This is a genomic window from Amycolatopsis sp. MJM2582, assembly GCF_000754115.1.
GTDB lineage: Bacteria > Actinomycetota > Actinomycetes > Mycobacteriales > Pseudonocardiaceae > Amycolatopsis > Amycolatopsis japonica.
In genome coordinates, this window is sequence record NZ_JPLW01000012.1 from 1 (window position 1) to 57,671 (window position 57,671).

The following is a 57,671-nucleotide window of genomic DNA, read 5'->3' on the forward strand; positions in this document are numbered from 1 at the left end:
TCGCCAGCAAGCGTGCGACCTCAGCGGCGCGATCAGTGCCATCGGCGGATCCATGGTGACCGATGACCCCATCCATGGCACCAGGCACCCACCGAAGCCGATCGGACATCACCTTGGCGTCATCCGGCAACCCCACCTCTGCCGGCAGCCGCCCGGACAGATCTAGATTCCGGCGAATGTGCTCGTAGAGCGCAACCCCGGCCATCACCACCGGCAGGTCAACCGACACAGACGTCACTCCCCGCATATCCACGACAACACGCCATGGACGATACAAGTATCGAACCTTGACCTTAAACCAAATACCCCAGCCCGCAGCGTTACCGACGTCATCCTCAACTCGGCACATGCGCGCCTCGCGACAGCGCGGTCAGCGGCATGAGCGGATGTTCACGAGCGCTGGCTGTGGCACTGAACGTCCGCTCGTCGGCATGAGGGCGCACTCGGCGGGGCGCGTGTCGTACGGAAGGATGATCCAATGCTGGTTCAGGTGGAGCGGTTCTTCCGGAATCCCGGCGATGCCGTGTTGGTCACCGTGAGGACCCCGGTCGGGACCGTGGCGGCGTCTTGGGGCGGAAACCTGGAGTCCGCAGCAGGCGAGCACCACGTCGAGTGGGACCTCGACGAGGAGTTCCGGTGGAGGTTCAACTGCTCGCTGGCCACAGTCGAGGAAGCGCGCCTCTACCAGGACGAACGCGAAGTCTTCTGCCGAGGACGGCTTGGCCTCACCGAGGTTGAGGCGGCGCCGCCGTTAGCGCACCTGGAGCTGGCCGGAGCGATAATCGACCTCGGCCATGTCGACAGCCTGCCTCAAGGGATGGCCGGCGCATGGGTCGAGATCAACCTAAGACCTGAGAAGATCAAGATCTATCCCTACGAGATATGACCTGCCAGTCGCTCATCGGCATGAGCGGACGTTGGTGGTTCCGTTGCGCGACGGCGACTAACGACGCAGCACATAGCGAACGCCCTGGGAACGGCCCAGTGGGCGCGGAAGAACTGTCATTCCTATTTTTTCGTTGCACTAGTGCCATTACGGTGCCAAGATCGTTGGGAAGCAGTCATCAATTCTGAGACCCAACAGAATCGCCTGACGAGCGTCCGCTATCGGAAGTCGCGTGATGTCCCGGCGAGGCCGAGTGGTTCGAAGTGGTCGGCCGAGAGCTTGTTGACGCCGTGGCGGGATTGGACGGCTCCATGGACCAGCAGCGCGGGTGAGCTGCGCACGATCCTGTGCTCGCGGTCCCACACCGTTGACTGGCCGAAGGACTGACACGCCGATGGATCGCCGTTCGCCCCTGGAGCTGCGTCGAGACTGCGTGCAGCCCGAGTTTGGAGGCCGCTCGGGGGCTATCGGGACAAGTGACCTCTCCGTCGCCCCGACCTGAAGGAACCCGGGCGTCAGCAAGGCGATCGAAGGATGTGTTTGGCAAGCAACTCGGTTCACCTTATCGAGCCGAGAGGTCCGGATTCTGGGTGAAGATCCCGGCAGATGGTCGTCGTCGACGCCGTCGTAACCGGGACACCGACCGGCCCGGCGAACTCGTCCTGACATGCCCCGACAGCACCGGTCAGCGCCGCGAGATCGGACTATCCCAGCCGGTCACCACGGAGATGTCCTCCGAGGCCGCAGGCAAGGTGAGACTGACCGGGGAACCGCTGCTGAAGGTGTCGTCGGACGTGTTCGGCCGCGGCCAGACACAGTTCTGGCCGGTGAAGCCGGATGCAGTGGAGGCCCGGCGCGATGCCTCCGTTGCGACGTTCGCAAGCCGCCTACGGCCGAAGGTGCGCCGGATCCGACCCGACCTCACCGTGCACGACCTGGAGATATGAGTCCGCAAATTGTGCGCGGATCTCGGCGGCCCCACCGCAGCTGTGGCCCGCGCAGGGGACGAGATACGGCCTCAGGGAACATCGATACAGCGGTTATCGGTGAGAACGCTCGTGGTCAGGGCGCGAGTGCGCCGACCCGGTTCTCGTCCTCGCGCGGGCCTTGCGCTGAGCTGGCGCTGAGGGGAAGTCCCGTCGGCGAGGACTCGCATGCACTGCGGGCCCGGCTCGACGTGTGCCAGGGGCGCCGCACAGACCATTTACGCTCCGCTAGTTGCGTAAATGACAGGAACCTGCCTACTCTGAATAACGAAACTGCAGTATCGAAATGTGGGGTGCGCCCCCTGGCCACAAGGAAGGAGCGGTCCCCGTGACCACCCCCACGCGCAGAGGTCGTCCCCGCAGCGAGGGCGCCGACGGACGGATCCTGCGGGCCGCCCATGACCTGCTGACCGAGCGGGGGTACGACAAGTTCGCCATCGACGAAGTGGCCGCCCGCGCCAGCGTGGCCAAGACGACGCTGTACCGCAGATGGCCCACCAAGGACCACCTGCTCGTCGCGCTCGTCGCCCGGATCCAGAACGAGGTGGAGGTCGCCGACACCGGCGACATCCGGAATGACCTGACCGTCTACCTCACCGAGGTAGCGACTGGCCTCGACCGGATGCGCCGCCTCGGGCGGGACGCCGCCGGGGAGGCCGACCGGTCGGCCGGAGTCGTCGCCGAACTGGTGGCGGCCGCAGCCCGGCACCCGGACGTGGGCGACGCCGTTCGCGGGATGTTCGCCCAGCGCAACGCCCTGCCGCTCCGCCTGCTCGACCACGCCCGCGAACGCGGCGCGCTGTCTCCCGGCACCTCCTCCGAAGTGGTTTTCGACCAGCTGGCCGGCGCCCTCTACTACCGGCTCCTGATCACCGGGGCGCCGATCGGCGCCGACTACGTCAAGGAACTCGTCGATCAGTTACTGAACGGGGCCACCACCACATCCGCCCCAGAGGGGACCTGACCGTGCCCGCCGGCTCTGCCGCCTCCGCCCACACACCCGCCGCGTCCGGACCGCACGCCAGGAGTGAACACATGACATCCCCGACACGCCGTTCGACTAACCGGAGTTCAGTCTCGCGCCTGGTCCGCGGGGCCTGGGCACTACTCGCCGTGTTTCTGCTGGCTTGGACCGTGCTCGAGATGGTCAACCACGGTGGCGGAACGATTCCGCTGGGCATAGTGGGCTTCATCGCTCCTGGCCTGACGCTGTTCGTCGGGGTGGCGGCGTGGCACGAAGCCGGGCAGCTCCCGCCCCTGAAGGCGGCCGCCTACAACCTCGTCCACCGGCCGATCGGCCCAGTCCTGGCACTCGTCGTCGTCCCCTTCCTGCCGGGCGACGGACCAGATGCCAACGTGGGGCTATTCACCCTCGCACTCGGCTGGCTACTGCACATCGTTTCTGGCCGAGCGCTCGGCACCAGTGCCGGTTCGCACCGGTCGCCGGAAGTCCCGGGAGGGGCCGGTGGTCGTGGACAGGTCGAGGCGTTCGAGTTTGTCCGCGACGAGGGTGACCACGCCCTCGGCAGCCTGGACCTGCCCACGGATCAGCAGCGCGGCGCTGGATCGGGCGATGACCTTGTGCCGGTCCCACACCGTTGACCGGACCGAGAACCGACACGCCACTTGGTAGAGGCTCGCTCTCGGGATCGGCACCGAGATTGCGAGCAGCCGAGCTCGGAAGGCCGCACGGCCATGGCGGTGTGGTCCGCGTCGGGAGCGCTCGGCGCGGCCGCCGGGCCGATCGTCGGTGGCTGGATCATCGAGATCTTCACCTGGCACGCGATCTTCCTGATGAACATCCCGGTCATGGTGCTCCTGCTGGTCGAGCGCTCTACGCCTGTCGGTTGCCGGGCTACCAGGTGCGCTTCAGCGACCAGAGTGGTCGATCACGTTCCCGTTCGAGCAGTTGTTGACGTGGTTTCCCACCCAGTCACCCAGGACCGGCACGACCGCGACCTCTTGCAGACATACAGCCGCGGCGGTGAAGTTCCAGTTGTTGGCAGCGTTGACTCCGCCACCGAAGACTTTGTCGACTGCGTCGAGCGTGGCATCCACAGGCCCCTCGGCCATAGCAGGTGCCGCAGCGCTCAAGGAGACTCCAAAAGTAAGGAGCAAGGGCGTGACGAACTTGGCGGTTTTACGCATGGATTCCTTCCGAAACGTGCCGACTACCCTCAAGACATCGGCGAAGCGGGCACGAAAGTGGAGCGCTCTCCGCCGCTAACGCCTGATCGTGTTATCCACGAGCCGTTCCGGCTCATCTGGGACAACGCGCCTCACGCTTGGACCAGACCGATTAGCACACGTCTGGTTCGCGAGAAGAGAGTACGGACTACGATCAGATGCAACCCGGGGTGCAGCTCACCACCACTTCGTCCACCGCGACTCGGCGGGAACCGCCTTCGCCTCAACCTGGTGCGTGCACGGATGCGGGCTCGCCGGGCCGACCGCTCCGACGCGGGCCCAGAACGCGACAGTGACCGGGTCACGCCCAATGGGCAGCATCGACCACTGGAACTTGGCCCCTCGCGTCATGGCGGCGTTCACCAGCACGCGGCCCGCGCCACGACGGCGGTGCTTCTCTTCGACCTCGATATGGACGAGGATCGCGCGCCGGTCGACCGGGCACAGCGACAAGCGCACTTCGCCGAAGACGGTGTGTCCTAAGCGAAGTTGGATGGCGCCGATCCCGGCGGTAACCGGCGGTGGCAGGACAACCAGGCGCAGGCCGTACTCGTCCACGCCGGTTTCCATGACCTGCCGCTCGACGGCGGTGTCAATCATGGCCCAGACTCCGCCGACACCGGTCAGTGCATGGCATCGGTTTCGAGAACCCGGCGCAACGGCTCGCCGAGACGATAGGTGAACTTCAACTCGCGCGGTCCGTAGGGCTCCAGGATCTCCCTGCCGCAACCAGCACAGGCCACCGGCGGCGGTATGGCGATCATCGGCAGCCAAGCCGGGCCCCGCACGCATGGCAGCGAACGTCAGCACCTCGTACAAGCAGCCGCCGCCTCTCTGCCCACGACAACCAGTGCCGGGCAGCTGGTTCAGTGCCCAGCACCGCACGAAACCTGTCGAACGCGTACGCCCGCCCTTCTCCTGGTGATGCGACGCCTGGATCGTCGCGGCCGAGGAGAGTTGCCGCGTTCTCCCGCGTGCCAGGATCGGAGCCAGCCTCGCGGAGTTGCTGGAGGGTGTCAGTCCAGCGTTTCTTCCACCAGGCCATCCCGCTCCGCTCCGCCAACTCGTAGATAAGAGCGATCAGCCCATGGTGGGAAAGCCACCAGATGTGGTTCGTGTCGCCGAGCGCCCGGATCAAGGTCGCGGTGGCAAGACCAGGTTGCGATTGCCCGGACATCAAGCCCTCGCGTCTGCGCAACGGCTGCGAGACACGCCCATGACGACGGCCAAACCACTTCCACGGTCTCCCGCCGGTTCAGCTGCGACGGTGAAACCTGGGCAACACCCGCCTGGGAACGCCCCCAGAGATCGGTTCCGCGCATGGTCGCGTCGGCGGGAAACCGGCTGTTGACAACCATCACGTCGAGCACGAGAAGAACCGGCCGCAAGCTGTCGGCAGTGTGGCGGAGAACCTCGCGATCGGAGTCGGAAAACGGCACCAGGCGAGTGCGGCCCTCCTGCCAAGTGCCGAGATGACTGCGCGGACGCCCCGGCGCAGGGCCGCGAGTCAAGATGTCTTCATAGGCAACCGTGCGAGCGCGCGCTGAGAGAGCCACCAGTTCGCGCAGACGGCTGACGCGCGGAGTAGCTGACGAGATGGATTCGTCCGCCTCCCAACCCGAACATCGTCGCTTGGCCCGGCGCATGGAGAAACTGGAGGGCTTCTCTCGTGACTTCTTCGACGGGCAGCCCAATCGGCAACACCCGGCGATCGCCATGCGCCGCACGCAAGTTCCATAACAACGCCATGTCTTCGACCGAGTCCTTTGAGACCACGACGACGAGATTCGGTCCCGCCGAGCGCTTCGTGAGCCCTTCTGGCCTTCTCCGAGGAACGAAGCATCCGGATTCAGTCCGGAGCTCAAGAACATATTGGCCAGCTGTCGCGGAGTGATCGCCTCACGATTTTTCGCTCGAGCAGCAAGATCGTCCAGTGAACTTGTGACCTGGACTCGCCGCACGGGAACCACGTCGTCGAACTGCAGATCTTCTCGAAGATTCGCAGCTTCGCCCAGCTCCCGACCAGGAACCTCGGGCAACGTCCCGAAGACCACCGCGTAGATCGGTGCCCAGGGATCGGCACAGTCGAGATCGCAGATCTCAATCGGCCGCCACTGATCCCGCGGCTCGTTCGCTGCGACCATCAGGACGGGATAGTCCCCAAGATGCCTGGCCTCGACTCGAAAAGGCAGTTCCACAGCCGCGTCCTGCAAACCGCCAACGCCGTCGATCTGCTCGACTTCAAGCATCCGCTGGTAGGGCGACGGCATCTTCCCGTCGTACACCGGAAGCAGAGGCTGCCCGGCACCACCCCAGGTTTGACACAACCGGGTGATCTCCGTCAGGAGAGCCTCAGAGTCACCGACGTCCACAGGACGCGCCAATCGCTCCGGCCGCAGCACGGTCGTCATCTCGTGCTGGCCTTCAAGCAGATCATCGCTCAGCATCCCCGATATCGCACCCGAACCACCCGTCGATGACTCACTCATGCAGATCACAATAGGTCTGCGGTCGACGGCGAACCAGGTCCAACGCATTCGCACGCAGACCGGTGATAACCGCCGCCGAGCTCAGGATCGCCGATCCTGATGCCTTCCCGGTGGAAGCCGCCACCGTTCGGGCAACCACCGCCGGAGCCGAACCGGCACCACTTCCTCTCTGACTACCCGCGTCAAAATTCGGGAGCGTTTTGGCTTGAGCCCCAATGCCTTCCGCATCACCTCCGCCGAGACCTGACGCTGATGCCGTGCACGATGCTCTGTGCCGATCTGTCGTGCCCGCTCAATCAGGCTGGGATCAAGTCCAGCCGTCCACTCACCAACGTCCTCCGACGAGGACCCGCAGTGGTCGGCCCACTGGCCCTCAACCGCAACACCAACACGCCTGGGACACCGTCCGCTTGCGCAACCGGCCACACAGCACCTGGCGTTCGCGATCAGACAACTCCAGCGACAACGGCTTCGGACCAGGCACCACCCCATCCTATGACCGCCCTCGAACTTAGGACTCATGCCGCTGGCGCGCGGGGGTGCCGAGGATCTTCCTGAGCGTGATGGCCACGTCGAAGTCCCGATCCCATGTGAGTGCGACGAGATCGTCGAACTCTGCCTCAGGCCGGAGCAGGTCGAGGACGTCGGCTTCGAATACTGAGCCCGGTTCTGCGAGGTCGAGTGCCTCGTCGTGGAAGCAGCGGTACATGTTGCGTGACCGGAACATGACCGAGTACCCACCGTCTACGAGCTCTCCCACGGAGACATCCCACTTCGCTTCAAGCTCCTGCAGTGTGTTGGCGATGTCGTCGGTGTTGAGCGGATCGATTAACAGATCCGCTCCTGCCTCTTCTCGGGCCGAATCCAACGGAAGCGTCTCGTCCCAGCGCACCGAGAGGTGGCGCTCGAAACCGATGTCCTCGCGAACTGTTTTGTCGAACCCCAGGTAGTCGGTGTCCAGATTCGTACGCATCCAGCGGACAATCCAGAAGATCGGGGCACTGATCAGATTCGCCCGCAACGAGAGGTTGCCTTCACCATAGACCGATTCGCGGATGCTCGTCAACAGCTCTTCGCAGTGGTAGTCCTTGCAGAATCGGAACAAGTGAGCCGACCGCCGTGGCAGACCTCCCCAGCGCGAAGACTCAGGGAGGGGGAAATCAGCCAGAATCGTCTCCAGCTCGCGTTGGAGTCCCGGCTTGGCGGCCGACAACACAAGAGCGTCGTCATTCTCGTCCCACCGCCCGGCGCTCTCATAGTTGAACTTCGCCTTGCATGAGGCATATATAACGGCTTGAGCACATGTATTGAACAGCTCCGCGCTCACCCGATATGCGACTTCGCAGTGATAGTTGAGGTTGAATCGGTCGAGCTCGCCGTCGGCGACCCGTTCGAAGACATGCTTCGCCGACAGCACGTCCTTGGTGGCACGGCCGAGGATCCGCTCGACCTCGCTGGATGAGCTTTCGGCGAACGCTTCGTCGGGGCGCAGATGATCGGAGATCTCCTCGATTGCCGAGTCGAGCCGCTCAAGGGTTACCCGAAGCATGCCGCGTACGGTGTCGATGGGGAGACGCTTCGCGTCGTCTTGGAGCAGCATATGCTCAATGATCAAGTCGAGGCCGGCCAGGAAGGGGTAGCGGTCGCGCACAAGCGCGTGCCGCCGCCCTCGGGCGTTCTGCTTCGTGAACATCTCGGTAATGACGAGCCCGAGTGCAAAGATGTCCGCCGGCTTGCCGATGCCGATAGCGTTGTTCCTCACCATCTGCTCGGGAGCGAGGTAGTTCCGGTTCGCTAAGAGGTCCCCGCGCTTCGTGAGCGAGGAGTCCTTGAAATGCGCGATTCCGAAGTCGGCCAGGACGAGACGACAAGCATCCGAGTCGACGAGGACATTCTCAGGTTTAATGTCGCGATGCACTATGCCATCGCCGTGCACGTGCGCGAGAGCATCGCAGAGCTGGCGCGCGTAGTCGAGAAGCACGTCAGCGTCGGTTTCGTCGTCGATCACGTTTCGCAGCGTCATAGGGTAGAAATCCATGATGTAGTAGAAGAAGTTCGAGTCCTCTGAGCGGGCGTGGATACTCACGACGTTCGGGTGGCTCGATGTCTGTCCATACTCGATCTCCTGCTTGAAACGCTTGTTGCGAGCGGAGTCCGCGTCGCGGTCCTTCTTAATCCGTTTGACTGCGAGCACCTGACCGTCGGGCTTGCGGCGGACCTTCCACACCACGGCTGATCCGCCCTCTCCCAGAGCTGAATCGCGCTCGTAAGTGACTCCGTCAATGATGAACGGTTCGTTCTTCGACATGAACCCACCTTACTGACCCTCAAGTCCGGCGACCTGATCCTGCTCTCTGTGAGCAGGGGCGGTCTAGCGTCCATTTCGACGGTCGTCCAAGCGGTCGGTCATAGGGCCGCGTTGGCCGCTGTCGATCCCGGCGTGCTCGACTCCGTTGTGAGTCGGGGTCCGTCAAGGCGTGGGGAGTCGACTGGGCGCCGGCATGAGGGTCAGAGGCTGAAGTCGTCCACCAGCGAGGTGACCGCCTTACGGTCCGGGCCGCGAGCACTGGCTGCCCGGAGACAGCAGGTATGCCGTCGATGTACCGAGGATCGATGCCGCGGCCGATGCATTCGGTGCGCAGGAAGTCCGTGTCGCCTTGCAGCAGCGCCAGCGGGAAGTAGTCCGGAAACACGACGACAGACCGCGACACCAGTCGACACCGCCCGAAACCCCAACCAAACGACTCTAAGCCAGCGGGTTCGGGCCGAGCGCAACTGCGCAGTCTCCACCGAGGGCCCCCTCCCCGACTCCGCGCCAGGAAGTCCTCTGTAATCGTCCAGGAACTACCAATCGGTGCCAGTATCGATACGCGTGGTCAACCGGGCAGTTGCAAGCGTGTGGCTAGTGAGCAACTCGCCCCTCGGACACCTGCATTACTCACATGCAAAGAGGTCGTCGCGGAGACATCAACTTTCGTTGCCGTACCGCAGATCAAGCCTCAGATCCCGGTAGAGCCTTGCCCACTCCTCTCCCGCCGCCAATGTCGGCAGCGCCGGGTTCCATCGATCTCTACCGCTCCATGACCTGCTTCGGACACCCGCGGCGGCGGAGTGGATGTGGTCAGGAACGTGTGGGAGTACCGACCGGGGTGATCATCACGAGCGCGACCGCCAGGACCAGGTCCGCCTTGTGCGTGATCGACACCTGAACCTCCACGACCCCCAGCGCGGCGGCGCGCGCGGCCGCCGCGTCGGTGAGCGTCACCAGGGCCGCGCCGGAATCGGCTCGTTCGACGGCGATCTGGCGCGGCGCGACGCCGTCGGCGAAACCGGTGCCGAGAGCCTTCGCGACGGCTTCCTTCGCCGCGAAGCGGCCCGCCAGGAATTCGCGGCATCGATCGGGGCCGAACCCGGCCGCGGTGGCGAGTTCGGACTCGGCGTAGACGTAGGCACGGAACCACGGCCGTGCCAGCAGCCGGTCCAGTTCGCCGACGTACAGCAGGTCGGCCCCGATCCGCATCGGGCTACCCCGCCGGGAAGGTGAAGACCGCGGCGTGACTGCGACCACTCACCGGATCGGTGTCGCAGAGCACGACCTTCCGGTACGTCTCCTGCCACGCCGGCCAGTTTCCCGCCAGGGCGAGCCACACGCTGGTGCAGTACGAGCCTGGGGCGACCCGGTGGACGTCCTCCGCTTCGACGGTTTCCGTCACCCACGGGCCGAGGACCACGAGCGTGCCGGGCTCCCGATGAGGGTCGAGCAGCTCCCCCACCGTTCCGCTGGACGACACCGACGCCAGCCGTGGTCCTGGACCGGTGCCCAGGACCAGGGCGGCACCCGAGTCGACCAGCCCGCCGTCGTCGACCAGCGGATGCGGGGTCGGGAGCGTTGTCTGCTCCAGTATCGCGACGACCGCCTCCTCGCACCGTCCCGACCGCTGATACGCCGCGACGATGCGCAGGGCCGTGAAAGGCGCGGCCAAACCCTGCTGTGCCACGGAGAACGTGGTCGCCGTGACGTCGAGCCGGTGGGCGAGATACGGTGCCACGGCGGTGAACGGCAGGACGTCGGGCAGGGCGTGGGTCACGATGATCAGCTGCGGGCGACTCGTGCGCACGCCCTCGGCTTCCAGCAACCGGTCGGTCAGCGCCTTGTGCGAGACGTGCGCGCCGCGTTGCCAGCGTTCCTCGTCCACTTTGGACCCGAACGGTTCGACGAGATCCGCGAGGAACCTCGAGACCGCCGCGTCCTCCTGGTAGCCGGGCCCGGGCGGTGAGATCACCGCGCTCGTGCCGCGCAGGGTCGGTTCACCGCTCATGACACTCCTTCCCCGATGGCCTGCCTGGATTCGACGTAGTCGGCGAACGAACGGACAGTACGAAGGCGATCGATGTCGAGATCGTCCGGATCCACCGTGATGTCGACGGCCATCTCCACCAGCATCAGCAGTTCCAGGACCTTCGACGAGTCCAGCCGCAGGTCGTCGAACAGCCGCGTGTCCTCGGTCAGCCCGGTGATCTCCCGTTCCAGGACGTCCCCGAGCGCGTCCGCGATCGCCGAGACCACTTCGTCGCGGGCCGTCACGTCCCGCTCCCCCGCGTCCGATGGGTGATCACCATGGCGCCGAACGTCGCACCGAGACCGACCGTCACGAGCACGTAGCGGGCACCGTCGACGAGCCTGCCGCTCTCCCGCAGGGTCGTGTAGTTCAGGAACACGTCCGACGAGAAGCAATGGCTGAGCTTGGGGATGTTCTCGAGGAAGAACTTCTCCGACGGCGCCTCCAGCGCCTTCACCGTCTGCCGCCAGGCGAGGGCGTTGACGTTGTGCGGGATCACCAGATCGATGTCGTCGAACCCGCATCCCGCCTCGGCCACCGCCGCCAGGATCACCTCGGCCAGCCGCGGCCCGTAGAGCTCGCCGAATTCGGTGTTCTGCTCCGGGGTCAGCGCCAGCCATTCCGCGTACTGCCCCAGAGTCTTCGTGACGAAGGAATGCACGACGTCGCCATCGCCGTCCACCGTCAGCAGGCACGCCGAGGCCGCGTCCGCCATGATCGCGGTGTTGGGGATCAGCTGCACGATCGGCGAGAACGCCCGCTCGCCGGTCACCATCAGCGCGTAACCGCCGGTCCCGCCCTCGGCCCGCAGCAGTTCGGCCGCGACGTCGATGGCACCCAGGCTGCTCACACAAGCCTGGTGGGACAACGCGAACGCCTCGACGTCCACCAGTCCCAGCCGCCGCACGAGCTCTTGGGCGATGTCGACGTCGGCCGGCGCGAGCGCCTGGGTCGTATGCGCGAACACCAGCCTGTCGATCCTCCGGCCGGCGGGCAGCGCCGCCAGCGCCCGCTTCGCGGCGGGCAACAGCAGGTCGAACAGGTCCATCCCGGGATCGAACCGGAGGGTGTCGAGGCCGTAGAACTTCCGGAACACGCCGAGTTCCGCCCGGCGCAGCCCGAGGTGCTCGCCGAGCTCCTCGATGCGGACGCTGCGCTCGGGCACGAACGATTCGACGCGTTCCAGGGTGGTCGCGCCCATCAGCCCTCCAGGTATTCGGCCTGCAACAGCCAGAGCCGGTTGGCGCCGCGGCGTTCCGGCGGCTGTACCTCGTAGGGCCAGCGGCCCTCCCCCGCGCCGGGCTGGCCGGGCTCCTTGATCTCGTCGACCTTCCAGCCGTGGGCCAGCAGGAACTCCTCGGGCTCGTCGGTGCCGAAGATCCACGGTGTCCCGTCGTCGGCCAGCCGGTCGAGGAACGGCTTCGAGAACGGGCTGCGCAGCAGGGCACGGCCGAGGATGTCCAGCGCCAGCCTGCTTCCCGGCGCCGACACCGAGCCCAGTGTCTCCAGCAGACCACCCGCCTGCTCCTCGGTCAGGAAGAAGGTCAGCGCCTCGGCCACCCACAACGTCGGGCGGGCCGGGTCGAAGCCCGCCTTCTCCAGTTCGGGCAGCCATTCACGGGTCAGGTCGGCGGGTACGACCCGGCGATCGACACGCGGCTCGGCGCCCAGTTCGGTCAGCCGCCGCTGCTTCTCCACCAGCAGCGGCTCGTGGTCGACCTCGAAGACGACGGTGTCCTCGGGCCAGTCAAGCCGGAACGCCCTGGTGTCCATCCCCGCGGCGATCAGCACGACCTGGCGGATGGAGGGATCCGACCGCAGCTCGCCGATCGCGTCGTCGAGGAACCTGGTCCGGATGCTGATGAACGGCAGCAGCCCGCCACCGGCGTAGCGTTCGATCAGCCGGAAACCGTCCGGCGCGGCGAGGGCGCTCGCCAGCGGGTCGACGTACAGCGCGTCCTCGCGTTCGGACTCGAGCGAACGAGCCGCCGCCATCCACTGCGCGGTATAGGAAACGGCGTGCATCAGCTGACTCCCGCTCCGGCGAAGAACGCCTTCTCGATGGCCGACAGGGTTTTGAAGTCCGCGATGTCGATGTTGTCGAAGTCGACCTCGACCCCGCTCGCGTCCTCGATCACGTAGACCAGCTCGACGAACGACAGCGAGTCGACCAAGCGGCTTTCGATCAGGTCCTCTTCGAACGCCAGCTCGGTGCGTTCGGGGTGCCTGCCGAGAATCCAGTCACTGACCTTTTCGATACCAGGGGCGGGCATGTCTTCTCCTTCGAGGTTGTTTCCTTCTCAGTCCGCGGCGGACACCGCGACCGCGATGGCGTACGCGTCGTCGTGGGTGATGCTGATTTCGATCTCGCCGAGCCCGGCTTCCCGGGCCAGCCGCGCGGCGCGTCCGGTGAGCCGGACCACCGGCCAGCCGCCGTCGCTCTTGAGCACTTCGGTCGAGAGCCAGGGCACGGGCTGCCCGCCGACGTGGAAGAGTTTGAACACCGCTTCCTTGGCGGCGAGGCGTCCCGCGATACCGGCCAGGTCCGGACCGTCCGGAGTGAACGAACTCAGCAGTTCGGCGGAAGAGAGCATGCGCCGCAGCGCGGGTTCCGCCTCCTGGGCGACGAGCTCGCGCACCCGGCTGAGCGGGACGACGTCGATGCCGATGCGTCTCGCGGGCATGGTCACCCGGCCCGGTCCGCCGCCGCTCGCACGGCCGCCAGCGCCGCGGGGAGATCGCCGTGATGGACCTCGGTGAGCACGGCGAGCCAGCGCTCCAGGCCGAACGCCACACAACTGGTGTAGGCGAACTCCTTGCCGTCTCCGAAGCGGATGTCGCACCGTTCGCCGAAGAAGTTCCGATGGGTGTTGACCGAGGCGATCGCGAGGGTGCCGTGCTGGAACTCGTATTTGACCGGGCTCAGCTTCTGCAGGAGGGCGCGGGCGCCGTCGTTCTGGAAGAAGGGATCGATCGCGGCCTCCTTCTCCAGGCCGAGGCCGAGTTCGCCGGAGAACGCCAGGATCCGTTCGGTGAAGCGGGAAACGACTTCCTGCGTGTGCTCGAACGAGCCGAGGGCGACGATCTCACGCATCTGGAAGCTCGCCAGCCGCCGCAACCCGCTGTAGTGGTCTTCGCTGCGGAAACAGCGGTTGACGAGCGTCACGATCTCCGTCTCGGACACCTTCGTGCCCTCGTAGAAAAGGTAAGCCCCATAACAGGTCGCGTGCGGCAGACCGTAACGGCCGTCCTGCAGGTCGCCGCCGGCGAACCGGCCGTCGACCGGCTTTCCCTCCCGGCCGGCCAGATCCAGTGGACCGGCCACGAACGCCAGATGCGGGAAGTTCGCGTAGACGTCGAACTTTTCCAGGTCGGTGACCGGGTACAGCGGCGGCGGGCTGATCTCCCGCGCCCCGGCGGTGCCGGCCCAGCCGAGGAAGGTCCGGTCGAGTTCCTGGACGAGGGCGGTCTCGTCGGGACCAAGGATCGCCAGCGCTTCGGCGCCGTCCACTCCGGTGGTTCGGGTCATCGGAGGATCCCCGTTCGCTCCAGGTACTTCAAGGTCTTGCGGAACACCTGTTGCTCGGTGGCCGGCCGGGTGGGCGCGTCGAGCAGCGCTCGCCGGAGCTCCAGCGGGTTCTCGATGCCGGCGTCGCGGTAGACCTGCGGGTTGTACAGCGACTCGAAACTGTAGGTGAGATAGCGGCGGAGATAGGCCGAAACCTCGACGAGTTCCTCTTCGGTCGCAGTCTTCTTGAGGTCGCCGTAGAGATGCTCCACCAGCTCCCGGCCGAACGCGATATGCCGTGATTCGTCCTGATGGTGGATGCGGTTGATCGCGCGGATCGTCTCGTGCAGGCGTTCGTCCCGCGCCATCAGCGAGTTGTAGTGGTCCACCAGTTCCTCGAAGATCAGGATCCTCGCGAACACCAGCAGACTCTCCACTTTGGACGAAGAGGCGGGCGGGATGGTGACGCCGGCACCCGGTGCACGGTAGATCTTCCCGCCGTAGCGCAGGCAGAATTCGGCGAAGAACCACATGTGTTCGTTCTCTTCGCCGATGAAGTGGTGGAAGAACTCCGACGGAGTCTCGAAACCCGCCGTGTGGATACGCGCGACGACCTCGATGAGCAGCTCGCGGATCCCGTGCACGTTGAGGCTGTAGAAGTTGATGCTTTCGTACCGCGACAAGGCGAAGAGCTGGTCCTCGCTCAGTGTCGTGGCGAACTCGGTGCCGTGGGTGGTGGTGAGCTCGGGGCTCATCCACCACATCCGTTCGGGCAGGCTGTCCGGCCACTCGAACATCTGATAGGGGTTGTAGTAGTCGTCGATCGACTTCGACGAGAGGCGATCGAGCAGGCCGCGAAACCGTTCGTCCGCGTCGATGATGTCGCTGATGTCACTGGCCACGAAGGTCTCCTCCGTTCTTCCGGACTCGATTCGACGCTACGGCAAGGAATCCACGCGATTCAACGTCCGCAAGCGGTCTGGCCGACACCGGCCAGCACCCTGGTTTCCCGGTGTGGTGGCGATCTAGGGTGGCCGCATGGCGAGGACGCAGGGCGTCAGGCGTGAAGGGACCGGGAACGTATGACCACGCTCGTCGGAGTGGACGCGCTGCGCGTGGCCGAACTCGATCTGCTCGCGCGGCGCGGCTGGTTCCTGAAGTTCCTGTTCTCCCCAGAGGAAATCGACGAACTCGCGACGGCGGGCAGCGTCTGCCTCGCTTGCCGGTTCGCCGCGAAGGAGGCGGTGCTGAAAATGCTCAGGACCTGCCTGTCCGGTTCCGTCCCGCCGGCCCAGATCGTGATCCGGCGGTCCGGAGCGGGCGCGACGTCGGTGGAGTTGCGCGGTGCGGCGTCCGAACGTGCTCGCACACTGGGTATCGCGCGGGTCGATGTCTCCATTTCCTGTGAGCGGGGGCTCGTGATCGCGGTCGCGCTGGGGACGGCCTGACCCTCAGGTCGCGAGCAGGTCCGCCACCCGGAATCGTTCCACCGAACCGCAGTCGGCGAGGATGTCGTGCGCCTTCCGCAGAAGTCCCTGCCCGGCACCGGGATCCCGTTTCGCGGTGACTTCGCCGAGGACGGCGAGCGCGTGCCCCTCGCCGATCCGGTTGCCGGTGCGGCGATGCAGGCTCAGCGCGCGCTCGGCGCATTCGGCCGCCTGTTTCCGGTCGCCGCGGTCGCGGCGGGTGGTGGCCAGCACCATCTGTGCCCGGGCCGCGAGGAGCAGGAAGTCCCGCCGGGTGGCCAGTTCCGCGGCCGCGTCCGCATGCGTGACGGCGTCGTCGAGCCGCCCGCCGCGACGACACACCTCGGCCAGCGCCAGCAGGCCGACGATCTCCGCTCGCGTGTAATGGATCTTGTGGGCGAGTTCGACCGCCTGTCCGGCCAAGATCTCGGGAGCCACGGGCAACTCGGTCCGGCCGGCGAGTTCGGCCAGCGCCGCGAGCGCGTTCGCCTCCGCCCGGCGATCGCCGGTTTCCCGGGCCAGTTCCAGCATCGCCTCGGCGTGCTCGGCCGCTTCGGCGAATTCCCCGGTTTCGGCGCACAAGGCCGCCAGGGAGCAGAGCGCGGTCGTCTCGCCGTAACGAGCGCCGTTCTCCCGGTGCAGGGAAACACTTTTCGACAGCGACTCGCGCGCTTCGGTCAGTCTGCCGAGGTCGAGATAGACCTCGCCGAGCGTGGTGTACACATGCGCGGCGCCGTCGCGATTGCCGGCGCGTTCGATGAGTGAAAGGGCCTGGGCCAGCCGCTGGATGGCTTCCTGTGGCTTGCCCAGCTCCCGCAGCAGTGTCCCGATGTTGTGCAGGTTGGCCGAAAGTCCCGCTTCCCAGCCCATCCGGCTGTTCAGTTCGATCGCGCGGTCGAGTTCCGCGACCGCCTCGTCGAGCGCGCCGAGCTCCCAGTGGACTCCGGCGAGATTGCCGCGCGCGGCGGCTTCCGCCTCCGGCCACCGTTCGGCGGTGGCCAGCTCCAGCGCCTTGGTGTAATGCGTGATGGCGGACGCGTAATCGCCCAGCCCGCGATACACCTGCGCGAGACTTTGCCGGGCGGCGATCCGGCCGCGCGGCTCACCGTCCACGACCGCCGCGGCGAGCCCGGCCTTCGCGACGGCGACCCAGTCCACGGAATGCCTTCTGAGCCAGAAGAAGCCGCGCAGGGCGTCCGCCAGTAACCAGACGACCCGGTGCGGGCCCTGCGCGGCGGCGTCGTGGATGATGGCCATGAGGTCGGCACGTTCCGCTTCGAGCCATTCCAATGCCTCGGTGTCGTCATCGAAGACGACGTCGGTCTCGCCGAATTCGGCTCCTTCACGAAGCCGGAGGATCTGCGGCGTGATCCGCGTGACCGCGACGGTCACCGTCGCGAGATACCAGCCGAACAGCCGGAGCCTGGCCGCGTCGCGGTCGGCCGCGTCGTCCTCGGCCCGCGCGCGTTCGGTCGCGTACAGCCGAAGGAGATCGTGGCACTGGTACCGGCCGTCGGTGCCCCGGGCGACGAGATGCGCACGCTCCAGTTCGGCGAGAGCCTGGGACACGCTCTCGGGGTCCTGCCCGGCGAGCGCGGCTATCGACCGCGCGGTGAAATCCGGCACCTGGACCACGCCGAGCAACCGGAACAAGCCCTGCGCGGCCGGGCCGAGCCGCCGGTACGAGAGCGCGAACGCGGCGCGGACCGCGGCCGACGGGTCTCCGTCGATCCCGAGCCGGTCCAGCCGGTCGGCCCGCAGCAGCCCGTCGACCACGGCACCGATCGGCCGGTCCCGGCCGATGCCGATGTCCGCGGCCGCGATCCGCAACGCGAGCGGCAGCCCGGCGCACAAGCGGACCAGTTTCGCCGCCGCCCGGCGTTCCTCCTTGACCCGCTGCGCGCCGACGAGCCTGGCGAGCAGCTTCAGCCCTTCCTCTTCGGTCAGCAGGTCGAGCCGGACGGCACCGGCGTCGTGCAGGACGACGAGTCCGGGCAGTTCCTGCCTGCCGGTCACCACGACGAGGCTGCCGGGACGACCGGGCAACAGCGGCCGCACCTGATCGGCCGTGCCGGCGTTGTCGAGCACCACGAGCATCCGTTTGCCCGCGAGCTCGGAGCGGTAGAGCGCGGCCAGTTCGTCGGGGTCCACCGGTATCCGGTCGGGCGGGACACCCAGCGAGCGCACGAGCCGGACCAGTGCTTCGGCCGCGGTCACCGTGGCCGACCGCGCGCAGCCGTGCAGATTCAGGTAGAGCTGGCCGTCGGGGAACCGGTCGAGCGCGCCGTGTGCCCATTGCAGTGCCAGCGCGGTCTTGCCCACCCCCGCGGTGCCGCTGACGACCACCACCGGTGCGCCGCCGGCGACCAGTGCGTCGATCCTGCGCAGCTGCGCGGTGCGGCCGGTGAACGTCGGCACCGCGGCGGGCAGCTGCCTCGGCCCGGCGGAAACCGGCTGTTCGGCGGCGGGCAGGTCCAGAGCCGGATCGGTGCGCAGGATGGCCTGGGCGAGGTCGGTCAGCTCCGCACCCGGTTCGAGCCCGAGCTCGCCGGTGAGCAGGGCACGTGCCCGGCGATAGACCCCGAGCGCCTCGGCTTGGCGCCCCGATCGGTAGAGCGCGAGCATGAGCTGCGCCTGGAAATGTTCCCGCAACGGATGTTCCCAGACGAGCTCGGTGAGTTCGGCGACGACGTCCGCGTGCCTGCCGAGCGCCAGATCCGCGTCGATGCGCTGCCCCAGCAGGACCAGCCGTCGTTCCTGCAGCCGGTCCGCCTCGACCTGGAGCGCGGCACTGCTGTCGGCCAGCCCGCCGAAGGGAGGACCCTGCCAGACCGCGAGTGCCTGCCGCGCCAGGCTTCCGGCGACGACCGCGTTCCGCCGCTCGTGTGCCGTACGCGCTTGGTCGGCGAGATCCTCGAACCGCCGGACGTCCAGTTCGCCGGGATTCACCACCAGCAGATAGCCGGGTCTGCGGTGCACCACGCGATCCGGGTCCATCAGCGCGCGACGGAGCTGGAGGACGTAGAGCTGGAGGTTCTTCGCCGCGGTGCGTGGCGGGCGGCCCGCCCACAGGCCCTCGACCAGCGCGCTCACCGGGACCACCTCGCCCGCGCGATGGAGCAGCAGTGCCAGCAGACGGCGGACTTTCGGTGCGCCCAGCTCGAGTTCGGTATTTCCGTCGCGGACACCGAGCGGCCCGAGAATCGTGAACTCCATATGCCCCCACTCACCTCGCCGGAATAATCGCGAAGCACTCGCGACCTTTGCGATTAGTGGTCCATACCAAATTTATACCGGCTCTCCGCATGCTTCGGAACAAGAATTCAGCTGGCGGGAAAACAAAGTGCGATCGTGTAGGACGAACACGCCTGGGGGCAAGGTCAGTGTCTGCGTCATCCGCTCCGAACCCGACCGACGGAACGAGCCTGTCGACTGTACTCGATCTGGTTTCCACCGCAAGACGGGAAGTGCTGACCACCGCGACGGGCGGTTCGCCGTGGTTCGGCGGGACCGTCACCGCGGCCGCGCGCCGCGGCGCCTTCCCGCCGCACGTCCGGGTGCGGCTGCTGTGCACGACACCGGCGGAACACGCGCGCGGCGAGATCACCGAGGCGGTGCGGCACGGGCTCCGGGTCAAGGTCACCGATCGGGCGATCGAAGAATCCCTTTTGATAGACCGCAGACTGGCGCTGGTCCCTTCGGGTGGCGACGACGCCAAAAGCTTGCTCATGGTGACCACGCCGACGTTGATCAGCGCTCTCGCCGAGGCCTTCGACCCTCGCTGGGAGGAGGCGACGCCCTGGGAGATGACGTCCGCTCGGCCGGACGAGTTCGAACAGGCGATCCTGCGCTGCCTGGTCGACGGACTGACCGATGAAGCGGTCGCGAACCGGCTGGGGGTATCCGCGAGGACCGTTCGGCGGTACGTCAACGTCCTCATGGCCCGCGTCGGCGCGAGGAGCCGGTTCGAACTCGGGTTCCGGGCGGCGGAATGCGGGTGGCTGCCCGACGGCACGGCCGACTGAAGTGCTTGTCCGGTAGCGGCCGCATTCTCCGTCCATTGTGGATTGATCATTACCCGAGTCGCCGATCGAGATCGCTTTCTCCGGTCGCCGAGTCCGGTTTCGGCCAAATTCTGGTGGCCCCCGCGGGGACCGACCTAGATTCCGTTCCGGATCGTCTCGAATTCACGTCCTGATTGGACCAGCCACGTGACCACTCCGCCCCTCTGCCACGACATAGTGCTCACCGGTGCCGTCATGACCCATCCGCGGCGGCCGGGACTCACCGGCCGCCTGCTGGCCGCCGCGCCCGCCGGGGCGCTGCGACCGGTCGCCGATCCGGAGCCCGGCGGACCGCCGACCGCCCTGCGTACCGCGATCCGGGCCTGGTCCGCGATCGCCGAAGGCGCGACCCACCACCTGGTCCTCCAGGACGACGCCGTTCCCGTCGACGGCTTCTTCGACCACGCCCGGGCGGCCGTCGCGGCCGCCCCCGATGCCGCGATCGCCTTCTACACCAACTGGAACTCCCGCAACGGCGCCGCCGTGCGGATCGCCGCGCTGGCCGGGGCGAGATGGGTCACCGCGACCCACGAGTACACCCCGACGGTCGCGCTGGCGCTGCCCGCCCGGATCGCGGCCGGTTTCGCGGATTTCGCCGAAGCGCACGGCTCGACCTGGCCCGACGACGTCGTCATGTCCCGGTACCTGCGCGCGGCCGGGGTCCCGGTGCTCCTCGTCGCGCCGAATCTCGTCGAGCACGCGGACGAACCCAGCGTCCTCCGCAACGACTCGCACGGCTCACGGCGGTCGGCGTGCTTCGCCGCCCCGCCCGGCGACGACTGGTCACTCGGCGCGGGTCCGCTCGATCCCGACGTCATCCCGTTCTTCAAACACGGGATCGCCCAGTGCGTCGTGCGTGAGGACGGAAGACGGACGACCATCGACGCCGAACGGTACTTCGGCCGGGCGGGCTGGGATTTCGACGCCTGCCAGAAGCAACGGCTCGAAGTCACCGGGTCGGTGTTCGGCGCTCTCGCCGATCTGGAACGGCATCTCGACGAAGAAGCCATCGAAGGACTCTGGACCACGGCCTACCTCCTCGGCGCCCTCGGGACCCGCGGCCGGCTCGACCGGGTCGGCTCCCTCGCGCTGGGCACGATCGGCGCGGGCGGGGTGTGCACCACCGTCGGCGCTTCCACGCTCCGGACGCTGCGGCCCGCCATGTCGGAGTTGGCCCGTCTCGGCCACGAAGCCGGTGCCCGGGCACGACTTTCGCCCGCGCCCCGGCGGGAACGCGTCCTCGTCACCACCACCCACCGCCCGCTCGGCCGGGAGATCGCACGCCATCTGGCCGATCGCGGGTACGAGGTCCTGGCCGGGAACGACGGGCCGGACGTCGACGCCGTGGTCCACGTCGCCGAACCCGGTTCCACGCTCCCGTCCGTGACGGCGCGGCACGTGGTCCAGGTCTGCCCTCCCGGCGCACCCGTCCCCGCCGCCGCGCCGGGCACCAGCGTCCTGCGGACCGGTTCGCCGTACGGGCCCGGTATCGAGGGCTATTCCGTCCTGGAGACGTTCACCCGGCAAGCCCTGCTGGCACAACCGATCCAGGCCGATGTCCCGGCACTGGCGACCCACCGGCCCGCCTACATCCGGGACATCGCGCTCGCCGTGCACCACCTCCTGCACCAGCCGGCGCCGCGGCGGACCGTCGCGACTCCGTCCCCGCTGACCAGCCGGGAACTGGCCGACGCGGTCGCCCGCACCGTCCGGCGGGTTCCGGTCAGCTGGCCGTCGTCGCCGCACGGCCCTTCCGCCCCTCGTCTCGTCGCCGACGAACCGGCGACGGAACTCGATCAAGGCATCCGCGCACTCGCCCAATGGCTCGCCTACGAAAAGGACGAAGCATGAAAGTCGATCGTCTCTCCCAGCCGGGTGACGGCCTGGTCAACGAGGATCTGGTGCTCTCAGGCCGGTATCACGCACTGGTCATCGACGGCGCGACGGCGGAACCGGGCGCGGAGACCGGCTGCGTGCACGACGTCCGCTGGCTGGTGGCGAGACTCGGCACCGCGCTGGACCGGCTCCTCGTCGAACGTCCCGCCGAGGACCTGCGTGCCGTCCTCCGCGCGGCCATCGAGTCGGTCCGCGACGCCCACTCCGGAACCTGCGATCTCGGCAATCCCTGCGGCCCGACGGCGACCGTGGCGATCCTGCGCGAACGGGACGGCTTCGCCGACTACCTGGTGCTCAGCGATTCGGCGGTGGTGCTCGAACGGCTCGACGGCACCGTCGAGGCCGTCATCGACGACCGGATCGACCGGCTGCTGCACCTGTCCTGGCAGGAGGTCCGGCCCCTGCGCAACGCGCCCGGCGGGTTCTGGGTCGCGGGCAGTGATCCGGCCGCCGCCGCCCAGGCCCGCACCGGCACCGTGGAACTCTCGCGACTGCGGCGCGCCGCGCTCCTCACCGACGGCGCGTACCGGCTCGTCGAACGGTACGGCTGGACCTGGCACCAGCTGCTCGACGTCGCCGAGCTCGACGGCCCGGCCGCCGTCGTCCACGAGACCCGCCGCGCCGAACTTCGTACCGCGCCGGGCCATTTCGCCGGGAAACACCACGACGACGCGACAGTCGCCTTCTGCCGATTCGAGACCAGCGCCGCTCCCCTGACCCGCCCGACCCATGAGGTGACGAAATGACCCGGTTCCAGGTCCGTTTCACCGGCAAGACGGCTCGCTCCGGTCCGCTGGCGTTCGGCCACGCGAACATCGTCCGCGCCATCACCCTCGACGACGATCCGACGCGGCTCAACCTCGCGATGGTGTTCGACGTGCCCGGCGCGCCGGTGGATCAGGTCGCCGCCTGGATCCGGGTGCTGCTCGAACGCCACGAGTCGCTGCGGACGACGTACTCGTTCGGCGATCGGACCCTCCAGCACGTGCTCGCGGAAGGCGAGCTGGACGTCGAGGTCGTCGAGAGCGACGGCGACGTCCTCCGGACGGCCGAGAGCACCGCGCGGGCCCTGCGATCCCGGGTCTTCGATCTGACCGCGGAGCTGCCACTGCGTCTCGCCGTGGTGACCGAGAACGCCGTCCCGCGCCGGCTCGTCTGGGTGGTGAGCCACGCCGCGATGGACGTCGCCACCTGCGAACTCCTCCTCGGCGAATGGACCGAGCTGGCCGCCGGGCACGAGCTGCCCGTGGACGACTCGCCACAGCCGCTCGACGTCGTCGAACTCGAGAAGACCCCCGCGGTGCAGCGGCTGGGACAAGCGGCGACGCGGTACTGGGAAAGCAAGCTGCGTACCGTTCCGCAGGCGATGTTCCCCGTGCCCGCCACCGGAACCGGCTTCCTCCGGCCCGGGCTGCGGGTCCGTTCACGGGCCGCGATGGGCCATATCGCGGCGATCGCCGAGCGGACCAGCGCGAGCCCCTCCGCCATCGCCCTCGCCGCGCTCAACGCGCTGATCGCGCACTGGACCGCGCAATCCTCCTGCGTGACGACGTCCTTGTCCGGCAACCGGGTGCTCAAGCAGTTGCGCCGCTTCTTCGGTTCGATGGCGCAGGACGCGCTGCTCCCGGTCACCATCCCGGAGACGTTCGACGAACTGGTCCACGCCGTCCGCGCCGCTTCCGTGCCCGCGTACCGGCACAGCTGGTTCGAAGCCGACGCCATCTGGGAGGTGATCACCCGTGTCACCCACGAACGGGGCTTCTCCTTCGCCAGGGATCTCGTGTTCAACGACATGAGCGCGCTGGGCGACGCGGCGGTCGGCGAGCCGCCTCGCGCCGCGTACGGCAGGCTGCCATCGGTGTGGTTGCCGGGCGGGCCGGACGTCGAAGACGACCCCGAAATCGGTGGCACGCTGGAACTGCTGCCGCAGGAGGACATCCCGACCCGCTTCTTCGGCTGCCTGTACCGCCTCGACACGGAACTGGATCTGACGCTGTGGGTCGACCCCGGCTGTCTCGACACCTCCGAGGTGACCGAGTTCGGCCGCGGTCTCCTGGCGTTGTTGCGTGCGGCGGCCGAGGCGGATCTTCCGGTGAAGGAACTGCATTCGCTCACCACGCTCGCCCCTATCGAACGCGGGGAGGGTTGGCATCTCTCGGACTCGTGCTGGGTCGAGCTGGACGCCGTCCGGGCACTGGTCTCCGACGTCCTAGGTGACCGGCCGCATCTGGTGACCGCGGAGCCCGACGACGTCCTGGGGCACCGGCTGGTGTGCCACCTGACCGGCCCGGCGACGCCCGCGGACCTGCACGCCCGCGTACTGGCCGCGCTGCCGGGACGGCCGACCGCGCTGGCGCCGCACCACTACGTGATCTGCGCCGAGCCACCCGCCGATCCGCTGGATCCGGTCGCCTGGACGGCCACGGCCATCGACTCCTCGAGCGGGCGGGAGCTGCCGGTATGAGTCACGACACCGAAACCCTGACCGGTGAAGGAAAACCGGCCGCCGGACGGCTCTGGTCCGGCAACTTCAAGCTCTACCTCACCGCGCGCAGCGGGTCGATGCTGGGCGACGCGATGCTGCCCGTCGCACTCTCGATCGCCGTGCTGGCGGCGGGTCACGGGATCGACGGCGTCGGCTACGCCCTCGGCGCGTGGATGGGCGCGCTCGCGTTGTTCATGCTGTTCGGCGGCGTGCTCGCGGACCGGTTCACGCCGCGCCGGATGATGATCATCGCGGACCTCGTCCGGCTGGTCGTCCAGGGCGGGATGGCGGTCGCCTTCGCCGTCGGAACGCCGTCGCTGCCGGCGATCGTCGTCCTGCAGTTCCTCAGCGGTGCCGCCACCGCGTTGTTCCAGCCCGGTGTGGCGAGCATGGTCCCGCAGGTCGCGGAGGACGTCCAGGGCGCGAACGGCATCCTGCGGATCTCCGAGGCGATCTCGGGCGTGCTCGGCCCGGCGCTCGCCGGTGTGCTGGTCGCCGTCGCCGGAGCCGGGACCGTGTTCGGGATCTATGCCGCGACGTACGGGATCAGCGCCCTCTGCCTGTTCGCCCTGCGGCTCACGCCGGTCAAGTCCACTGAGGACAGTGAACCGTCGTTCTGGCGTCAGCTGGTCGAAGGCTGGCGGGAGTTCGCCGCTCGCGGCTGGCTCTGGGGCGTGATCGCGATCCACCTGGTGTACGGCTGTTTCGTGGCGGGTGTGTCGCTGCCGGTCGGCGCGGACCTGGTCGTCTCGGACTACGGTTCGACCGCGCTGGGCATCGGGATGGCCGCCTTCGGCGCGGGCGGGGTCGCGGGCGGCGCGGTGGCCATGCGCGTCCGCCCGAGCCGTCCGCTGCTGTCCGGGGCGATCGGCTGGGCGTTGTTCGCGCTGTACCCGATCACGCCCGCGGTGGGGCTTCCGGTCGCCTTGCTCGTCGCCGGCTGGACGCTGGCCGGTTTCGGCCTCGCCTACTGGGGTGTCCTCTGGTCCACCACGGTCCAGACCCAGATCCCCGCGGAACTCCTGAACCGGGTCTACGCCTACGACGTCTCGGGATCGCTGCTCGCGTTGGTGCTGGGCAGGTCGCTCGCCGGGCCGATGGCGAGCCTTTTCGGCGCACGGCCACTGATGATCCTCGCGACCGTGCTCGGGCTCGCCTGTACCGTGCTGCTGCTCGCGGTCCGCTCGATCAGGGACCTGCGAAGTGCTCAGTGACCGCCACCGCCACTCGTACCCATTCCCACTAGGAAGGATCTTCCATGCGACCGAAGAATCTGGCGTTGCGGCTCGGGCTGTGCCTCGCCGCGGTCCTGGCACTGCTCCCCGCCTCCCCCGCTTCCGGGACACCGGACATCGAGGCCGCCCCGCCACCGGATCGGCCGATCCTGGAGGCGTTCTGGGGTGGCACACCGCCCGCCGACCAGGTCCCCTGGGAAATGCTGAACACCATCAGCTACTGGTTCGCCTCGCCGGCGGGCGGCCGGTGCAGCACCCCGGACGCCAAGCAGCGCAAGGACATCGAAAGCCTCGCGGCGGTGAAACGTGAGCACCCCGGCCTGACCGTGCTGATCATCGGCGGCTGGGCCGCGCCGGGATTCGGCGCCGGCGCCGCGACCGCCGAATCCCGGCGCGCCTTCGTGAAGTCCTGTGTGGACAAATGGCTGAGCGCGTTCCCGGCCGGGCTGGTCGACGGATTCGACGTCGACTGGGAGTTCCCGGTCTCGGGAGGGCTGCCCAGTATCGGCAACTCGCCGGCCGACCGCGCGAACTTCACCTTGCTGCTCAAGGAGTTCAGGTCCCAGTTGCAACGCTATGCCCGCGACCACGGCAGGCCTGGCCGCGCCATGAAGCTGTCCGCGGACATCCCCGCGGGCCGTGTCCAGGACGACGGCACCGGAACCGGGGGCGCGCCCTACGACGCGTCCAACAGTTTCGACCTGCGTGAAGTCGGCAGGCTCGTCGACATCTTCAACCTGATGACCTACGACTTCTGCACGGGCTACTCGAAGTTCTCCTGCTTCAACGACCCGCTGGTCAAGCGGCCCGGTGATCCGAACGACGAGTACAACAACAACGTCGGCGCGCTGAAGTACATGACCGACCACGGTGTCCCGCGCGAGAAGATCGTCCTCGGCGTTCCCTTCTACGGCCGGGCGTTCACCGTCACTTCGACCGCCAACGACGGCCTCTACCAGCCGTACACGGCCATGCAGTTCCTCGACTACAAGGTCCTCATGGGCCCGGAGTGGGCCGGTGACCCCGGATTCCGCAAGGGCTGGGACCCGATCGTGCGCTCGCCGTACCTCTGGAATCCGGAGAAGAAGATCTGGGTGAGCTACGAGAACCCACGGTCCATTCAGGACCGCTCGCTGTTCGCGAAACGCCACCGCCTGGCGGGCATGATGATGTGGGAGCTGGGCGCCGACGATCCGCAGCACAGCCTGCTCGCCGCGATGACCGGGCCCTGGCTCCGGCCCTGATGGAACGGCCGGCGGTCGCCCGACGTGGGAACCGCCGGCCTCCGCGGTCCCGGGCAAGGGGGCTCTCGCGGTACCTGTATCGCCAGGAACTCCCCGACGTCCAGCACGCCTGTCAGCCTGTTCGAGTCGGCTTCACACGACAGAACGGACGAAGACTCATGGCGGGCGACCGGTTCACCACTCACTCAGGACTTTTCGATCTGAGTGGGAAACACGCACTTGTCACTGGCGGAACCAGGGGCATCGGGATGATGATCGCGCGCGGCCTTCTGCAGGCGGGCGCCCGCGTCATCGTCAGCTCACGCAAGGCGGACGCGTGCGCGGAGGCGCAGCGTCTGCTCTCCGAATTCGGCGACGTTCGAGCGATCCCGGCCGACCTGTCCAGATACGACGAGTGCCAGCGCCTCGCTGATCTCGTCAAGGCCGACTGGGAACGTCTGGACATCCTCGTCAACAACGCCGGAGCGATGTGGCGCGAGCCGCTGGAGACGTTCCCCGCCGAGGCCTGGGACGCGGTGATCGACCTCAACCTCAAATCGCCGTTCTGGCTGGTGCAGGCGCTGCTGCCCGCGCTGCGCGCGGCGGGTACCGCCGATGATCCCGCGCGGATCATCAACATCGGCAGTATCGCCGCCATCCACGTCGCCGAGGCGCCCAACTACTCGTACGCAGGCAGCAAAGCGGCACTCCATCAGCTCACCAGGGTGCTCGCCAGGGAACTGGGCCCACAGCACGTCACGGTGAACGCGATAGCCCCAGGAGTGTTCCCGTCGCGGATGATGGCGGCCACGATCGACGCCATCGGCGACACGATCGCGGCGAAGACACCTCTGCGCCGCATCGGCCGTGACGACGACATGGCAGGCACCGCCGTGTTCCTCGCCGGCCGGGCGGGGTCCTACTTGACGGGCGCGATCGTGCCGGTCGACGGCGGCATCGCGACGACCGCGTCAGGTACTTAGGGGGTACCAGCAGTGCCTCCCTTCGCCTGTGGACACCGGCCTACAGTGAAAAGGTGGCCACGATCGACCTGCGCACCGAGATCAAGGAATTCCTGAGTTCGCGGCGCGCGCGGATCACGCCGGAGCGGGCCGGACTGTCCGCTTACGGCGGCAACCGCCGGGTCAAAGGTCTGCGTCGCGAAGAGGTAGCCCTCCTGGCCGGGGTATCGGTCGACTACTACGTGCGGATGGAGCGCGGCAGCCTCGCCGGCGCCTCCGACGGGGTGCTCGGCGCGTTGGCCTCCGCCTTGCACCTCGACGAGGCCGAGCGCGATCACCTGTTCCACCTGGCACGGCGCTCCAAGGCGCCCGCTCGCCGACGCCGGCCCGCCGTGACGGTGCGTCCCGCGCTTCAGCAGGTTCTCGACGCCATCACCGACGCGCCGGCGTGGATCTGCAACGGCCGTTATGACGTGCTGGCCATGAATCACCTTGCCCGCGCGCTGTATTCGCCCGTGCTGGCCGACCCGCGACGACCGGCGAACACCGCGCGGTTCGTGTATCTGGATCCCGAGGCGGCGAAAACGTTCTTTGTCGACTATGACCGGATCGTCCGCGACGTGGCCGCGAAGCTACGCATGGAAGCCGGCCGCGATCCGCACGACGAGGAGCTGATCGCCCTGGTCGGTGAGTTGTCGACGCGCAGTCAGCGGTTTCGGCGGCGGTGGGCGTCTCAGGACGTCCAGCTCCACCGGTCCGGACGCAAACGTCTGCACCATCCCGTGGTGGGCAGGCTCGACCTGGACGTCGAGTCGATGGAGCTGCCCGCCGAACCCGGCCTGCTCCTGACCGTCTACACCGCACCCGCCGGGACGGCGACCGCGGACGGCCTGGCCCTCTTGGCGTCGTGGGCGGCCGGCCAGGAGAACCCGGCGACCGAGATCACCGCCCGGGCTCATCGAAGGTCCGCTTGATGACCTCCAAACCGCGCGACATCGCCTCGGCCATCGGCGCGGCCAAGGCGTCGGGGAGGACGTCGCGGGCCCACACCAGCCGGCACCGCCGTTCGCCGTCGGCGAAGACCTGCATGGAGGCGTTGTCGTGGTCCGGTCGAACGGTGCCGCCGATCACCGCGTAGACGATCCGGCGCGTGTCGTGGTCGACGGTGACGCATCGCTCCCGGACCACCGTGCCGTCGGCGAAGGTGACGACCCGGCAGCCGTCCTCGATCCGGGTGTCCACCACGAACCCCGGTGCCATCCGCGAAGGACCCGTGCTGAAGTCGCCGATCACCTCCCACACCGCTTCGGCGCTGGACTCGACCATGATTTCTTTGCTGAGGGAAGCCATATCCCCAACCTGCCCCGAACCCGTCCCCCACGTCTTGAAGATCTTTGCGGAACTGTCGGACCCTCCACATAGCCTCCGTGGGTGCTTTCCTTCCTCGGGCTAGCGGCCCGCCCGGAGTTCGCCATCGCGGACGTGGACTGCCGGGACGACCATCGCGGCTGGTCGGCCGAGCGACCACGCGAGGACGTGCGGCTCGTGCTCGTGCGCCGCGGCGGGTTCCGCCGCCGGGTCCGTGGCGTCCCCGTGGACCTCGACCGCACCGTCGGCTACCTCGGAATGCCCGGTGAGGAGGAGTACTTCGCCCATCCGGCCGGCGGCGACAGGTGCACCTCGATCAGCCTGACCCCCGCGTTCTGGCGCGCGATGGCCGGCGACGCACCACGGCTGCAACGCACGTCGCTGTACGTCGACGGCCGGCTCGACCTCGCCCACCGGCGGCTCCTGGCCGCCTCCCGCGCCGCCGACACGGACTACGCGGCGACCGAAGGACTGGTCAGCCTGGTGACCGAGGCCGTCCGGCAGGTCGTGACCACGACTGTCCCGGAGAGCGATCCGGCGGGCGCCGGTGACCGGACCCTGGTAGCCCGAGCCCGAAGTCTGATCGGCGAGGGTCATCCCGCCGCGGCGGGCCTGGTCCCGCTCGCCACCCTGCTGGGTGTCTCGCCGTACCGGCTCAGCCGGGCCTTCACCCGAGAACTGGGGGTTTCCCTGACCCGCTACCGCAACCGCGTACGCGTCGCCCGAGCGCTGGACCGGCTGGAAGCGGGTGAGCCCAGCCTGGCCACCCTCGCCGCCGATCTCCGGTTCTCCGACCAGGCGCACTTGTGCCGGACCGTGCGCGAACATCTGGGGCACACCCCCACCGCGCTACGCAGGCTGCTCACCACGGTCGAACGACAGCACCGATAGGCCGTACGGATGCATCGAGCGGCAGTTTCCGCGCTTTCTGTCCCGTTGGCGAGTGAGGTCACATAGTTTGCAACCGGCGCACTTGTCCGTCCACAAGTAACCGGGGAGAGGAGCCGGCCACCCCGGCGAATCTCACCCGGCATCGCGGCCGCAAGGCTTCCCACCCCGACCGTGGGTGGCCGGGTGCGCCTCTTGACCGACATCACTCTTCTTGCCCAGTAAGGGATTCAGCATGCGCAAGTGGATGACCAGATTACTCGTGGCCGGCGTGCTCGCCACGACCGCCACGGCCACCGTCACGGCGGTCGGCACGGCAGGCGCGGCCGACGGTGTCTCGACCGCGGCCGCCGAGTCGACGTTCCCCCTAGCCGACCCGGACACCGTCCAGGCGAAGGACGGCTCGTACGTCACCTACGGCACCACGGTCGGCGCCGGTGTCGGCGAGCGGTGCGGCGTGACCGGGAAACTGTTCGTGCCGGTGCTCGTGCACGGCTCCGGCAACACCGTCGGCGTGGGCACGTGCGCGTCGGCCGACGCACTGCCCAACGGGCCGGGCAGCTGGGCGGAGGGCAACGTCTGGGCGCCCGGCGTCGTCCGCTTCGGCGACACCTACTTCATGTACTACACCGCGTCCAAGCGGGGCTCCGGCCAGAAATGCCTCGGCCGCGCCGTCTCGGGCAGTGCGCGAGGACCGTTCACCAACCCCGTCGAGTGGGCCTGCCCGGGCAACGGCCGCTGGGCCATCGACGCGAACCCGTTCGTCTCGGGCGGCTCCATGTACGTCGCCTACCGGGACGACGCGATCACCTCGTACCCGGAGACCGGTATCTCGGTCGTGCGCACCCAGTCCAACGGCATGGCGGACTGGGACACCCGCCGGGACGCGTTGAAGAGCACCGACATCGGCTGGGAGACCATCCGGATGAGCGGCGGCACGCACGTGATCGAGAACCCGTCGATGTTCAAATCCGCCGACGGCTATTGGTACCTGGCCTACTCCGGCAACAACTGGGACAGCGCACGCTACGCGACCGGCATCGCCCGGTGCGGCACCGGCCCGATCCCGTCGACGCGCTGCACACCGCGGCAGAACGGGGCCGAGCGGCCCTACTTCGGGTACACCGGCACCGGCGGCCTCAACCCCTACCGCGGCCTGCCCGGCAACCACCCCGGCCCGGGCGGGATGGACTTCTTCCAGGCGGCCAACGGCCAGTACCACGCCGTTTACCACTGGTGGAACGGCACTCGCCGGTTCCCGATCGTCGCGACGGTCCTCCGCAACGACGGCGGCTTCTACCTCAGTTAAAGGCCCGACTGTCCACAAGGGACACTCGACCGCTCCCCACGGACCACCCGGACCCCTGCCCGGCCCGGCCGACATCGGTCTTCACCACCTTTGTCGGCCGGGCCGCGGCAGTCAGGTGAAGATGACGTCCGAGCAGGAGTAGAAGGCCTCGCCGGAATCGGGCCAGTGGCGTTGCCAAATCGAGTAGATCAAATGCCTGCCGGTCCGCCCGCCGGGCAGGTTCGCCTTCAACTGGTAGGCGTTGCCGGCGATCGGCGGGTTGTTCTGCTTGTAGAACGGGGTGTCTTCCAGGTCGGACCACTTGAGCGGTTTCGTCGGGTCGTAACCCGGCTTGGTGACATACAGCTCGAAGGTGCCCGGGTGCGCGGCGGTCAGCTGATACCGCAAGGTGTACGGACCACTGGCCGGCATCGTGGTCGCCGGCCAGTCGGCACGGGCCAGATCGAGCCCCTTGTACTTGTCCCGGCCGGCACTGCACAGCTTGCCGTCCGGGATGATCTCGCGGCTACGGCCACTGGCGTCACCGATGTTGACCTCGTCCCAGTCGTAAATCGGCCAGCTGTCGCCCACCGCGATGGCGGCCTTGCACGCGGCGGACCGCGGATTCTCCGGACCTTCCTGGAAACAGCGCATGATCCGGCTGATCGGAGTGCCCATCGAGCCATGCGCGAGCGCGGGAACGGCGGTGAACACCGAAACCGCGCCGAACACCGCGGTCAATACCGCGACTTTCACCACAGAGCGGGAAAACTTCATCGCACGAGTCCTCTCATGAGAGGTCTAGACCATGCCACGGTAGGCGCCCGGCACACCGCCGAGTAGGCCCGAAAGTCGGGTTCGGGCTCCGGTCACGTCGATTTCCCGGAAGGCGAGGGCCCAGTTCACGGGCGGGCTCGGCAAATCGGTTGATCGCCGGGCAGAGACCATGACACGCTGCCACCGCCGACCGCAGGAGCCGCTCTTGACCGTGAAAACCACCCCGGTGATCGACATCGCGTTGGCGAGGCGTCTGATCGACACGCAGTTCCCGCAATGGGCCGGGTTGCCGCTGCTTCCGTACGCCCCGGCGGGCTCGGATCATGTGATCTACCGGCTGGGCGAGAACCTGTCCGTGCGGCTACCTCGCCACGACGGCGCGATCGAGCAGGCGCCGAAGGAAGCCGAGTGGTTGCCCCGGCTGGCCCCGCACCTGCCGCTGGCCGTACCCACACTGGTGGGAGTGGGAACGGCGGACTTCGGCTATCCGTGGCCATGGGCGGTGTCGCGATGGCTGGACGGCGAGGTGGCGACCGTGGACGCCCTGTCCGGCTCGCACGAAGCCGCAGTGGCGTTGGCCGGGTTCCTGACCGCGCTCCACCGGATCGACGCCGGAACGACCGAGGATCTCACCGGTCGTCCGCTCGCCACTCGGGATAGAGCGACGCGGCTCGCCATCGCGAAAGTCGGCGATGCCTTCGACACCGCGGCGATGACCGACCTGTGGGACAACGCCCTCGCCGCCCCCGGCTGGGGCGGTCCGCCGGTCTGGTTCCACGGCGATTTCCACACCGGCAACCTGTTGACGACCAACGGCCGCCTCAGCGCCGTCCTCGACTTCGGCGAGCTCGGCGTCGGCGATCCGGCTCGCGATCTGATCATCGCCTTCACCCTCATGTCGGCCGAAACGCGAGCCACCTTCCGCACCGCGCTCGATGTGGACGACGCGACCTGGACCCGCGGTCGTGGTTGGGCCTTGGCCACCGGTTTGAACGCCTATGTCTCCTACGCCGCCGTAAACCCCCGCGTCGCCGCGCAGACCACCCGCCAGATCACCCAGGCACTCCTCGGTTGAAAGACGGCGGTGGCTCGGGCAGCACGGCGGTCATCGCGCCGTCCACGGTGACGGTCTCGCCGGAGACGAACCTGGCCCGATCGCCGAGAAGGAAGGCGACCACGCTCGCGACGTCGTCCGGTCCGGCGAGCTCGCCGGACGGCTGAAGCACGGACAAGGCTTCGCGGGTACCCGCGTCCCGCCAGCGATGCGCGTTCCGCGGCACCATGACGAACCCCGGCCGGACGGTGTTGCACCGCAACCCGCGCGGTCCGAGTTCCACGGCGGCCGCGCGGCCCAGCGCCTCCAACGCGGCCTTGGCCATCGCGTACGGGGCCTGTCCGCCCCAGGCCAGACAGGCGTGGATCGAACTGACGAGCACGGCGGCGCACCGCCTTCCCCCGGCACGGGCGACCAACTGCTGCAACGGTTCCAGCGCCGATACCGCGCCGATGTCCAACACTTTGCGCAGCGCGTCCGCCGTCTGTTCGGTGAAGGGGGCGCGATACTCGCTCAGCAGGCAATGCACCAGCCCGGTCACCTCGCCGAGTGCGTCGAACGCGGCACCGATCACGGCCGGATCGCTGGCGTCACCACGGATCCACGGCACGCCGGTGTGTTCCGGTGGCGGTGGCGCGACGTCCACCACCGCCACCGGCCGCCCCTCCGCCTGCAACGCGCGGACCGCGGCCGAGCCGATACCGCCCGCGCCGCCGAGTACCACCACACCGCTCATGACCACTCCCCACTGGTGAAGAAGGCACGCACGACGAGCCCCGCCGCCGCGACGACCAACGGATTGCCCCGTGCCAGTGGCCGGACCAGCGCGTGCGGCGGGGCCGTCTCGACGCGAGCGCGCACCGCGTCGAGCCATCGGTCCGACGGCGCGCCGCTGCCGCCGAGGACGATCAGGTCCGGCCGCATCAGGTCGTACACCGTGTCGGCCACCAAAGCCACCTGCGCGCTGCGTGCATCGAGCAGCCCCGCCGCGGCCGGATCCGTGTCCGCCAAGCGGATCAGCTCCGCCAGCGAGGTCGCCGCTACCCCGGCGGACCGGGCGGCGGCGAGCAACGCCACGTCCGTCCCGCATTCGCCGAAGCGCCGATGACCGCCGCCGTCGAGCTCGGGTACGAGGAGGCGGCCGAAGTCGCCTTGGACGATGCCGTTCGGGCAGGTACCCGCCGGACGGCTGAGGAACCCCGTCTCCGTGACGTTGCCGATGAACAGATACGACACGTCGTGCCCGCCGAGCCCCGCGCCGAAGGTGAGTTCGGCACCCAGCAGGGCGGCCACGTTGCCGTCCACCACGACGTCGAGCCCGGTCCGCTCGCGTAACACGTCGGAGACCCGGACGTCGGTCCAGCCCAGTACGTCGTTGCGCACGACCCGGCCGGTCGCCCGGTCCACTTCACCGCCGGCGGTGACACCGATGCCCAGCACCGGTCCCGGCGCGGCGTCCGCCACCCCCGCCGCCAGTTCCGCGGCATGCCGCAGAGTGCCGGCGACGTCCGCCGGATCGCGCTTCTCGGAGTGTGTCTTGACGCAGTGCCCGGACAGGTCGATCAGCCCGAGCGTGGTCCGTTCGAGACCCAAGTGCACACCGACCGCGTACCGGCTGGACGAATCGATCTCCACCGGCACCCGGGGCCTGCCGACCCGGGCGCCGGTGGAGCGCTCGGCGAGTTCGCGGACGACACCTGCGGACAGCAAGGGCTCGATGATCCGGCTGACGCTGCCGTGGTTGAGGGACAGTTCCTTCGCGATGTCGCCGCGCGCCAGCGGACCGCTCCGGACGAGCAACTGGAGCACGGCGGCCGTGTTGGCCTGCCGGGCTTGACGCGGCCGGCTTCCGGTGTGACCGGGGTGGCTCATCGCGACTCCGGTTTCCCGGACTCGACACCGTTGGTCTCCTCCAGTTCGACACCGGTGGTGGCCAGCCACGGCGACAGCAGCACGATCACCGCGCTCACCAGGAACGCGCAGGCGTACCACGCGACGACCGTGACGCCGTGCTTCTGCGCCAGCATGGGTGCCAGGAACACGTTGAGCGCGATCGCGAGCCGGGTCACGCACTGCGCGATACCGGAACCCAGGCCCCGCAAGGAGGTGGGGAACGCCTCGGTGCTCCACACCCAGGACAGCACGCCCGGACCGAACCAGGTCAGCATGGCGTACACGACCCAGAAGCCCACCAGGCCGACACCGGCGCGCTCGCCGGTGAACGCGATTCCCAGCCCGGCGCCGAACACCCCGAGACACGTCCACACGCCCAGCCAGCGCCGGTTGACGCGGTCGATGATCGCGGCGCCCGCGACCACGGCGATCAGCCCCACCACGAAACCCAGCAGGGAGAAGTACAGGGTGTTGGAGACCCCGATGCCGGTGCTGCTGATGATCAACGGCCCGGCGACCGTCGCCACCGCGCCACCGAATGCCTGGATGGCGAAGAAGGCCGTGACCGTCGCCAGCCGCCGCCACGCACCGCCGGACACCAGCATCCGGTAGCTCCGCCGCTCCGGGACCTCGTGTTTCGGCGGTTCCAACCCGAGCGCGTCGTAGATCCGCCGCGCCTCCTCCACGCGACCACGCGCGCTCAGCCAACGGGGTGACTCCGGCAGGAACTGCCTCGCCACCAGAACGGCGGCCGCGGGCAGCGCGGCCAGCCCGAACAGCCACCGCCAGGTTTCGTCGCCGAACAACGGCTGGAGCGCGAGCGCGAGCAACACCGACGTGACGGCGCCACCCAGCCACATCATGTTCGGCAAGCTGCCCGCGATCCGTCCTCGGCGGGATTTGGGCGCGATCTCGGTGAGGAAGGCGTGGGAGGTCGGGATGTCCATCCCCACCGCGACACCGAGCACGAACCTGGCCGCGACCAGTTGCCACACGTCCTGGACGAACGCCGCGGCGAGGGAGGCCACCACGAAGACCGCCAGGTTGATCATGAAGATCAGCCTGCGGCCGAAGCGGTCGGACAGATCACCGAAGACCACCAGGCCGAGCGCCGTGCCCACGAACGCCGCCGCGGTCACGAGGCCGACCTGGGAGGCGGTGAGGTGGAACGACGGCTTGAGGAACAGGACCGCGGCGCCGATGACGAGCAGGTCGTAGCCATCGATGAACTCGCCGAACGCGACGAGCCTGCCGGTCCAGTTCCGCACGAACCGCGCCCGTCTCGGCGACATCGTCGACCGGCTCGCCATTCCCGACACCATCCGGATTCCTCCCCGCCCCGACTTTTGTGCGACGAGCACTAAATTAGGAGCGGGCCTGGCGCCTCCGCCCCGATCCGGCGGCTTCCGGGACGATCGGTCCGCCGAGTCGGGCCGATCGGGCAAGCGGTCCGCCGATCTGCCGTTCCCGGATCCGCCCGGTCCGGTATGGTTCCGACAATTCGCCCTCGAGCGAAGACATCTGACTGGGGAGTCAAAAGTGAAGAAGATCGGAGCGGCCGCGATCGTGGCCGGAACCGTGCTGGGCACCGCGATCACCGGAGCGGGCGTGGCCGACGCCGCCGGCGGCGCGGGACCGAAAGACTGCTACACGACCACGAGTTGCTCACTGGCGTCGGGATTCTTCCCCGGCGGCACCATCCACGTCGACATCGACGCGATCGGGGCGCCCGGCTCGCCCGACCACTGGTTCAAGTGGACGATCGGCAACTGCTCGGGCGGCGGCTACATCCACGCGCCGGCCAAGACGGAATCCTGCGTTCTGCCCGCGAGTTTCTACACGCTGACGACCGGCCCGCTGCAGTACCCGGTGAACTGGCGGATCGGCATCCGCTGGGACCACTGACCCGCCGGGTAGGTCCGGCCACTTGCGCGATGCCTCGACCAGCAACGCACGCTGGTCGAGGCATCGGCGGCCGCCCTCGGTGAGCGCGATCCGGTCACCGCAGCAGTGATCGGATCGCCCGGACGCCCGACCGAGCTATCCGTCATTCGTGGGGCGCCAGACGCCGAACCACTGCTCGGCGTCGTACTCTTCGAACCGCTCCACCTCGATGAATCCCAGCTTCACCGCGAGCCGCATCGAGGGATCGTTCGCAGTCTGCGTGCAGAGCACCACCGGTTCACCGGGAAGCGCGCCGGCGAACCACTCGAGCGCTGCCGCGCACGCCTCCGCGGCATACCCGCGTCCCCATGCCCGCGGCAGGAACAGGTAGCCGAGTTCGGTCTCCCCGGCGTCCGGGCGAACGTGCCCCGGACGCTCGGCATCGCGCTGATCGAGCGTGATCATGCCGATCATCGATCTGTCCAGCTCGACGACGAACAGTCCGAAGCGCCGGCCCGGCACCTCAGGACTTGTGCGTTCGAGCTCTTCGCGGGATCGAGGGCCACCGACGTAGGTACCCACCTCCGGCGACGCGAACAGCTCGATGAACGCCGCTCGGTCGCGCGCCTCGGACTCACGGAGCAGGAGCCGCTCGGTCTTGATCGGGGCCGGTGGCCAGACGACGGATCCGCGCTCGGTCATAGCGGGCAAGCTAGCGCACGCCCATGCGGTCAGACGCTCCACCGCCAGGCGCGGGCCGCGAGATTTCGTGTCGCCAAGCCGATTCCGGTCTTCGGCACGAGCATGGCCGCGGTCATCTTGGCAGTACGCCGCGCGGGCCCGACCCGGGCGCGGTGCTCGGCCTCGTACTGGCCGAAACCGGCGGACGACGCCGACGTCAGAGCGGTGGCGAGGGTGTACGCGCCGGCGATCGCGAGGCTGGAGCCTTCACCGAGCAGGGAAACACAGGAGGCCGCGTCACCCACCAAGGCGATCCGGCCGTGTGACCATGAAGGGAGGTCGACGACACTGACCGCGTCGAAGAAGACGTCGTCGGCCTCCCGAAGGCGTTCGAGCAGCTCGGGGACCCGCCAACCCGCATCGCCGTACACCGCGGTGACGATCAGCTTGTGCCGGGCCGTGTCCCGGTGGTCCACATTCTCGGCCTGGGCACGGAAGATGAACGCGACGCCGCCGTCGTCCCGTGACGGGTGAACAGCGACCAGCCTGCCCGGGGTGTTGTGGAGGAGGACTTCCTCGGGGTGGTCGACCGGGCCGCCGAACGACGTGGTGGCGACAAAGATCCCTGTGGGGCGCACGAAAGAACGCTCGGCCCCGAAGATGAGCCGCCGGACCGCGGAGTGCAGGCCGTCCGCGCCGATCACGAAGCCGAAGCGCCGGGGTGAGGCCCGGTCGAAGGTGACGTCGACGCCGTGCTCGTCTTGGCGCAACCCGACGATCGTGTCGTCGAACAGGAACTCGGCGTCGCCACGGGCCGCCTCGTGCAGCACGGTGACGAGATCCGATCGAGGGACTTCGAACTCCTCCCCCTTGCCCGCGGACAGGCCGACAGTGGCGATCCGACGGCCGTCTCCGCCGAGCAGACACACCCTTTTCGCACTCGTCGCGACGTCGCGTAGACGGCCTACGACGCCCATGGCCTGGACAACCGGCAGCGCGGGCCCACGAACGTCGACCGGGTTACCGCTGGAGCGCATGCCCGGGGCCCGCTCGACGACAGTGACCTTGAAACCGTTACGTGCCAACCAATAGGCGAGCGTCGAACCGGCGACTCCGGCGCCGCAGATCAACACGGTCTCCATGCCGGACGACGATATCAGCAGTGAGTGCAAATCGGCAATGACTGCATGTTTGCACTCACTGCTGCCGCGCGTATGCTCCCCGCATGTCCCTCCGTGATCGAAAGCGAGCCCGTACACGCCAAGCGCTCATCGACGCGGCGACGGAACTCTTCGAGCGCAAGGGCTACGACGAGACGACGATCGCCGACATCACGGCGGCCGCGGAGATCGGCGCGCGCACGTTCTTCAGCTACTTCGCCAGCAAGGAAGAGTTGCTGTTCCCGGACGCCGACGAGCGCGTACAGGCCGCCATCGACGCCATCGCCACTCGCGGACCGGCCGAAGGCCCGGCCGAGGTCCTGCTGCGAGCCCTGAGCCAGGTCACCGCGACCAGTGACGAACTGGTCAGCCCCCTGGCGGCGTTGCGGCTCCGGATGATCCAGACCGTGCCCGCCGTCCGCGGCCGTGCGCTTCAGGAACAGCTGGCCGCGCAACGAGAAATCGCGAAACATCTGGCGGCCGCGTTCCCGGACCGGATCGACCCGGTGGGTGCGGCGGCGCTGACGGGGGCGTTCGTCGGCGCGGTCACCGGCGCGCTTCAGGCCCTGCTCGACGACACCGACGGAACGGACCCCGCCACACTGCAGGCCGCGATGAGGACCGCGACCGAAGTCGCGCTCGCGCCCTGGCGACGATCGCCATGACCGGACACAGTCGCCCCAGTGTCGTGCGCCTGACACGGGTGAAGGGCGCTTTACCCGCATCGCATGCGGTGAAAGTCCCCTTCACCCGCCCCGAGTCCGCTCAGGCGACGGTCCTCGCCTCGACGTCCACGTTCGTCTTCTCGTGCAGGTCGACACCCCGCGTTTCCGGGAGGGTGAACACGACCAAGGCGCTGATGACCATCAGCACCATGCCGTAGACGACGAACAGCGACGGGTGGCCGTTCTTGGCGAGGAGCGTCTGCAGGTACGGCGCGGTACCACCGAAGGCCGCGACCGCGATCGAGTACGGCACGCCGACGCCGATCGTGCGGATCCGGGTCGGGAAGATCTCCGCGTAGACCGCCGGGCCGATGGACGAGAACCCGGCCATGAAGACCAGGGCGATCGACATCGCCGAGAACAACTGCCAGGCCTGGTCGCCGACCATCGCGTTCAGTGGGAAGCTCAGCACCAGCAGACCCACGATCGCGATGAACAGCACCGGCTTCCTGCCGATGCGGTCGGACAGCCTTCCCCACAACGGCAAGGCGATCAGGAAGATCACGTTCGCGAAAACGCCCGCCCACAGCGCGCCGGTCGGGTCGACGCCGCGCACGGTGATCGCGTACGACGGCGCGGCGACGGCCCACATGTAGTAGATGACCGTGGCCCCGACGGTCAGGCCGACGACCTGCACGAGCAGTTTCGGGTTCTGCTTGATCGTCTGCCAGATCCGGCCCTTCTCGGCCTTCTTCCCGGCGGCTTCGTCCTTGGCCGACTCGGCGAGGAAGACGCCGGTCTCCCGCATGCGCAGCCGCATGTAAAGCGAGTAGAGCCCGAAGATGCCACCGATCACGAACGGGATCCGCCAGCCGAAGGAGAGCATCTGATCGTGGCTCAGCACCCCGGAGAGGACCGCGCCCAGCAGCGTGCCGGCGAGCACACCGCAAGTTCCGGAGAAATAGATCAGGCTCGACCACAACCCGCGACGGCCGGCCGGGGCGACCTCGGCGATGTAGGTCTGCGCCGAAGGCAGTTCACCGCCGTGCGCGAGGCCTTGACCCAGCCGTGCCACCACGAGGATCACCGACGCCCACACGCCGATTTGGCCGTACGTGGGGGAAAAGCCGATGACGAGGCTGCCACCGGCGGCGATCGCGACCGTCAGCGTCATCGACAGCTGACGGCCCTTGCGGTCGGCGATCCAGCCGAAGACCAAGCCGCCGAGGGGCCGGGCGGCGAAGCCGACCGCGAAGACCGCCAAGGTGCTCAGCAGCGCCGAAACCTCGTCGTGCGCGTTGAAGAACTGCGCGGCGAAGAACGAGGCGAAGGTCGCGTAGATGTTCCAGTCGAACCATTCCATCGCGTTGCCCGCGCCGAGGCCGAACAGGGTACGGCGGCGGTCCGGGATGGTGGCCGTGCCCGCGGTCGCGCTCATCGGGTGGCTCCTTCGGCGAAGCGGTCGAGACGGCGGACGGCGAGTTCGGCGTAGACGGTGGCGGCCCTGGCCAGCACGGACGGGTCGAAGTCGGCGTACGGACTGTGGTTGTTGGGCGCGGTGTCCGGTTCGAGGCCGGGCATCAGCGCACCGAGACCGAGGAACGTGCCCGGCACTTCGGCCAGGACCCGGGAGAAGTCCTCGGATCCGGCCACCGGATTGGGCAGTTCGGTGTAGTACTGCTCCCCGATCGTTTCGCGGACGACCTCGGCGCCGAACGCGGTCTCGTCGACGTCGGTGACGGTGACCGGGTACTCGCTTTCGAACACGACGTCGGCGGTGACGCCGTGCGCCCGCGCGACGCCGTCGATCGTCTCGCGGATCGCCGTGTCGAGCAGCGCGCCGGCGGCGTCCGAGAAACAGCGGACGGTGGCCTCGAAATCGGCGGTGGCGGGGATGACGTTGCGTTTGGTGCCGCCGCGGATGACGCCGACCGTGATCACCGCCGGGTCGAAGATGTCCAGCCGCCGGGTGACCATCGTCTGCAGCGCGGTGATCATGGCCGCGGTGGCGGAGATCGGATCCTTGGCGCGGTGCGGCATCGACCCGTGGCCGCCTTCGCCGTGCACGGTGACGAGCAGCCGGTACGACGCGGACATCAGCGTCCCGGGACGGCTGGCGAACTGCCCGCTGGGCAGCATCGACGAGAAAACGTGCAATCCGTATGCCGCGTCGGCGCGCCTGCCCGCGGCGTCGAGCACGCCTTCCCGGAGCATCACGCCGGCGCCGTCCCAGCCCTCCTCGCCGGGCTGGAACATCAGGACGACGTCGCCGTTGAGGCGGTCGCGGTGGGTGTGCAGCAGCCGCGCCGCGCCGACCAGCGACGTGGTGTGCAGATCGTGGCCGCAGGCGTGCATCGAGCCGTTCGTGGCGGCGAAGTCCAGGCCGGTCGCTTCGGCCACCGGGAGTGCGTCCATGTCCGCGCGCAGCAGGACCGTCCGCGGCCGGGCCGAATCCCTGGCCGCACCCTCGCCGCGCAGCACCGCGGTCACCGAGGTCGTGTCGGTCCCGGTGGAGACCTCCAGGCCGAGCCCGTCGAGTTCACGCAGGACCCGCTCCTGCGTGCGGGGCAGGTCGAGACCGATCTCGGGCTCGCGGTGCAGGTCGCGCCGCAACCGGACCAGCTCGTCCTGCAGGCTTCGAGCGTCGTCGTGAAGGTCCACCGGTCGATCTCCTCTGCGTCGGACGTCGGCGTCTTGGTCGTCGAGTGTGCGAATCCACGTCCGATATCGGGCTAGAATCGTCGGAATCGCTCAACGATCGACCCCTGGAAGCGCAAATGGTGATCGGTTCGCTGGATGAGGAGGACTTTTCGCTCATTCACGCTCTGCAACTGCGGCCCCGCGCCTCCTGGGCGCAGCTGGGCGAAGCCCTCGGCTCGTCACCGGCGACGCTGACGCGGCGGTGGGAGCGGCTGCGCGACGGCGGCGGAGCCTGGGTGACGGCCTATCCGCGCGTGCCGGGACGGTCGCGGATCCAGGCCGCGTACGTCGAGATCCGCTGCGCGAGCGGCCAGGTGCGGGCACTGATCCGCGAGCTCTCCACCTGGCCGTCGGTGGTCAGCATCGAGGAGGCTTCGCGCGAGTACAGCCTGGTGCTGACGGTCTTCGGCCTCGGCATGCATGACCTGTCGACGCTGCTGCTCGACGCGATCCCCGGGCTTCCCGGTGTGCTCAACATCCGTTCGCATCTGGTGTCGCGCTTGCACGTCGAAGGCAGCTCGTGGCGGGTGGGCGCACTGGACCGGGGACGCGTGCAAGCGTTGTCCCAGCTGCCGCCGTCCGGCGGCGCGGGCGGACGGCAGACGGCGATGCGGCCGTGGCAGGAGCCGTACGCCTCGCTGACCGCCGCGCTGGGCGAGGACGGCCGCCGCACCGCCGCCGACCTGGCCCGGCTCACCGGCCGTCCGGTGTCGACCGTCCGGCGGCAGCTCGGCCACCTGATCGCCGCCGACGCGCTGACGTTCCGGTGCGAGATCGCGCAGGGGCTCACCCCGTCGCCGATCGTCGTCAACTGGTGGTGCCAGGTGCCCGTCGCGCATGTGCCCACGTGCGTGGACCGGCTGCGGGCGAACCCGGCCATCCGCCAGATCGCGAGCCTGCCCGGCCCGGCGAATCTGCTGGTGACCACGTGGATGCGCTCGATCGAGGAATCGATGCGGATGCAGGAACATCTGGAGCAGGACCTGGCGCCGCTGTCGATCGTCGACTCGGCGCTGATCCTGCGGACGGCCAAACGGATGGGCTGGCTGCTGGACGATCTGGGGCGCAGCACGGGTTTCGTCGTCACCATGCCCGCGCGCCGGGAATGAAGCTATTGCGAGATAAGGGAAAGAGGCGTGTCGCGAAAGCCACTTTCGCAACGTTGAAGGTTGGGAAAGTGGCTTTCGCAACCTCAGTGGCCAAGGCGAGAGAATCTTCCACGGGGGTCGTGAGTGATAAAGAGGGTTAGAACGATCATTACCACTCACGACCCCGCGCAAAGCGCCCAGACCGGGCACCCTGACGAGGACTAGCGTCCCTTGTGGACAGTTGCCGACTGTCCCGAAAGTGGCTTTCGCAACGTTGATGGCCAAGGCGTGTGTCGCGGCCGCCGCAAGGTCAGGTCATCGCGACCAGAGTCCGCCGCTTACCCGTGAACGGCTCCCGACCGTGCGCCATCAGCATGTTGTTGATCACCATGATGTCACCCGGCTGCCAAGGGAACGCGTAGCTGACCTCGTCGTAGGCCGCCTTGATCGCGTCCAGGTCCGCCTGCGGGATCGGCGAGCCGTCGGCGAAGAAAGCGTTGCGGGGCAGGTCTTCCACGGGGTACAGCTCCAGCAGCGCCTCGCTGACCTCCTCCCCCAGGCTCGAAACGTGGAACAGGTTGGCCTGGTTGAACCACACCGTCCCGCCGGTGTGCGGCTCCTCGACGAACGACGGGCGCACGTGCCGCGTGCGCAAGCCTTCATCGGTCCATTCGAACGTCTGGCCGTTGGCGGTGCAGTAGTCCTCCACCGCCTGCCGGTCTTCGGTCTGGAACGCTTCCTGCCAGCTCAGCCCGAGACCTTCGCGGAACGCCCGCGTGTAGGTGACGCCGCCCGCGAAGCGCTCGCGCAGGTCTTCCGGCAGAAGCCGGTACATCGCGCGGCTGTCGGCGATCGGCGTCGCGCCACCGGTTTCGGCCGCGATGTCGCACAGGAAGAACAGGCGGTCCGGCCAATGCGCCGAATACGAGCTCTCGTTGTGCATCGGGATCGACTCGGCGGGCGGGTACTCCGTCGAGGTGTAGATGTTGCCGGAAACCGCCGAGCGCGGCGTCGACCGTTCCGTGTAGGTCAGCAGCGAGCCGCCGATCTCCTCGGTGACCTGGTTGAACACCGTCAGGTCGGCGGGCATCCCCCGCAGCAGGATCGCGCCGTGCTCGCGCAGCCGGTCCTGCAGCGTTTCACGGTGCGCGCGCACCCAGTCCAGGCCCGTGGCCGCGTACACGGTGAGCTTCGTGTGGTCGTTGCCCTCGATGTGCCCGAGGTTCGCCGTGAGTTCGGCGGTCATGACTCCTCCAGTTCGAATCGGATCAGCTTGGCGGCCTCGGCGTACAGCGCGGCGAGGTCTTCGGTGTCGGCGAACCCCGCGGCGAGCACGTTCACCGCGTAGATCTCCTGGTCGTCGGTGAGCAGCTGGCCGGGACGCACGATCGTGACCACCTCCAGGACCTCGGGCAGATCGGCGACCTCGTCGGTGCCCTCGACGCGGACCAGCCGCCCGGTGCCCTCGGCGTAGAAGATGAGGTAGCCCACCGGCACCGGCAGTCCCACGCCTCGCTTGGGCGCCGGCGTGCCCAGGGCCAGCGACACGGCTTCGGCGATGACGTCGATGCCGGTCGCGAGCTTCAGGAGCACCGGTTGGGCGCCGCCTGCCGGGCGGCCCGCGTTCACCTCGACGATCGTCGGGCCGAGTTCGGCGTCGTCGATCAGCTCCAGATGAGCGCAGGTGTTGTCCAGGCCCAGCGCGAGCGCGGCGGCCGTCGCGGCCGCGAACACTCGTTCGGTGTCCTTTTCGGACAGTTCGAGCGGTGGGCAGACCATGCCCAGCTCGAACTTGCGCTCGTCGATCAGCGGTTTCTCCACCACGGCCACCGGTTCCGCGACGCCGTCGCGCACCAGGACGTCGACCGCGTATTCCGGCCCTCGCAGCAGGCCTTCCACGAGGAACACCTTCAGCGGGTCGATCGGCTCCGGTCCACCACTGACGAGCCGGTGGTACCGGGCGTCCTCCGACAGCGGCAACCGCTCGGCCAGCAGCCGGTACGCCGCCGCCAGCTCGTCCACTGTGGACACCGTGCGGACGAGGTTGCTCGCCGCGCCGTTCACCGGTTTGACGATCGCCGGGAGTCCGACCGCCTCGGCCACCGACGCCGCCTCCGACTCGGTTGAGATCAGCGCACAGCGGGGCCCCGGCAGCCCGGCCGCGGCCAGCGCCTGCCGGACGGCGAACTTGTTGTGCGTCAAGGTGAACACCGACGCCGGGCAGCGCGCGACGCCGAGCAGTTCGGCCGCGCGGGCGACGCTCGCGACGATCCCTTCGGCGGCGGTCACTAACCCGGCGGGAAGCGGGGTCCGTGCCCGGATCGCCGCGGCCACGGATTCCGCGTCACGGACGTCGCCGACGACGATGAAGCCGTCCACGAGTTCGGCCAGCTGCGCGAGTTCCGCCGGTTCCAGGGGCTCGGTGACCAACTCGGCCCGCAGGCCGGTCGCCCGCACGGCGGCCACGACGTCGGTGATCCACTGTCCGGCGGTTTCCCGGACCACGAACGCGGTGTTCACACATCCTCCAGTTCCAGCTGGACGAGCTTGCTCGCCTCCGCGTGCAGGGCGGCGAGATCGTCGTGATCGGCGAACCCGGCCACGACGAGGTTGACCGCGTAGGTCTCCTGTTCGTCGGTGAGCACCTGCCCCGGCGAGACGGTGGTGACGACGTCGATCACCTCGGGCAGGTCGGCGATCTCGTCGAGTCCGCCGATCTTCGTCAACCGGCCCGAACCGGCGGCGTAGAGGATCAGCATGCCCAGCGGGATCGGCAGTTTCGCGGGTTCTCGCGCCGGCGGCGGAGCGCCGACCGCGAGCGCGGCCAGCTCGGCGAACACGTCGATGCCGGTGCGCAGCTTCGCCAGCAGCGGCATGATCGAACCGGCGGGCCTGCCCGCGTTGACCTCGACGATCGTCGGGCCGCGGTCGGCGTCGTCGATCAGCTCGACGTGGGCGCAGGTGTTGTCGAGCCCCAGCGCGCGGACGGCGGCGACGGCCGCCGCGGTGACCAGTCCGGCCCGGTCGTCGGCGAGCCCGGCCGGCGGGCACGACAGCGCCAGCTCGAACTTTCGCTCGTCGATCAGCGGTTTGTCGAGGATTTCGACCGGCTCGGCCACTCCGTCACGGACGAGCACGTCCACCGCGTACTCCGGGCCGCTCAGGAACCCTTCCACGAGGAACGTCTTCGCGGGATCAAGTGTCCCAAGTGGACGGTGATAGCGCGGATCCGCGGACTCGGGCAACCGCGCGGCCAGTAGCTCGTACGCGGCCGCCAGCTCGTCCACAGTGGACACGGTGCGGACAAGGTTGCTGCCCGCCCCGTTGACCGGTTTGACGATCGCCGGGAACCCGACCACCGCGGCGACCGACGCCGCCTCGGCGGCCGAGGAGATCAGCGCGTACGCAGGGCCGGGCAGCCCGGCCGCGGCGAGGGCTTCCCGGACGGCGAACTTGTTCGCGCACAAGGCGAACACCGACGCCGGGCAGCGCGCCACCCCGAGCAGTTCCGCGGCGTGGGCGGTGCTCGCGATGGCGCCGTCCGAGCCGGTGAAGATCCCGGCCAGCGCGCCGCCGTCGATCTCCCGGACCTTCGCCGCGACGGCTTCCGGGTCGTGGACGTCGTCGAGCGCGACGACGCCGTCCACCACGTCTGCCAAAGCGGCACGCTCGGCCGCGTCCATCGGCGGGGCGAGCAGCACCACACGGTGCCCGGCCGCCCGCATCGACGGCGCGACCTCGCCGACCCAGTGCCCGCGGGCCTCCCTGACCAGCACTGCCGTACTCATGCGGCTTCCTTCCCGGCGAGCTTGCGCTCCCGTTCCTGTGCCCCCACCAGGTCGTCGGGCAGCGAATCGGGTACCTCGGTGTCGAACCGGCGCAGCCGCCGCAGCGAGAACCCGCCCAGGTTGATCAGCAGCAGGATCAGCGCGAAGACGACGTAGGCGAGCCCGATCCCCCGCGTCTCGCCGGTGCCGAGCACGGCGCCGACCGACCCGGTCAGCGCACCGCCCGGCGCCAGCAGCGGCGAGAACCAGCCGACCGCCAACGGTGCCAGCACGGCGAACCCGATAGGCAGCGTCGACCAGGTGATCGTCTGGTTGATCGCGAACACCCGGCCGTGGAACCGCTGCGGCACCTTGACCTGCACGAGCGTCGCGTAGATGCCCTGTGACACGGCCATCGCGGCGGCCAGGAGGAACACCCCGGCCGCGACGACGATCAGCGACGGGCGGAGGCCCATCACCAGGCTGCCGAGCGCGATCCCGACGTTGCCGGCGAGCACGCCGACCATCCGCCGCTGCCGCGGACCGCCCCACAGCGCCATGCCGATGCCGCCCGCCACCGCGCCGAGAGCCTCGGCGAGCGCCACCTGCGCGACGTCGGTGACCGAACCGAACGACAGCACGAGCGGCGAGACGAGCACCAGCGCCGGGGCGAGGAAGACGTTCGCCAGCGCGAAGTACAGCAGCATCGTGCGGAAACCGCGGTGGTTCCACGAGTACCGCAGCCCGCCCGCGATCGCCGTCAGCAGCGGCTCGCGCGGGCGCCAGCCCATCATGTCCGGGAACCGCACCAGCAGCAGGCCCACGATCGCGAACACGTAGCTCGCCATGTCCAGGATCAGGATGCCGGACAGTTCGATCGCCGCCAGCAGCCCGGCGGCGAGCACCGGCATCAGCAGCTGGGCGAACCCGTTGGACAGCTGCGCGAGGCCCATCGCGTGTCCGAGGTACTGCTTCGGCACCAGCTGCGCCACCGACGACTGATAGGCGATGCGCTGGAACGAGGAGGCCACCGACCCGAGCGGGATAAGCACGTAGAACAACCACAGCTGAACATGCCCGGTGACCAGCAGCAACGCCAGTATCAGCTGGATCCCGCCCGCGAGACCGCTGGCCGCGATCATGATCCGCCGACGGTCACCACGGTCGACCAGCGCGCCCGCCACCGGCAGGACGAGCACGCCGAACAGCAGCGCGAGCGCCCACAGCAGACCGAGGTCGGCGACCGAGCCCGTGCGGGTGTAGAGCCAGATCGGCACCGCGAACGACGTCAGCGCCGAGCCGGTCGAGGACACCAGCTGCCCGATCGTGATCGTGACGAACCGGCCCATACTCGGCCGCACCTCGGGTTTGTCGTCCACGACCGCCCGATGCGTCTCGTGCACCGCCCAGGCCGCGTCTTCGCCGCGGACCCGGACGTCGAGCTCGCCGGGATCGTCCAGCGTCGGATGCACGCGCGTGACGATCTCCGCGAGTTCTTCGGCCCGGTAACGCAGGAAGAAGTGCCCGGCCTGATCGAGCACCACGAGCGCGGTGGTGTCGGTGAGGAACTCCCATTCCCGGTACCGCTCGGCGTAGTAGTCGGTGACCGGATCCTCGGAGCCGACGACCGACACGATCGGCGCGCGCAGTTTGGCCACGCGGGCGTCGAGCAGGCCGCTGAAGTACTCCTCGGCGGCGCGGCTGTCGGCGCGCATGTTCGTGATGATCCGGTCGGCCTGCGCCGGGTCGAGGTCGTCGGTGTCGACGCCCATACCCTTGAGCCAGTTCGAGTAGTACCGGTTGCTGCGCAACTTCTCCAGCCGGGTGCGCAGCGTGCCCACCGCGCCCTTCATCCGGGCGAACGGGAAGATCGCGCCGATGTAGACGACCTCCAGCTCGCGGCCGCGCTCTTCGAGCAGCCGGGCGACGGCGACGGCGAGCGCGTTGCCGACACCGCAGTGACCGTAGATGGCCAGCGGGCCGTCGATGCGGTCGAGGATCTCGCCCGCCAGCCGCTCGACCAGGTCGTCGAAGGGCAGAGCCTCTTCGGACAGCCCGACGTCGTGGCCGGGGATGGCGACCGAGTAGAGCGAGTAGCCCTCCGGGAGCGCGTCGGCCAAGGGCTGGTAAACGATCGCGCTGCCGCCGCCGTACGGGAAGCAGACGTAGGTCAGCGTCCGCTGCTTGGCCGGTTTGGTCAGCTCGTACAGCAGGTGCCGCGGCCGGTCGGCGTCGTCACCGTCCATGAAGGACGCCAGCTCGCGGATGGTGCGGTGCTGGAACAGGTCCATGACACCGACCTGCCCGGCCCCCGCCTTGCCGATCCGCGCCACCACCTGGGTGGCCAGCATCGAATGGCCGCCGAGGTCGAAGAAGTCGTCGTCGACACCCAGCTCGTCCACCTTGAGCACGTCCCGCCAGATTTCGGCCAGCAGGGTCTCGATCGGCGTCGACGGCGCGACCAGTTCCTTCGTCGCGTCCCGGGACGCGACCGGCGCGGGCAGCGCCTTGCGGTCGAGTTTGCCGTTCGGGGTGAGCGGCAGCTCGTCGAGCGCGACGAACGACGGCGGGACCATGTAGTCCGGCAGGCTCTGCTTGAGCGCCGTCCGCAGCGTGCCGGGCTCGGCGTCGCCGACGACGTACCCGACCAGCCGCTTGTCCCCCGGCGTGTCCTCTCGGACGATCACCGCGGCGTCGCGCACGCCCGGCTGGGCGCGCAAGGTCGTCTCGATCTCCCCCAGCTCGATGCGGAGACCGCGCAGTTTGACCTGGTGGTCGATCCGGCCGAGGAACGCGATCGTCCCGTCCGGGCGCCAATGCGCGAGGTCGCCCGTGCGGTACATCCGTCCACTGTGGAACGGGTCGGGCACGAACCGCTCGGCCGTCAGCTCCGGGCGATTGTGGTAGCCCAGGGCTAAGCCGACGCCGGCGATGTGCAGCTCGCCGGGGACACCGACCGGGCAGGGCCGCCCGGCCCGGTCGAGCACGTAGATCCGGATGTTCTGGATCGGCGCCCCGATCGGCACCGACGCGACGTCGGCGAGCGCGGCGGGCGTGCAGTGCCAGGAGGTGACGTCGATGGCGGCTTCGGTCGGGCCGTAGAGGTTGTGCAGCTCGCAGCCCGGTAGTCGCCGGGTGAACTCGCGGGCGGCGTCGAGCGGCAGTTCCTCGCCGCTGCACACGACCCGCCGCAACGCCGTGCAGTTCTCGACGCCTTGTTCGGCCAGGAAGAGCGTGAGCATCGACGGCACGAAGTGCGCGGTGGTGACGCTTTCCGACGCGAGCAGCTCTCGCAGGTACGCGGCGTCCTTGTGGCCGCCGGGTTCGGCGAGCACGAGCCGCGCGCCGGTGATCAGCGGCCAGAAGAACTCCCAGACCGACACGTCGAACCCGGCCGGGGTCTTCTGCAGCACCGAATCGGTGCCGTCGAGGCGGTACGCGCGCTGCATCCAGTCGAGCCGGTTGACGATGCCGCGGTGACCATTGGGCACGCCTTTCGGCTGACCGGTCGAGCCCGAGGTGTAGATGACGTACGCCGGGTCTTCCGGTCCGGCGAGAGCTTCGGGCGGAGTGCCCGGTTGCTCCGCTGTCTCGGACGGGTCGTCCAGGACGACGACGGTCGCATCCCCCGGCGGCAGCGTTTCGCGCAACGACGCCTGCGTCAGCACGACGGGCGCGGCCGCGTCCCGCAGCATGAACGCCAGCCGGTCTGCCGGATACTCCGGGTCGAGCGGGACGTACGCGCCACCGGCTTTCAGCACGCCGAGAAGCGCGACGACCAGCTCGAACGACCGTTCCGCGAACACACCGGTGAGCACGCCCGGTCCGACCCCGAGCCCGCGCAGCCGGTGCGCGAGCCGGTTGGCCCGCTCGTCCAGCTCGCGGTAGGTCAGCGACGCGCCGCGGAAGGTCACGGCGGGTGCGTCCGGCGTCCGGGCGGCCTGCTCCTCGACGAGCGCGTGCAGCGTGGTCTGCGGGAACTCGGTGGTGGTGTCGTTCCAGCGCTCCAGGACGAGTTCACGCTGCACGTCGTCGAGGATGTCCACTTCGGACAGCCGTCGGGCCGGGTCGGCGACGATCGACCGCAGCAGCGTGACCAGCCGCCCGGCCATCCCCTCGACCGTGTCGGCGGTGAACAGCGCGGTGTTATACACGAGCTTGCCGATCAGCCCGCGTTCGAGCTCGATCGCGTGGAATTCGAAGTCGAACCGGGTCGCGGGCAGATCCATCGGCAGCCAGCGAAAGTCCACTTCGGACTCGCCCGCCTCGCCCATCCGGCCCATTTCGTAGTTCTGCAGCACGAACATCGCCTGGAACACCGGCGAGCGACTGACGTCGCGGGGCACCCCGAGCGCGTTCACCAGCCGCTCGAACGGGACGTCGGCGTGCTCGAACGCGTCCAGCACGTGCCGGCGGGTGCGTTCGAGCAGTTCGGCGAACGTCGGGTCGTCCGCCAGCTGGGCACGCAGCGGCAGCATGTTGATGAACATGCCCGCCACGCCCTCCAGCTCGGGCAGGCCACGCCCGGCCGAAGACGAGCCGATCGCGAAGTCCTCCTGGCCGGAGTACCGCGAAAGCAGCACTTGGTAGGCGGCCAGCAGGGTCATGAAGAGGGTGACCCCGTGCTCGCGGCTGAGGTCGCCGAGGGCGCGGGTGAGCTCGCGCTCGACGAAGAACTCGTGGATCGCGCCGTCGAAGCTCTGCTTGGCGGGCCGGGGCCGGTCGGTGGGCAGCTCCAGTGGCTCGACCCCGGCGAGCTGCGCCTTCCAGTGCTCCAGCTGCCGGTCGAGTTCGCCGCCGGTGAGCGTGCGGCGCTGCCAGTGCGCGAAATCGCCGTACCCGATGCTCAGCGCGGGCAGCTCGGCCGTGCCGCCCGTGCTCAGGGCGTGGTACTGCGCGGCGAGGTCGCGCAGCAGCAGGTCGACCGACCAGCCGTCGCCCACGATGTGGTGCGTGCACAGGACCAGCAGGTGGTCCTCGTCGGACACCCGGGCCAATGTCGCTCGCAGCAGCGGCCCCGTGGCCAGGTCGAACGTCTCGGCCGCGGCGGCGTCGACGGCCGCGCGGGCGGCTTCTTCACTGCCAGCATCCACAATGGACAGCTTGACGGTGACCGAGGGTTCGATGTGGACGGTCGGCTGTCCGTCGTCCCCTTCCGGGAATCGCATTCGCAGCGCCTCGTGCCGCGCGGGCAGCGTGTCCAAAGCGGACTGGAGCGCGGTGACGTCGAGCCTGCCGGTCAGCCGGATCGGCACCGGGATGTGGTACGACCCGGTGCCCGGCGCGAACTGCTCCATGAACCAGACGCGTTCCTGCTGATACGACAGCGGGACGACGGCATCGGCGGGACGCGGCGTGATGGTCGCGGCCGGTTCCGCTCGCCGCCGCAGCCGCCGTTCGAGCAAAGCGCGGCGCGCGGCCGCGCTGGTTTCGTCGATCGCGGTCATGAGTTCCCGCCTTCGGCCAGCTGACGCTGGACCTCTTCGTCACTGAGCTGGTCGAGGTCTTCCTCGAGGCGCCGCTCGATCTCGGCGGCGAGCGCGGCGACGGTGGTGAGGGTGAACAGCCCCCGCACCGGGATGTCGACCTCGATCTGCTTGCGAAGCCGGGCCATCGCGCGGATCGCCAGCAGCGAATTACCGCCACGGGCGAAGAAATCGTCGTGCGCGCCGAGATCGTCGATGCCGAGCAGCTCTCCGAGCACCTCGGCGACGAGTTCTTCGGCCGCGGTCCGGGGCGCGACGTACGTCGGCGCCTCATCGGGTTCGGGATCCGGCAGCGCCGCCCGGTCGAGTTTGCCGCTGGCCGCCATCGGCAGCGCGTCGAGTGCCACGAACCGGGTCGGCACCAGGTACTCGGGCAGCGTCTTCCGTAGTGCTTCGGCCGCGCCGTCGGTGCTGCCGACGACGTAGCCGACGAGCGTGTCGCCGCGGACCGCCACGGCCGCGTCCCGCACCTCCGGCAGCTCGCGCAGCGCCGCTTCGACCTCGCCGGGCTCGATCCGGTAGCCGCGCAGCTTCACCTGCTCGTCGGCGCGGCCGAGGTAGTCGAGCGTGCCGTCGCGACGCCAGCGGACGAGGTCACCGGTCGCGTACATCCGGCCGGACGGTCCCTCGACGAACCTTTCGGCGGTCAGGTCCGGCAGACCGAGGTAGCCGCGGGCGAGTTGCCGCCCGGCGACGTACAGCTCGCCCGGGACGCCCGGCGGCACCGGCTGCCCCCGCTCGTCGAGCACGTACGCGCGGGTGCCGGGCACCGGACGGCCGATCGAAACGGGTCCGGACGGCAGCGCGTCCCCGGGTTCGATCCGGTGCACGACGCAGCCGACCGTGGCCTCGGTCGGGCCGTACTCGTTGACGACGAGCGTGCCCGGGTGGCGCTCCCGCCACGGCTGGACGGTCTCGGCGGTCAGCGCTTCGCCACCGAGCACCAGCTCACCCGTAGGGAACAGCTCCTCGGCGAGGATGGCGAGGTGGGTCGGGGTCGCTTTGACGAACGTCGGGCGGCCGCCGTCGACGACCGCGCCCCCGGCGGTGAGGGTGCCGAGCAGCGTCGTCACCGTGAGATCGAACGACGGCGACGTGTGCAACAACGCCCGTCCGGCCAGACCGGGGTACGCCTCACGCGCCCATGCCAGGTACGTGTCGACGGCCCGGTGCTCGACCTCGACGCCCTTGGGCCGCCCGGTCGAACCCGACGTGTAGATCACGTAGGCGACGTCGCCCGGCCCGGCCGCCGGCTCCGGGTCTTCGGTGGCCGCGGCGGACCATTCGGCCGGGTCGTCCAGGGCCAGGGTCTTGGTGTCCAAAGTGGACTCGTCGGTGACCAGCACGAACGGGACACCCGCGTCGGCGAGGATCAGCGCCTGCCGGGGAGCCGGGTTGGCCGGGTCGAGCGGGACGTAGGCCGCGCCGCTCTTCAGCACGCCGAGCACGCCGGTCAGCAGATCCGCCGAGTTCGGCACGCAGACGCCGACGACGCTGCCGGGACCGGCGCCCAGCTCACGCAGCCGGTGCGCGACGCGGTTGGCCCGCGTGTTCAGCTCGGCATACGTCAGGCGGACCCCGCCGAAGTCGACGGCGAGCGCGTCCGGACTCCGCCGCACCTGGTCCTCGAACCGGGCGTGCACCGTCTTGGTGTCCGGAGTGGACAGTTCCGTCGGGTTCCACCCGGTCAGGACCAGCTCGCGCTCGGCGTCCGACAGCAGCGGCAGATCCGCGACCGACCCGGCCGGATCGGCCAGCGCCGCGGTGAGCAACCGCACGTACCGCTCGGCGATGGCTTCGGCGGTCTCGCGGTCGAACAGGTCGGTGCGGTAGACGAGCCTGCCGTCCACCGAGGTCAGGTCGATCGCGATGTCGTCCTTCGCGGTGGCCGAACGGATCGGCTCCAGCCCCGAGTCGGGCAGGAAGTTGAAACCGAGCTGGTACAGCGCCTGCACGCCGGGATCGCGTTCCGCCCCGACCGCCTCGGCGACCGCCTGGAACGGCACCTGGCTGTGGTCGATCGCCTCCAGCAGCGTCGTCCGGACCCGGCCGACCAGCTCGGTGAACGCGGGCCCGCCCGAGCAGTCGATCCGCACGGCCATCTGGTTGACGAACATGCCGATCAGGTCGGCCAGCTCCGGCAGGTCGCGGCCGGCGACCGGGACGCCGACGACGATGTCGTCCACTCTGGACAGTCGCGCAAGGAGGGCCGCGTAGCCGGCCAGCAGCACCATGAACGGCGACGCCGACAGCTCCCGGCTCAGCTCGCCGACCCGGTCGATCAGGCCGTCCGGGAGGTCGAAGTGCACCTGGTCACCGGCGAACGTCAGCTCCGACGGCCGCGGCCGGTCGGTGGGCAGGCCGTGCACCGGCGGCAGCCCGGCGAGCTGCTTGCGCCAGTAGTCCAGCTGTTCGCTGGACGTTTCGAGCTGCCCGCGCTGCCAGGCCGAGTAGTCCGGGTACTGGATGGCCAGCTCGGGGAGCTTCGGCTCACGACCCTCGAACACGGCGTCACACGCCTCGCCCAGCTCCGTGCCCAGGACCAGCACCGAACCGGCGTCGAACACGGTGTGGTGCACGACGAACGTGAGCACCCACTCGTCGTCGGCCGTCCGGCACACCTGGGCCCGCCACGGCGGCGGCGAGTCGAGCGGGATGGCCCCGCGCGAAACCTCGCCGACGAGTTCGGCGAGCCGGGCTTCGCGGGCGTCGGCGGGCAGGTCCCGCAGGTCGTGCACCTCGGGCTCGATCGGCACCTCGGCGTGCACCACCTGCATGAGCGCGCCGCCCTCCATGCGGAACGACGTACGCAGCGCCTCGTGCCGCCCGACGATGACGCCGAGCGCGGCACGCCACTGCTCCGCCGTCAGCGGCCGGTCGAGCCGGGCCTGGCAGTGCAGGTTGTACACCGGGGACGCCGGGTCGAGCTGGCCGGACAGCCAGATCCGCTCCTGCCCGAACGAGGCCGGGAACGTCCATTCCTTCGTGTCGCTCATGATTTCCTGTTCTCAATGTCTGTTGGTGAACCCGCTGGTCCGCACTCGAACCTTCGTCGCGTTCCGAACCGGCCGACGGGCCGGCGGGAGTATCCACAAGGGACACTTCCCGGCAGTAATATGCCCGCTTCGCGAACTTCGCACGGTTCCGCCAGGGGGTCGTGAGTGGCAAAGAGGGTTAGAACGACCATTGCCACTCACGACCCCCGAGCAAAGCGCCCAAAACGGTCACAATGGCTCGACTGAAGTCCCTTGTGGACAGTCGGGGGCACACCGGACCGGCGGGCCGGTCCCCGGCTCGTGTCAGAAGATCCTGCCTGCGGAGTCACGGTGCTCAGCGCTCGAGCTTGGGGATGGTGGTCCGGGCGGGTTCGGCGGGCGCCTCGGCCTTGCCGGCGCGCAGTTCCTCGATGCGCTCGGCGAGAGTGGCCACTGTGGACGCTTCGAACAGCGTCTTCATCGCCAGCCGCGTACCGGTGGCCTTGCGCACCTGGGCGATGAGCTGGATGGCGACCAGCGAGTTGCCGCCCAGGGCGAAGAAGTCGTCGTGCACGCCGATCTTCTCCACGCCGAGCAGTTCGGTCCACTGCCGGGCGATCTCGGCCTCCAGCTCGGTACGCGGGGCGACGTAGTCGTCCTCGGACACCACCACCGCCGTCTCGCCGGGTTCCTCCAGTTCCTCGGCACTGACCTGACGCTCGATCAGCTCCCGCACCGGCAGCGTGGTGATCACCACGTGCCCGCCGAGGCCGGGGGCCAGCGCCCGGACGAACGCCTCGGCACCGTCCACCGGCCGGATCCCGGTCGACGTCCCCGCAGTGTCCACAGTGGACGCAGAAGTCAGGCCACCGCCGACGGCTTCCTGATCCACCTGGCGCAGCACGAAATCCTCGATCGTGACGAGCACTCGGCCGGTCTCGTCGCACAACGAGAGGTCGGCCGCCACCACCTGGTCGCCGCCCGAGTCGCGGTAGCGCAGATGACTCCGGAAACTCGCCGGGAGCGAGTCGTGCACGACGATCCGGCCGTAACTCATCGGCAGATAGGTACCGCTCCCCCGGCCGCGGCCGAACGCGGTCGCGACGTCCAGCAGCGCAGGGTGCAGCCCCCACGCGCCGACATCACCCGACGCCGCCTCGGGCGCCGTGATCGTGGCCAGCTCCTCCTGGGCGCCGATGCGGTGTTCGCGCAACGCCGCCCAGCGCGGACCGAAGGTGACCATGCTGGTGCGGCCGGTACCGAAGCCGTGCCCGTCGTCGATCGGCTCGGTCCGGCCGGTCACCGCCGCGATGTCCACAGTGGACGTCGGCTCGGCGGCGACCCATCCGGCGGATCCGCGCACGTGGGTCCGGCTCGCGCCGGCGACGTGGCTGGTCACGGTGAAGTCGTCGCCGTCGAACTCCACGCGGTACTCCGCGGTGAAGCCGTCCGGGACGCCGAACGGCTCCAGGAACGCGACGTCCCGCAGCTCGACGACGTAGCCGTCACCGGGCTTCGGCAGCGCCGCGGCCACCGCCGCGCGGGCGGTCTCCAGGTGTCCCGTACCCGGGACCACCGGCACCCCGGCGATCCGGTGCTCGTCGAGCAGCCAGTGCGTGGCCGCCGAGACGAGCCCGTGCGCGCCGCCCTCGGTACGCGTGGTGAGCACGGGGTGCTCGACCGGGCCGAGCGCCCGCGATCGGGTGGTGCGGATCGTCGTCGGCGCGGCCACTTCCGCGGCCATGCCGACCTCGTCCCAGCCACCCCAGGCGTGCGACACCAGCCGCGCCTGCCAGCCGTGGCCTCCCCGCGCGTAGGCGTCGAGGAAGTTGTTGGCGGCGCAGTAGTCGACCTGCCCGATGCCGCCCACCGCCGCGGTGATCGACGAGCACAGCGCGACGAAGTCCATCGGCAGGTCGGCGAACGCCTCGGCCAGCGCCAGTGTCCCGGCGATCTTCGGGGCCAGCACGGCTTCGGCCGCCGCCCGCTCCTTCACCTCGGCGACGCCGCCGCCGGGCAACCCGGCGGCGTGCACGATCCCGTCGAGACCGCCGAACTCGCGCTCGGCCAGCTCCCGCACCTCGCGCAGCCGCGCCGCGTCGGTGACATCGGCGGCGACGACGTGCACCACCGCGCCCGCGGCCTCCATCCGCCGCACGGCGAGCATCGCGCGCCCGGCGCGGTCGGTGCCGCCGTGCGCGGCGAGGTGCGCGTCCCACTCCGCCCGCGGCGGCAACCCGGCGCGGGTGAGCAGCACGAGCTTCGCCCGC

At 69.0% G+C, this 57,671-nt stretch carries 49 protein-coding genes and 1 pseudogene (1 of these 50 running past the window's edge); 20 read left to right on the forward strand and 30 right to left on the reverse strand.

Annotation, left to right across the window (positions count from 1 at the left end; all coding sequences use genetic code 11):
- On the reverse strand, window positions 1-229 hold a 229-nt coding region (locus ED92_RS43630), incomplete at its 3' end, for a hypothetical protein (protein ID WP_235213523.1).
- A gap of 249 nt (window positions 230-478) precedes the next feature.
- Here ED92_RS43630 and ED92_RS40930 point away from each other — a divergent pair.
- The 5 genes and pseudogenes from ED92_RS40930 to ED92_RS43890 form a co-directional block, all read left to right on the forward strand.
- The gene (locus tag ED92_RS40930) at window positions 479-886 is read left to right on the forward strand and encodes a hypothetical protein (protein WP_037348303.1); all 408 of its coding nucleotides are present in this window, start codon (window positions 479-481) and stop codon (window positions 884-886) included.
- A 590-nt stretch (window positions 887-1,476) separates the two neighbouring features.
- A complete protein-coding gene (locus ED92_RS42690) occupies window positions 1,477-1,833 on the forward strand; it encodes a hypothetical protein (protein ID WP_152611175.1) in 357 nt (118 codons plus the stop codon).
- A 367-nt stretch (window positions 1,834-2,200) separates the two neighbouring features.
- Entirely contained in the window at window positions 2,201-2,836 is a 636-nt protein-coding gene (locus ED92_RS40940) for a TetR/AcrR family transcriptional regulator (RefSeq protein WP_037348306.1), read from the forward strand.
- 149 nt (window positions 2,837-2,985) lie between these two features.
- A complete protein-coding gene (locus ED92_RS43235; RefSeq protein ID WP_063777659.1) occupies window positions 2,986-3,474 on the forward strand; it encodes a hypothetical protein in 489 nt (162 codons plus the stop codon).
- 93 nt (window positions 3,475-3,567) lie between these two features.
- Window positions 3,568-3,687 (forward strand): annotated as a pseudogene (locus ED92_RS43890) (hypothetical protein); the annotation flags it as partial.
- 54 nt (window positions 3,688-3,741) lie between these two features.
- Here ED92_RS43890 and ED92_RS40950 read toward each other — a convergent pair.
- The 13 genes from ED92_RS40950 to ED92_RS41005 form a co-directional block, all read right to left on the reverse strand.
- A complete protein-coding gene (locus ED92_RS40950; RefSeq protein ID WP_037348307.1) occupies window positions 3,742-4,020 on the reverse strand; it encodes a hypothetical protein in 279 nt (92 codons plus the stop codon).
- Window positions 4,021-4,236: 216 nt separating this feature from the next.
- Window positions 4,237-4,659, reverse strand: a complete 423-nt coding sequence (locus ED92_RS40955; RefSeq protein ID WP_037348309.1) for an N-acetyltransferase — start codon at window positions 4,657-4,659, stop codon at window positions 4,237-4,239.
- Window positions 4,660-5,075: 416 nt separating this feature from the next.
- Complete coding sequence (locus ED92_RS42695) at window positions 5,076-6,548, reverse strand: hypothetical protein (protein WP_152611176.1); 1,473 nt, start codon at window positions 6,546-6,548, stop codon at window positions 5,076-5,078.
- Between the two features lie 511 nt (window positions 6,549-7,059).
- Window positions 7,060-8,856: a serine/threonine-protein kinase gene (locus ED92_RS40960; RefSeq protein ID WP_037348310.1), complete on the reverse strand. Its 1,797-nt coding sequence runs from the start codon at window positions 8,854-8,856 to the stop codon at window positions 7,060-7,062.
- Window positions 8,857-9,669: 813 nt separating this feature from the next.
- Window positions 9,670-10,068, reverse strand: a complete 399-nt coding sequence (locus ED92_RS40965) for a holo-ACP synthase (RefSeq protein ID WP_037348312.1) — start codon at window positions 10,066-10,068, stop codon at window positions 9,670-9,672.
- Window positions 10,069-10,072: 4 nt separating this feature from the next.
- Window positions 10,073-10,867, reverse strand: a complete 795-nt coding sequence (locus ED92_RS40970) for a hypothetical protein (RefSeq protein ID WP_037348314.1) — start codon at window positions 10,865-10,867, stop codon at window positions 10,073-10,075.
- A complete protein-coding gene (locus ED92_RS40975; RefSeq protein ID WP_037348316.1) occupies window positions 10,864-11,133 on the reverse strand; it encodes an acyl carrier protein in 270 nt (89 codons plus the stop codon). The genes ED92_RS40970 and ED92_RS40975 overlap by 4 nt, the downstream gene beginning before the upstream one ends.
- Window positions 11,130-12,089, reverse strand: coding sequence for a 3-oxoacyl-ACP synthase III family protein (locus ED92_RS40980; protein WP_200882814.1), 960 nt, complete (start codon window positions 12,087-12,089; stop codon window positions 11,130-11,132). The genes ED92_RS40975 and ED92_RS40980 overlap by 4 nt, the downstream gene beginning before the upstream one ends.
- Complete coding sequence (locus tag ED92_RS40985) at window positions 12,089-12,913, reverse strand: SAM-dependent methyltransferase (protein ID WP_037348319.1); 825 nt, start codon at window positions 12,911-12,913, stop codon at window positions 12,089-12,091. Before ED92_RS40985 ends, ED92_RS40980 begins: the two co-directional genes overlap by 1 nt.
- Complete coding sequence (locus ED92_RS40990) at window positions 12,913-13,161, reverse strand: hypothetical protein (RefSeq protein ID WP_037348320.1); 249 nt, start codon at window positions 13,159-13,161, stop codon at window positions 12,913-12,915. The genes ED92_RS40985 and ED92_RS40990 overlap by 1 nt, the downstream gene beginning before the upstream one ends.
- A 27-nt stretch (window positions 13,162-13,188) precedes the next feature.
- Window positions 13,189-13,572 carry a holo-ACP synthase gene (locus ED92_RS40995; protein ID WP_037348321.1) on the reverse strand — a complete coding sequence of 128 codons (384 nt, stop codon included), beginning with the start codon at window positions 13,570-13,572 and terminating at the stop codon, window positions 13,189-13,191.
- 2 nt (window positions 13,573-13,574) lie between these two features.
- The gene (locus ED92_RS41000; RefSeq protein WP_037348323.1) at window positions 13,575-14,417 is read right to left on the reverse strand and encodes a hypothetical protein; all 843 of its coding nucleotides are present in this window, start codon (window positions 14,415-14,417) and stop codon (window positions 13,575-13,577) included.
- Window positions 14,414-15,298, reverse strand: a complete 885-nt coding sequence (locus ED92_RS41005) for a diiron oxygenase (RefSeq protein ID WP_081976089.1) — start codon at window positions 15,296-15,298, stop codon at window positions 14,414-14,416. Before ED92_RS41005 ends, ED92_RS41000 begins: the two co-directional genes overlap by 4 nt.
- A 180-nt stretch (window positions 15,299-15,478) precedes the next feature.
- Here ED92_RS41005 and ED92_RS41010 point away from each other — a divergent pair, with 180 nt between their 5' ends.
- Entirely contained in the window at window positions 15,479-15,844 is a 366-nt protein-coding gene (locus ED92_RS41010) for a holo-ACP synthase (protein WP_037348325.1), read from the forward strand.
- A 3-nt stretch (window positions 15,845-15,847) separates the two neighbouring features.
- On the opposite strand, the gene ED92_RS41015 is transcribed toward ED92_RS41010, so the two are convergent.
- A complete protein-coding gene (locus ED92_RS41015) occupies window positions 15,848-19,078 on the reverse strand; it encodes a BTAD domain-containing putative transcriptional regulator (RefSeq protein ID WP_052121338.1) in 3,231 nt (1,076 codons plus the stop codon).
- A gap of 251 nt (window positions 19,079-19,329) precedes the next feature.
- Between ED92_RS41015 and ED92_RS41020 the strand changes: the two genes are divergently transcribed.
- From ED92_RS41020 to ED92_RS41055, 8 genes are all read left to right on the forward strand, one after another.
- Window positions 19,330-19,887 (forward strand): helix-turn-helix transcriptional regulator, encoded by a 558-nt coding sequence (locus ED92_RS41020; RefSeq protein WP_052121340.1) that lies wholly within the window; start codon window positions 19,330-19,332, stop codon window positions 19,885-19,887.
- A gap of 186 nt (window positions 19,888-20,073) precedes the next feature.
- The gene (locus ED92_RS41595; protein ID WP_152611177.1) at window positions 20,074-21,777 is read left to right on the forward strand and encodes an NAD(P)-dependent oxidoreductase; all 1,704 of its coding nucleotides are present in this window, start codon (window positions 20,074-20,076) and stop codon (window positions 21,775-21,777) included.
- Window positions 21,774-22,568 carry a protein phosphatase 2C domain-containing protein gene (locus ED92_RS41030; RefSeq protein ID WP_037348326.1) on the forward strand — a complete coding sequence of 265 codons (795 nt, stop codon included), beginning with the start codon at window positions 21,774-21,776 and terminating at the stop codon, window positions 22,566-22,568. Before ED92_RS41595 ends, ED92_RS41030 begins: the two co-directional genes overlap by 4 nt.
- Window positions 22,565-24,286, forward strand: a complete 1,722-nt coding sequence (locus ED92_RS41035; RefSeq protein WP_052121344.1) for a condensation domain-containing protein — start codon at window positions 22,565-22,567, stop codon at window positions 24,284-24,286. Before ED92_RS41030 ends, ED92_RS41035 begins: the two co-directional genes overlap by 4 nt.
- Window positions 24,283-25,521 (forward strand): MFS transporter, encoded by a 1,239-nt coding sequence (locus ED92_RS41040; RefSeq protein ID WP_037348328.1) that lies wholly within the window; start codon window positions 24,283-24,285, stop codon window positions 25,519-25,521. The genes ED92_RS41035 and ED92_RS41040 overlap by 4 nt, the downstream gene beginning before the upstream one ends.
- A 44-nt stretch (window positions 25,522-25,565) precedes the next feature.
- The gene (locus tag ED92_RS41045; protein WP_052121346.1) at window positions 25,566-26,786 is read left to right on the forward strand and encodes a glycoside hydrolase family 18 protein; all 1,221 of its coding nucleotides are present in this window, start codon (window positions 25,566-25,568) and stop codon (window positions 26,784-26,786) included.
- A gap of 158 nt (window positions 26,787-26,944) precedes the next feature.
- A complete protein-coding gene (locus tag ED92_RS41050) occupies window positions 26,945-27,748 on the forward strand; it encodes an SDR family oxidoreductase (protein WP_037348331.1) in 804 nt (267 codons plus the stop codon).
- Between the two features lie 53 nt (window positions 27,749-27,801).
- The gene (locus ED92_RS41055) at window positions 27,802-28,701 is read left to right on the forward strand and encodes a helix-turn-helix transcriptional regulator (RefSeq protein ID WP_037348332.1); all 900 of its coding nucleotides are present in this window, start codon (window positions 27,802-27,804) and stop codon (window positions 28,699-28,701) included.
- Here ED92_RS41055 and ED92_RS41060 read toward each other — a convergent pair.
- Entirely contained in the window at window positions 28,670-29,077 is a 408-nt protein-coding gene (locus ED92_RS41060) for an SRPBCC family protein (protein WP_037348333.1), read from the reverse strand. The two genes, ED92_RS41055 and ED92_RS41060, sit on opposite strands and share 32 nt — an antisense overlap.
- Before the next feature lie 81 nt (window positions 29,078-29,158).
- Between ED92_RS41060 and ED92_RS41065 the strand changes: the two genes are divergently transcribed.
- The gene (locus ED92_RS41065) at window positions 29,159-29,986 is read left to right on the forward strand and encodes a helix-turn-helix transcriptional regulator (protein WP_037348334.1); all 828 of its coding nucleotides are present in this window, start codon (window positions 29,159-29,161) and stop codon (window positions 29,984-29,986) included.
- A gap of 244 nt (window positions 29,987-30,230) precedes the next feature.
- Complete coding sequence (locus ED92_RS41070) at window positions 30,231-31,292, forward strand: family 43 glycosylhydrolase (protein WP_233629981.1); 1,062 nt, start codon at window positions 30,231-30,233, stop codon at window positions 31,290-31,292.
- A 111-nt stretch (window positions 31,293-31,403) separates the two neighbouring features.
- On the opposite strand, the gene ED92_RS41075 is transcribed toward ED92_RS41070, so the two are convergent.
- Complete coding sequence (locus tag ED92_RS41075; protein ID WP_037348338.1) at window positions 31,404-32,048, reverse strand: lytic polysaccharide monooxygenase; 645 nt, start codon at window positions 32,046-32,048, stop codon at window positions 31,404-31,406.
- A 211-nt stretch (window positions 32,049-32,259) separates the two neighbouring features.
- On the opposite strand from ED92_RS41075, the gene ED92_RS41080 reads away from it, so the two are divergent.
- Window positions 32,260-33,123: an aminoglycoside phosphotransferase family protein gene (locus ED92_RS41080; protein ID WP_235213527.1), complete on the forward strand. Its 864-nt coding sequence runs from the start codon at window positions 32,260-32,262 to the stop codon at window positions 33,121-33,123.
- Here the strand turns inward: ED92_RS41080 and ED92_RS41085 are convergent.
- The 3 genes from ED92_RS41085 to ED92_RS41095 are packed head-to-tail and all read right to left on the reverse strand — an operon-like array spanning window position 33,101 to window position 36,305.
- The gene (locus ED92_RS41085) at window positions 33,101-33,838 is read right to left on the reverse strand and encodes an SDR family NAD(P)-dependent oxidoreductase (protein WP_037348341.1); all 738 of its coding nucleotides are present in this window, start codon (window positions 33,836-33,838) and stop codon (window positions 33,101-33,103) included. The genes ED92_RS41080 and ED92_RS41085 overlap by 23 nt on opposite strands.
- Window positions 33,835-34,974, reverse strand: a complete 1,140-nt coding sequence (locus ED92_RS41090; RefSeq protein ID WP_081976091.1) for an ROK family transcriptional regulator — start codon at window positions 34,972-34,974, stop codon at window positions 33,835-33,837. Before ED92_RS41090 ends, ED92_RS41085 begins: the two co-directional genes overlap by 4 nt.
- On the reverse strand, window positions 34,971-36,305 hold the full coding sequence (locus ED92_RS41095; protein ID WP_235213525.1) for an MFS transporter: 1,335 nt from the start codon (window positions 36,303-36,305) through the stop codon (window positions 34,971-34,973). The genes ED92_RS41090 and ED92_RS41095 overlap by 4 nt, the downstream gene beginning before the upstream one ends.
- A 229-nt stretch (window positions 36,306-36,534) precedes the next feature.
- On the opposite strand from ED92_RS41095, the gene ED92_RS41100 reads away from it, so the two are divergent.
- The gene (locus ED92_RS41100) at window positions 36,535-36,900 is read left to right on the forward strand and encodes a hypothetical protein (RefSeq protein ID WP_037348342.1); all 366 of its coding nucleotides are present in this window, start codon (window positions 36,535-36,537) and stop codon (window positions 36,898-36,900) included.
- A gap of 135 nt (window positions 36,901-37,035) precedes the next feature.
- Here ED92_RS41100 and ED92_RS41105 read toward each other — a convergent pair whose 3' ends face one another.
- Window positions 37,036-37,581, reverse strand: a complete 546-nt coding sequence (locus tag ED92_RS41105) for a GNAT family N-acetyltransferase (RefSeq protein ID WP_037348343.1) — start codon at window positions 37,579-37,581, stop codon at window positions 37,036-37,038.
- Window positions 37,582-37,610: 29 nt separating this feature from the next.
- Complete coding sequence (locus ED92_RS41110; protein ID WP_037348346.1) at window positions 37,611-38,702, reverse strand: FAD-dependent oxidoreductase; 1,092 nt, start codon at window positions 38,700-38,702, stop codon at window positions 37,611-37,613.
- Between the two features lie 83 nt (window positions 38,703-38,785).
- On the opposite strand from ED92_RS41110, the gene ED92_RS41115 reads away from it, so the two are divergent.
- Window positions 38,786-39,385, forward strand: coding sequence for a TetR/AcrR family transcriptional regulator (locus ED92_RS41115; RefSeq protein WP_037348347.1), 600 nt, complete (start codon window positions 38,786-38,788; stop codon window positions 39,383-39,385).
- Window positions 39,386-39,485: 100 nt separating this feature from the next.
- On the opposite strand, the gene ED92_RS41120 is transcribed toward ED92_RS41115, so the two are convergent.
- Together ED92_RS41120 and ED92_RS41125 are read right to left on the reverse strand one after the other, a co-directional pair.
- On the reverse strand, window positions 39,486-40,823 hold the full coding sequence (locus ED92_RS41120; RefSeq protein ID WP_037348349.1) for an MFS transporter: 1,338 nt from the start codon (window positions 40,821-40,823) through the stop codon (window positions 39,486-39,488).
- Window positions 40,820-42,046 carry a M20 family metallopeptidase gene (locus ED92_RS41125; RefSeq protein WP_037348351.1) on the reverse strand — a complete coding sequence of 409 codons (1,227 nt, stop codon included), beginning with the start codon at window positions 42,044-42,046 and terminating at the stop codon, window positions 40,820-40,822. Before ED92_RS41125 ends, ED92_RS41120 begins: the two co-directional genes overlap by 4 nt.
- Before the next feature lie 116 nt (window positions 42,047-42,162).
- Here ED92_RS41125 and ED92_RS41130 point away from each other — a divergent pair, with 116 nt between their 5' ends.
- Window positions 42,163-43,194, forward strand: coding sequence for an Lrp/AsnC family transcriptional regulator (locus tag ED92_RS41130; RefSeq protein WP_037348353.1), 1,032 nt, complete (start codon window positions 42,163-42,165; stop codon window positions 43,192-43,194).
- Between the two features lie 289 nt (window positions 43,195-43,483).
- On the opposite strand, the gene ED92_RS41135 is transcribed toward ED92_RS41130, so the two are convergent.
- From ED92_RS41135 to ED92_RS41160, 6 genes are all read right to left on the reverse strand, one after another.
- Window positions 43,484-44,419, reverse strand: a complete 936-nt coding sequence (locus ED92_RS41135; RefSeq protein ID WP_037348355.1) for a TauD/TfdA family dioxygenase — start codon at window positions 44,417-44,419, stop codon at window positions 43,484-43,486.
- A complete protein-coding gene (locus tag ED92_RS41140) occupies window positions 44,416-45,693 on the reverse strand; it encodes an ATP-grasp domain-containing protein (protein WP_037348357.1) in 1,278 nt (425 codons plus the stop codon). The genes ED92_RS41135 and ED92_RS41140 overlap by 4 nt, the downstream gene beginning before the upstream one ends.
- Window positions 45,690-46,961 carry an ATP-grasp domain-containing protein gene (locus ED92_RS41145; RefSeq protein ID WP_037348358.1) on the reverse strand — a complete coding sequence of 424 codons (1,272 nt, stop codon included), beginning with the start codon at window positions 46,959-46,961 and terminating at the stop codon, window positions 45,690-45,692. Before ED92_RS41145 ends, ED92_RS41140 begins: the two co-directional genes overlap by 4 nt.
- Entirely contained in the window at window positions 46,958-52,387 is a 5,430-nt protein-coding gene (locus ED92_RS41150) for a non-ribosomal peptide synthetase/MFS transporter (RefSeq protein WP_037348360.1), read from the reverse strand. The genes ED92_RS41145 and ED92_RS41150 overlap by 4 nt, the downstream gene beginning before the upstream one ends.
- Window positions 52,384-55,422, reverse strand: coding sequence for a non-ribosomal peptide synthetase (locus ED92_RS41155; RefSeq protein ID WP_037348362.1), 3,039 nt, complete (start codon window positions 55,420-55,422; stop codon window positions 52,384-52,386). Before ED92_RS41155 ends, ED92_RS41150 begins: the two co-directional genes overlap by 4 nt.
- 334 nt (window positions 55,423-55,756) lie before the next feature.
- Window positions 55,757-57,671: the end of a type I polyketide synthase gene (locus ED92_RS41160; protein ID WP_037348399.1), read on the reverse strand. 3,398 nt of this gene lie beyond the right edge of the window; the window shows 1,915 of its 5,313 coding nt (coding positions 3,399-5,313); the start codon falls outside the window, past its right edge; the stop codon is at window positions 55,757-55,759.

Coding starts and splice junctions, on each gene's coding strand:
- ED92_RS41150 (WP_037348360.1), bottom strand. CDS start 52,387: ATGACCGCGATCGACGAAACCAGCGCGGCCGCGCGCCGCGCTTTGCTC.
- ED92_RS41040 (WP_037348328.1), top strand. CDS start 24,283: ATGAGTCACGACACCGAAACCCTGACCGGTGAAGGAAAACCGGCCGCC.
- ED92_RS40995 (WP_037348321.1), bottom strand. CDS start 13,572: ATGCCCGCGAGACGCATCGGCATCGACGTCGTCCCGCTCAGCCGGGTG.
- ED92_RS40955 (WP_037348309.1), bottom strand. CDS start 4,659: ATGATTGACACCGCCGTCGAGCGGCAGGTCATGGAAACCGGCGTGGAC.
- ED92_RS40965 (WP_037348312.1), bottom strand. CDS start 10,068: ATGCGGATCGGGGCCGACCTGCTGTACGTCGGCGAACTGGACCGGCTG.
- ED92_RS41115 (WP_037348347.1), top strand. CDS start 38,786: ATGTCCCTCCGTGATCGAAAGCGAGCCCGTACACGCCAAGCGCTCATC.
- ED92_RS41010 (WP_037348325.1), top strand. CDS start 15,479: ATGACCACGCTCGTCGGAGTGGACGCGCTGCGCGTGGCCGAACTCGAT.
- ED92_RS41070 (WP_233629981.1), top strand. CDS start 30,231: ATGACCAGATTACTCGTGGCCGGCGTGCTCGCCACGACCGCCACGGCC.
- ED92_RS41075 (WP_037348338.1), bottom strand. CDS start 32,048: ATGAAGTTTTCCCGCTCTGTGGTGAAAGTCGCGGTATTGACCGCGGTG.
- ED92_RS41085 (WP_037348341.1), bottom strand. CDS start 33,838: ATGAGCGGTGTGGTGGTACTCGGCGGCGCGGGCGGTATCGGCTCGGCC.
- ED92_RS41050 (WP_037348331.1), top strand. CDS start 26,945: ATGGCGGGCGACCGGTTCACCACTCACTCAGGACTTTTCGATCTGAGT.
- ED92_RS40970 (WP_037348314.1), bottom strand. CDS start 10,867: ATGAGCGGTGAACCGACCCTGCGCGGCACGAGCGCGGTGATCTCACCG.
- ED92_RS41130 (WP_037348353.1), top strand. CDS start 42,163: ATGGTGATCGGTTCGCTGGATGAGGAGGACTTTTCGCTCATTCACGCT.
- ED92_RS40930 (WP_037348303.1), top strand. CDS start 479: ATGCTGGTTCAGGTGGAGCGGTTCTTCCGGAATCCCGGCGATGCCGTG.
- ED92_RS41155 (WP_037348362.1), bottom strand. CDS start 55,422: ATGAGCGACACGAAGGAATGGACGTTCCCGGCCTCGTTCGGGCAGGAG.
- ED92_RS41105 (WP_037348343.1), bottom strand. CDS start 37,581: ATGACCGAGCGCGGATCCGTCGTCTGGCCACCGGCCCCGATCAAGACC.
- ED92_RS41035 (WP_052121344.1), top strand. CDS start 22,565: ATGACCCGGTTCCAGGTCCGTTTCACCGGCAAGACGGCTCGCTCCGGT.
- ED92_RS41000 (WP_037348323.1), bottom strand. CDS start 14,417: ATGACCCGAACCACCGGAGTGGACGGCGCCGAAGCGCTGGCGATCCTT.
- ED92_RS41110 (WP_037348346.1), bottom strand. CDS start 38,702: ATGGAGACCGTGTTGATCTGCGGCGCCGGAGTCGCCGGTTCGACGCTC.
- ED92_RS41045 (WP_052121346.1), top strand. CDS start 25,566: ATGCGACCGAAGAATCTGGCGTTGCGGCTCGGGCTGTGCCTCGCCGCG.
- ED92_RS41145 (WP_037348358.1), bottom strand. CDS start 46,961: ATGAGTACGGCAGTGCTGGTCAGGGAGGCCCGCGGGCACTGGGTCGGC.
- ED92_RS41120 (WP_037348349.1), bottom strand. CDS start 40,823: ATGAGCGCGACCGCGGGCACGGCCACCATCCCGGACCGCCGCCGTACC.
- ED92_RS41015 (WP_052121338.1), bottom strand. CDS start 19,078: ATGGAGTTCACGATTCTCGGGCCGCTCGGTGTCCGCGACGGAAATACC.
- ED92_RS40950 (WP_037348307.1), bottom strand. CDS start 4,020: ATGCGTAAAACCGCCAAGTTCGTCACGCCCTTGCTCCTTACTTTTGGA.
- ED92_RS41060 (WP_037348333.1), bottom strand. CDS start 29,077: ATGGCTTCCCTCAGCAAAGAAATCATGGTCGAGTCCAGCGCCGAAGCG.
- ED92_RS41090 (WP_081976091.1), bottom strand. CDS start 34,974: ATGAGCCACCCCGGTCACACCGGAAGCCGGCCGCGTCAAGCCCGGCAG.
- ED92_RS41135 (WP_037348355.1), bottom strand. CDS start 44,419: ATGACCGCCGAACTCACGGCGAACCTCGGGCACATCGAGGGCAACGAC.
- ED92_RS40990 (WP_037348320.1), bottom strand. CDS start 13,161: ATGCCCGCCCCTGGTATCGAAAAGGTCAGTGACTGGATTCTCGGCAGG.
- ED92_RS40985 (WP_037348319.1), bottom strand. CDS start 12,913: ATGCACGCCGTTTCCTATACCGCGCAGTGGATGGCGGCGGCTCGTTCG.
- ED92_RS40960 (WP_037348310.1), bottom strand. CDS start 8,856: ATGTCGAAGAACGAACCGTTCATCATTGACGGAGTCACTTACGAGCGC.
- ED92_RS41095 (WP_235213525.1), bottom strand. CDS start 36,305: ATGGCGAGCCGGTCGACGATGTCGCCGAGACGGGCGCGGTTCGTGCGG.
- ED92_RS40980 (WP_200882814.1), bottom strand. CDS start 12,089: ATGGGCGCGACCACCCTGGAACGCGTCGAATCGTTCGTGCCCGAGCGC.
- ED92_RS41030 (WP_037348326.1), top strand. CDS start 21,774: ATGAAAGTCGATCGTCTCTCCCAGCCGGGTGACGGCCTGGTCAACGAG.
- ED92_RS42695 (WP_152611176.1), bottom strand. CDS start 6,548: ATGAGTGAGTCATCGACGGGTGGTTCGGGTGCGATATCGGGGATGCTG.